The organism is Streptomyces sp. NPDC001828 (assembly GCF_042892175.1).
Taxonomy (GTDB): Bacteria; Actinomycetota; Actinomycetes; order Streptomycetales; family Streptomycetaceae; genus Streptomyces.
Genome location: NZ_JBIATV010000020.1, coordinates 57,423 through 101,037 on the forward strand (window position 1 = coordinate 57,423; position 43,615 = coordinate 101,037).

Consider the following 43,615-nt stretch of genomic DNA (forward strand, 5'->3'; position numbering starts at 1 on the left):
CTCCCGGCGGTGTACGGCTTCACCGACACGATGGCCCAGTACAGCTCGCACGGCTGGTGGGGCGGCGAGGCCAGCGCGCCGCGCGGGCTCGGCGGCATGACGAACCAGTTCGCCGCGATGCCCAGCCTGCACGTCGGGTGGGCCCTGTGGTGCGGGGTGATGCTGTGGCGGTTCGGCGGCAGCCGGATCACCCGGATCGCCGCCGTCGCCTACCCGCTGACCATCACCTTCGTGGTGATGGGCACGGCCAACCACTACCTGCTCGACGCGGTCGCGGGCGTCGCCGTGATGGGCCTCGGCCTGCTGCTCTCCCGCCCCCTGCTGCGCTTCGCGGAGCGCGTACGGACCCGCTTCGCACCGGCCTCTTCCGCCACCGGCGCCTCGATTGTCAGTGCCGGATGCGAGACTTCGGCGGGTGAGCGAATCCCTGGGCAGCGGACCTCCTCCGACACCCGAGCAGAAGCCGACGACGGCGCTCCGTCGAAGGCTCGCTGAACTGCGCGGCCCGGCCACCCCGGCCCGGCCGCTCGACGCGCGGGCGCTCGCGGCCCTCGCCGCGAACCCGGGCTGCCGCAGACGCGCGATCCTGGACGGCGCGGGCGTGGACAAGGGCGCGCTCGCCGAGGCGATCGGCTCGCCGTCGGCGGCCTTCGGCCAGTCCCAGTTCGCCTTCATGCGCGGCAACGCCTTCGAGGCGAAGGTGAAGGGCGACGGCGGCACCGAGCTGCTGCGCCTGCTGCACGAGCGGATGGGCGCGGGCGCCGAGCCGCCGGGACAGGCCTCGACACCCGATCTCGCGGCGGCCGGCCCCGAGGGCCGCGCGGCCCGCACCTCGCTCGCCCTGCGCGAGGCCACCGAGGCCGGGGACTGGGCGCTGCTCGACCATCCGATGCTGGCCCTGGAGGTCGCCGGCTCCCCCGCCTACCTGGAGCCGGACGCGGTGGTGGTCCACCCCGACGGCCGCTGGACGGTCGTCGAGATCAAGTCCTTCCCCATGATCGACGCGGCGGCCGACGCGTCGAAGGTCGGCGCGGCCGCCCGCCAGTCCGCGGTGTACGTGCTCGCCCTCGAACGAGTCGCGGCCCTGACCGAGGGCGCCTCGGTCGACCATTCGGTGCTCCTCGTCTGCCCCAAGGACTTCTCCAACCTGCCGACCGCCTCCGTGGTCGACGTACGCAAGCAACTGTCGGTGACGCGGCGGCAGTTGACGCGTCTGGCCCGGATCGAGGACATCGCGGACGAGCTGCCGCCGGGCACCACGTTCGACCTCGACGGCCAGTCCGGCGCGGCCCTCGCCACGGCGGTCGAGGCCGTTCCCGCGGTGTACGCGCCGGAGTGCCTGGCCGCCTGCGAGCTGGCCTTCCACTGCCGGGGCCGGGCCCGCGACGAGGGCACGGTGACCGCGCTCGGCCGCGCGCTGCGGGGCGAGCTCGGCTCCCTGACGACGGTCGGCGAGGTCCTCTCGGCCGCGCGCGGCGAGTCGGGCGACCCGGCGGACCCGACCGTGGCCGCGGTGCGCCGCGCGGCCGCCCTGCGCGCGGAGGCGGGTGCCCCGTGTCGCTGATCGCCACCCTCGCCCGCCTGGAGGCCGTCGAGTCCGGCCGCGCCCAGCCGCTGACCACCGTCCGCCACCGCCACCTGAGCGAGCGGCCCCTCGTGTTCGTGCCGCTCACCACGGCGGGCGAGGCGGGCGCCCCGCTCGGCGCCCTGGTCGGCACCGACCGCGACGCCCCGGCCCTGCTCGTGGTCCCCCAGCCCCGCGACCGCGATCTGCGCTTCACGTTCCTGGCCGACCTCGCCGAAGCCGTACTGCCGTACCTGGACGCGTACGCCGACGACATCGAGCTCACCGAGCGCTCCGAGACCGATCCGGAGACGGGCAAGAAGACCAAGGTCGAGGTCGAACTGTGCGCGGACGCGCCGCAGTTGATCGTCCCCGGCCGGGCCGGCGTCGACTTCGTCCGCCTCCTCGGCCGCTCGATGCGCTTTCGCCGCACCGCCGAGCAGGACCCGGAAGCGCCGTATCCCGCGCCGCCCCGCGTCCCGCTCCTCGGCCGCTGGTTCACGCACTACGCCGAGCGTGCCCGCACCCCCGGGGCCGCCCTGCTGCTGGCCGCGACCGACCTCCTGGGCCGGCACTGGGCGACCGGCCAGTCCAGCCTGGAGGACCAGCACCTGGGCGCCCTGCTCGCCTGGATCGACCCGCCCGACGGGGAGTCCGGTGCCGAGGCCGCGCTGCGGGCCGAGCTGGCGCGGGACGCCGACGGCCAGCTGCTCTGCCCGCCGGCCGGCCCGGCCACCGACCCGGCGTTCGACAACCGGCTGCTCGCCCCCGCCGTGGAGCGCTACGACCGGGCCCGCCAGGCCTTGCAGGCGGCCGAGGACGGCCTGGCCGCAGACGACCGCCTCGGTCAACTGACCGCCGCCGAGCGGGAGATCCGCCGTCTGCTCGCGGCCCAGCTCATGCCGACCTGGTCCGCGGTGTGGCACGCCCTCGACCTGCTGCGGGAGCTTCCCGAGGGCGAGCGGGCGGCCGCGCGCTGGACCAGCGACCGCTGGTCGTTCACCGGCCACCGCGACCGCGTCACCGCGGGCGAGCCGCCCCAGCCGCGCCGCGACGACGCGGTGACGGCCGCCACCAAGCTGCTGCGCCGCGAGCGCGCCCAGGCCGAGCTCGAAGCGGGCGAGGCGCTCGACGACCCGCTGGTGATGGCGGGCCGAAGGCTCGCGGGCGAGGCGTTCGCGGGCGAGGTCGTCGAGGTGACCCCGGCCTGGTCGGAGTCCAAGCGCCCCAGCCCCCGCCCCCTGCTGACCCTGCGCACGGACGACGCCCCGCACCTCGCCGAGGGCGCGAAGGTGTACCGGACGCTCGACGGCAAGCCGCAGAAGGCCGAGTTCGTGACGTACGAGCCGGGCGGCGCCCTCGTGCTGCGCGTCCTGGACAAGATGGGGCGCGCCAAGGATCCGGTGCCCGGCTCCGTCCCCGAGAAGGGCGACCGGATCTGCTGGACGCTGTTCGAGCACGAGCAGCGCGGCGCCCCCAAGCTGCCCGACCCGGAAGCCACCCCCTGGACGCACGGCGGGCCGCCCGGCTCCGCCACCGCGGAACAGCCCGACGCGCCGACCCCCGAGGATCTCCTGTGACCGTCTTCGATCCCGGGGCGGCGGCGACCGCGGCCACCGAGGCGATCCTCGCCGACACCCTGCACGGCTCGGCGCGCGGCGTCGTCGTGGACTCGCCGCCGGGCGCGGGCAAGTCCACGCTCGTGGTGCGCGCGGCGCTCGAACTGGCGGCGGCGGGGCGCCCGTTGATGGTGGTGGCGCAGACCAACTCGCAGGTCGACGACCTGGTGGTACGCCTCGCCGAGAAGGCCCCCGAGCTGCCGGTCGGCCGGCTGCACAGCAGCGACAGCGACCCGTACGACAAGGCCCTCGACGAGCTGGAGAACGTGCGGAAGTCGTCGAAGGCGGGTGATCTCGCGGGGCTCGACGTGGTGATCTCGACGGCCGCGAAGTGGGCGCACGTGAAGGACGTCGAGCCCTGGCGGCACGCGATCGTGGACGAGGCGTACCAGATGCGCTCCGACGCGCTGCTCGCGGTGGCCGGGCTTTTCGAGCGGGCGCTGTTCGTGGGCGACCCGGGCCAGCTCGACCCGTTCGCGATCGCCGACGCCGAGCAGTGGGCGGGGCTTTCCTACGATCCCTCGGCGAGCGCGGTCTCCACCCTGCTCGCGCACAACCCGGAGCTGCCGCAGCACCGGCTTCCGGTGTCCTGGCGGCTCCCGGCGTCGGCGGCCCCGCTGGTGTCGAACGCGTTCTATCCGTTCACCCCGTTCCGCAGCGGCACCAACCACGGCGACCGGCGGCTCGCCTTCGGCGTCGCCTCGGACGGCTCGGCGCCGGACCGCGCGCTCGACGAGGCGGCCGAGTCGGGCTGGGCCCTGCTCGAACTGCCGGCCCGGCACACCCCGCGCACCGACCCGGAGGCGGTCCGCGCGGCCGCCCAGGTCGTACGCCGCCTCCTGGACCGGGGCGGAGCGGCGACCAGCGAGCGCTCCCCCGACCCGGCCCCGCTCACCGCGGACCGGATCGCGGTCGGCACCGCACACCGCGACCAGGCCGCCGCGATCCGGGCGGCGCTCGCGGAGCTGGGCGTGAGCGGAGTGGCGGTCGACACGGCGAACCGGCTCCAGGGAAGGGAGTTCGACGTGACGGTCGTCCTGCACCCCCTGTCGGGCCGCCCGGACGCGACGGCCTTCCACCTGGAGACGGGCCGCCTGTGCGTCCTGGCCTCCCGCCACCGCCACGCCTGCATCGTGGTGTGCCGCGCGGGCGTGACCGACCTCCTGGACGACCACCCCTCGACGGAACCGGTCCAGCTGGGCGTCACGGTGAAGTTCCCGGACGGGTGGGAGGCGAACCACGCGGTCCTGGCCCACCTCGCCGAACACCGGGTCCTCTGGCAGCCCTGACCGAACGCGCACGGCCGCCCGGCCTGCCCCGAGTGCGCGGGCGCCTCGGGGCAGAGGGCACCGGAAGGCCCCCTTGCGCGGGGGCGGGACAATGGACGGTGGCCCGGGCGCCCCGGAGCCAGAGCGTCGACCTGCCCGTGGGAGGACAGACATGCCGGAGAACGAGCGGAAAGAGGAGCGGCAGCGGCTGAGGCCGGCGCCGTTGCTCTTCGAGCCTTCCGAGGCCACCGCCGACCCGGAGCACTTCTTCGACCTGGAGTCCATGGAGGACCCCCGGGCGCTCCTGACCCGCTCGACCGAGCTGGCCCTGGCCTTCCGGGCCGCGGCGGACCGGGCGGTCGAGTTCCAGGCGATCGCGGCGGCGCAGCTCGCCGACCCCCGCCGCTTCGACCGGCTGACCCCCGCCGACGTGGCGGAGCGGGCCCAGTGGACCGAGGACTACGCGAAGAAGATGATCGAGTTCGGCCGCGACCTGCTGCGCGGCGGAGACGTCCCCTAGGCCGGAGGGCCGGCCGCAAGGCCCGGGACCGCCCGTCCGGCGCTCTCGCGACCACGGGCCCGGGGCATATGCCGGAGCGCAAGATACGCCCTCCCGCCCCGCCCTGTCCCGGTTTCCGCCAAGCAGCCGGAGACGGACGCGGCGGCCCGGTAGACGTAGAGCATGAGCAGCGACAACGGCAGGGGAAGCGGCGACCACGGGACGGCGACGGGCGGCGGCCCGCTGACGGCGGTCGGCCGCCGTGGGGTGGCGGCCGGGGGCCAGGAGGAGCTCGACATCTTCCGGCTCCTGCGCGACGAGGGCGGCCATCAGGTCGGCGAGGTGACCGCGGCCGGTGCCGCCTGGCTGTCCTCCGCGGCCACCCATCCGCGCAGCACCCTCGCCCTCTGGGAGGGCCGCCCGACCGCGCCGGGCGTGCTGCCCTGCGGCACGGTCTTCGACGTCGTGAACGTCCCCTCGATGTTCGGGCGCCGCATGCTCGACCACCTGTGGGCCGCGGGGCCCGGCTCGGGCCCGGTGGCGGTCCACCGGGGGCGGATGCTCCTGTTCGCCGCCCCCGGCACCGCGCAGCGCCTGCCCTCGCTCCTGGAGTGGGAGGAGTGGCACGGCTCGGACGTCCCGGTCCCGCCGCTCCTGTGTCACGGCCCGGGCGACGCCGTCACCGTCCCGGCGCTGGTCCGCCCGGACCGGGAGAACACGGGCTCGGCCCGCTGGCTGGTGGCCCCCGACACCCGCCGCCCCTGGCTGCCGGGCCCCGACGTACTGCTCTGGGCCTGTGTCCGGGCCGCCAGGAACGAGCCCGCGGACGCTCCTCGCATATCGATTTTTCCTCGCGCGGATCAGGATGCTAATGTCTACGACGTCAGCAGGCGCCGCTAGCTCAGTTGGTTAGAGCAGCTGACTCTTAATCAGCGGGTCCGGGGTTCGAGTCCCTGGCGGCGCACAGACGGAAGAAGCCCCTCGCGAAAGCGGGGGGCTTCTTCGTGTTCCGACGGGCCGGCCTCAGTGCGAGATCTTGACCGTCCAGGCGCCCGACTTCGTGCGGCCCTCGGCCTCGATCCGGATGCCCTCGCCGGGCACGGTGAACGTCTCGCCGAGCGCGATGGGCGCGTCCGCGAGCGCCGGGTAGACCGACCTCTCCCAGCACGCCTCGGTGTCCGGGTGCGCGTCGAGCACCTCGACCGGGCCGCCGCCGGAGCCCGACCCGCTGCGGACCCGGTAGACGAGCAGGCCCTGGTCGCAGCTGGCCCGGTCCAGGCCGCCCGAGTCGCGTACCTCGATCGCGATCGCCCGGTCCTCGCCGGTGCGGACCACCGCGAGGCGCTTGCCCGCGAGGCCCGCCTTCGCGGGCGACGCGGACAGCGGCTCCAGGGTGAACCGGCTCGTGCCGTCGCCCGTCACACAGGTGACCTCCTGCCGGTCGAGCCAGCCCAGCTTCCACTTCTGCCAGCCGAACAGGTCGGGTGCCGTGCCGAACTGACTGCCCATCACATCCCAGTCGCCGACGTAGGTGTCCCAGTCGCCGTTCTTGCCGTCCTGCGGCCGGTGGTAGAGGTCGGGCAGGTCGAAGACGTGCCCGGTCTCGTGGGCCAGCACGTTGCGGTCCGGCGGGTGGTGCTCGAAGACGGTCACGACCCGGTTGATGTCCCGCCCGTCGGCGCTCACCGGCCGGTCGAAGTTCACGACCTTCGTGGCGTCCGAGTCGACGCCCGGCGCGTCCGGGTCGGCGACCAGGTAGACGATGTCGTACTTCGAGAAGTCGGTGGTCGGGTCGGCCGCCTTGATCGCGTCCAGCAGATAGCGGGTGCGCTGGGCCGGGTCCCAGTCACGCTGTATGCGGTACGAGGTCGAGGCGGCCGGTATCCGCACCCAGCGGCGCTGCGGCTCGGCGTTCAGGCGGAACTTGCCGTACGAGGCCTGCTCGAAGAAGCGGCTGGTGGCGGGGAAGTAGTCGGCGGCCAGGTCCTCGGGAGCGGTGGCCGGCTTCGAGTCCGGGAAGGACAGGAAGACCATGACCGCGTTGAGGGTGTGGACCGGGCGGGGATAGGCCCGGTTCCAGGTGTCCACGCCGAGCGAGTGGTGGGCGTCGGTCCTCGGCAGGGCGCACGGCATGGCCGAGTTCACCGCGACGGCGGGCCCCGACACCAGCGAGATGGCGGCGAGCGCCGTGAGGGAGGTGAGCGCCGCCACGGCTCCGCGCAGCCGGACACGCTCCACTCCCCCGGGTGTCTGCTGACGCTGCACGTCGACCTCCGGGAGCGGGATGCGGAACATCCCGCCCACTTTGTGCAGCTTTACTCTGGTATGCCCTGTTTTGCTGCCCCGGAAGGGTGAGGGGCCCGACACCCCGGTGACTTACGCAAAGTCACGACCGATCACCGAGGGCCCGAGCCCGACCAGACCCGCGCAGAAACGATCGGTCAACGATCGACACCGGACCCCGGGTGCTCTTGATCACGAGGACGAAGCTGGATCGCGCGTTGCGCCAGCCTCTATGATCGGCACACTTTCCCGCGTGGATCCGGCCTCCCGAGGCCGTCGTCCACCCCGGGCCGAAGACCCCGACCCACTCCGTCTACCTCTGCACAACTTCAATGCACTGCGGGAGCCAGCGGTGAGCGGAACCTCCGAAGGACCGGGTCAAGCACCCGGGACCATCCGGCCGCCCGTCACGGAGCGTCATACGGACCGCATCTCGGGCGCCCTGGCGGAACGCCCAGCGGAACGCGCCGGAAACCCCCTGCCCGAGCACCCCCGGGAACGGCCCGAGCGCCCCCGGGAACAGAACGGCCCCCCGCCCGACTCCCCCGCACCACGGCGGGCCTCGCTCGCCGGCCGGGCGGCCGAACTCCTCGAAGGGCTGCGGGCCGAGCAGAGCGCGCGGCACGCCGTCGGGCGCACCGCCTCCGAACTGCGCGACTACCGGGCCGCGTTCAACGCCGCCCACCTCGCGATGGCGATCGTCGACCGCGAGGGCGTGGTGGTCGCCGCCAACGACGCGCTCGCCGAACTCCTGGGCACCGACCCGGCCTCGCTGCACGACCAGGACGCCGCCGACCTCGTCGACCTCGCCGCCGACAACCGCGGCTGGCACGCCTACCGCGAAGTGCTGCGCGGGGCACGCAACCGGTTCCGCTGCACCCGTCGCCTCAAGCACCCCGACGGGCAGTCCCTCTGGGCCGAGGTCACGGTCGCCCCCGTGCCGGACAGCTCCAGCGTGCTGCTCTCCATCGCGGACATCAGCGACCGGCGCGAACTCCAGGCCCGGCTGCGCCACCTCCAGATGCACGACCCGGTGACCCGGCTGCCCAACCGCACCCTGTTCTTCGAGCGGCTCACCTCCGCGCTCGAAGCGTCCGCGTACGACGACCACGGCACCGGCCGCATCGGGATCTGCTACCTCGACCTCGACGGGTTCAAGGCGGTCAACGACACGCTCGGCCACCGGGTCGGGGACCGGCTGCTCAGCGCGGTGGCGGGCCGGCTGACCGAATGCGCCGACCAGTCCGGATACGCGCGCAGCGGCGGCCACCTGGTGGCGCGGCTCGGCGGCGACGAGTTCGCCGTCCTGGTCGAGGACTCCACGGGTACGGAGCAACTGGCCGAGCTGGCCCGCTCCGTCCTGCACGCGCTTCAGCAGCCCTTCGACCTCGCCGGCCAGCGCCTGTCGGTGTCGGCCTCGATCGGGGTGGTGGAGCGCGCCAGCGCCGGCACCACGGCCACCGGTCTGATGCAGGCCGCCGACACCACGCTGTACTGGGCGAAGGCCGACGGCAAGGCACGCTGGACGCTCTTCGACCCCGAGCGCAACGCGCACCGCATGACCCGCCAGGCGCTCTCCTCCACGCTCCGCCCGGCCGTGGAGCGCGGCGAGTTCACGCTTGAGTACCAGCCGCTGGTGGGGATGGCCGACGGGGTGGTGCACGGGGTCGAGGCGCTGGTCCGCTGGAATCACCCACAATTCGGGACGCTTCCGCCGAATCGGTTCATCGGCATCGCCGAGGAGGACGGCTCGGTGGTGCAGCTCGGCCAGTGGGTGCTGCGCACCGCGTGCCGGCAGGCGCGGCGCTGGCAGGTCGAGCACCCCGATGTGCCGCCGGTGTTCGTCAGCGTCAACGTCGCCGTGCGCCAGGTGTGGGACTCCGACCTGGTGGCGGACGTGGCGGAGATTCTCGCGGAGACCCAACTCCCGCCCGATCTGCTGCAGTTGGAGCTGACCGAGTCCGCGGTGATGGGTTCGGCGGGCCGCCCGCTCCAGGCCCTTCAGGCGCTGTCCGACATGGGGGTGCACATCGCGATCGACGACTTCGGTACGGGCTACTCCAACCTCGCCTATCTGAGCCGGCTGCCGGTCTCCGTCCTCAAACTGGACGGCTCCTTCGTGCGCGGCTTCCAGTACGACGAGGGCGGCGCGCACCCCAACCCGGCGGACGAGACCATCGTCGAGGCGTTGGTCCAGCTCGCCCACCGGCTCGGGCTCACCGTCACCGCCGAGTGCGTGGAGAGCACCGAGCAGGCCGACCGGCTCGCCCGGATCGGCTGTGACACCGGACAGGGCTGGCTCTACTCGCGGGCGGTCACCCCGGACCGCATCGCCAAGATGATCGCGCGCAGCCCGCAGCAGGTCTGACGGCGGCACGATGACGGCCGCCCCGCTCCTCCACAGGGTGAGGAGCGGGGCGGCCGCGTGTGCGGGGCGGGGGTCAGCAGGCGCCGAGGTCCTGCCAGACGCCCCAGTCTCCGGTGGTGCCGGGCTGCTCGCCCTGCGTCCACCACTTGGCCTTCCAGTTGTGACCGCCGTACGAGACCGTCGTACCGCCGACGTACGTCCCGGCCTTGTCCCACGCCGTCGCGGTGCAGCCACCGGGCGTGGGCGACGGGCTGGTGGTCGAAGTGGGCGTCGGCGACGGGGAGTTGGTGGCCGTCGGCGTCGGGTCCGGGGTCGAGGACGGCGAGGAGCCGACCGCGGTGACGATCTCGTTGAGCAGCGTGGTCTTGTCGTCAAGGCCGAGCAGGCTGTACATCATCGCGCCGGCCAGACCGCGCTGGTGGGCGTAGTCGGCGCGGGCCTGGATGGACTTCTGGTCGAGGCCGGTGAAGAACTCGCCGTCCTTGTAGAAGTACGAGGCCTTCGCGTCGGCGTCCCAGAAGGTGGTCGCCGGGTTGTCGACGATGCCGCCGAGCTCCTTGTACAGCGCGGTGCCCGCGACCTGGCTGGTGGGCCGGGCGTTGGAGGGGCCGGTGGCGGTCTGGGCGAGGCCGTTGTTGGTCGCCGGGACGCCCTTCCAGCCGCGGTAGTAGAACTCGTACCCGAGCGTGATCTTGTTGGCGGGGAAGCCGCCCGCGATGCCGTAGGCCGCGTTGCCGTCGATCCAGGAGTCGATCGCGTTGGAGATCGAGTACTTCTGGGTGCCGGGCTTGATGACGTCCGTCGGGTCGTTGGCGGGCGAGACCAGCGGGGACTGGTGGTACGCGGGGCCGGTCGCGTTCCAGGCGCCGTGCATGTCGTACGTCATGATGTTCGCGTAGTCGAGGTACGCGCCGATCTTGTCCGTCTCGATGTTCTTGATCTTGTCCTGGCCGGCCGGGAGCGCCGCCGTCAGGAGGTAGTGCTTGCCGCCGTGCGCGCTGCCGTACGCGTCCAGCTGCTTGCGGAACTCGGCCAGCAGGGCGGTGTAGTTGGCCTTGTCCTCGGCGCCGTAGTGGTTGCCGAGGTGACCGTCGGGCGAGCCCGGGTACTCCCAGTCGATGTCGACGCCGTCGAAGATCCCGGCCGCCGAGCCCGCGCCGCCGTAACCGCCGTCGACCGGCAGGTTGCCGGCGATGTACTGGTCGATGCAGGAGGACACGAACTTCTTGCGGCTGGCGTCGGTGAGGGCGGCGTCGTGGAAGTACTTGGAGTACGTCCAGCCGCCGATCGAGATGTTGATCTTCAGCTTGGGGTACTTCGCCTTCAGTTCCTTGAACTGGTTGAAGACGCCCACGATCGGCTGGTTCCAGGTGTCGGCGACTCCGCTGACGCTGTCGGCGGCACCGAACGACTTCTGGTAGTCGGCGAACGAATCGCCCGCCCCGTCACCGGCGTTGGGGTTGTTGTCGTCGCCCGCCGCCTTGTTCGCCTCGAAGCAGGTGAGGTTGGTGGGGTCGATGTTGCCGAACGAGTAGTTGATGACGTCCAGTTTGCCCGCGATGCCCCGGGTGTCGAGGTGCTTGGGGTAGAACGCGTTCCCGTACACGCTCCACTGGTCGTAGTACGCGATCTTCACGCCGCCGGTCGAGGGGGCGGCGGCGGTCGGGGCGGTGGTCGCGGCGGATGCGGTGCCGAGGCCCGCGAAGGCGGCCAGGGCGCCGGCGGCGAGCACGGCGGTGCTCAGGGCTGCGACAAGGGGTCTGCGGCGTTGCAAGACGGCCTCCGGGGGGGTGCGGCGGGGTGCGCGGTACGGGTGGGTGAGGAATTGATAGCGATCCCGTCCCGGCCACGTCAATGGTCTGAACCAAATTGAGGACTAGACCAATCGAAAGACGAATCCCCTTGTCAGGGGCCGAGTTGACCCCCTTTGGCCCTCCGACCCCCCGCAAACAACCGGCCACCCCCACCCTCAAGGCCCGCTGTACCACTCCCCCATCTCGGGTACCCGACGAGCCCCACCAGCCCCCCGACGGGCCGCACCCGACCACACCACGCGCGGAAGCGGCCCCCAACGGCTGGGCACGCCGAAAAGGACCGCTTCCGCCTGCGTTCGTTTCGCCCAGGGACCGTGTGGGTCAGAGCTCGGGCAAGTCGTACGCGTCGGCCAGGAGGGCGTAGGAGTGGAGGCGGGCCTCCGGGCTGTGGGCGTTGGCCGTCAGCATCAGTTCGTCCGCCCCCGTGCGCTTCTGGAGGTCGTCGAGGCCCGCCCGCACCTCGTCCGCCGTGCCGGAGATGACGTTGGACAGCCAGCTGTCCACGAACTCCCGCTCCAGCGCGCTGAATTCGTACGCCTCCGCCTCCTCCGGCGTCGGGACGAGCCCGGGCCGCCCGGTGCGCAGGCGGACCATCGAGAGCGCGTTGGTCAGCGTCTGGCGCCTCGCCTCGCGGTCGTCGTCCGCGGCCAGCGCCGAGACGCCGATCAGGGCGTAGGGCGCGTCGAGGACCGCCGAGGGCCGGAAGGAGTCCCGGTAGAGGTCGAGCGCCGGCACGGTGTTCGCCGCCGAGAAGTGGTGGGCGAACGCGAACGGCAGCCCGAGCGTGCCGGCCAGGCGGGCGCTGAAGCCGGACGAGCCGAGCAGCCAGATCGGCGGCCGGCCGGAGGGGCCCTGCACCGGGCCCGGCACCGCGTGGATGCGGGCGTAGGGGTGCCCGTCGGGGAAGTCGTCGTCGAGGAACCGGGTCAGCTCGGCGAGCTGCTGCGGGAAGTCCTCGGCGCCCTCGTTGAGCCGGTCGGTGCGGCGCAGCGCCGCCGCGGTCGCGCCGTCCGTGCCGGGCGCCCGGCCGAGCCCGAGGTCGATGCGGCCCGGCGCCATCGCCTCCAGCGTGCCGAACTGCTCGGCGATCACCAGCGGCGCGTGGTTGGGCAGCATCACACCGCCCGAGCCGAGCCGGATGCGCGAGGTGTGGGCGGCGAGGTGGGCGAGGATCACGGCCGGCGCGGACGAGGCCACGCCCGGCATCGAGTGGTGCTCGGCGACCCAGTGGCGGTGGAAGCCGCGCCGCTCGGCCAGCCGCGCGATCTCCACGCTGGTGCGCAGAGCACGGTTCGCGGTGTAGCCGTTGCCCACCGTCACCAGGTCGAGCACCGAAAGGGGTACGGGTGCGGTCCCGGCCGCCGTCCCTCGAATCGCATCCACGTCCACCGGTCCACGCCTCCAGCTCGTCACGTCATTCGCACCGTACGTACGGGGACGTACGCACTCGCACAGCTAACAGGAGGGTCTCTCCGTTTTATTCCCGGCGCCCCCGCCCACGTGACGGGCCACCCGGGTGGGTACGACACCCCTCATGACCGAGCCGAGCGCACTCACCGACCTGACGGCACGTCAACTCCTGTCCGGCTACCGGGCCGGCACCTTCTCGCCCCTCGACGCGACCCGGGCCGTCCTGGCCCGGATCGAGGAGATGCAGCCACGCCTGAACGCGTTCGTCCGCGTCGACGTCGAGCCGGCTCTGGCCCAGGCCCGCGCGGCCACCGGACGCTGGCACGCCGGGGAGCCGAAGGGGCTGCTCGACGGGGTGCCGGTGTCCGTCAAGGACACCCTCCTCCAGGCGGGCGGCCCGACCCTGAAGGGATCCAACACCACGGAAGAGAAGGGGAGTTGGGACACCGACTCGCCCGCCGTGGCGCGGCTGCGCGAGCACGGGGCGGTACTGATCGGCAAGACGACGACGCCCGAGTTCGGCTGGCAGGGGATCACCGATTCCCCGCGCACCGGCATCACCCGCAACCCGCACGATCCCACCCGCACCTCGGGCGGCTCCAGCGGCGGCAGCGCGGCGGCGGTCGCGGCCGGGGCGGGGCCGCTGTCGCTCGGCACCGACGGCGGGGGCTCGATCCGGATACCGGCGTCGTTCTGCGGGGTGTTCGGCCTCAAGCCCACCTACGGCCGGGTCCCCCTGCACCCCGCGAGCCCGTTCGGCGCGCTGTCGCACGTGGGCCCCCTCGCCCGGGACGCGGCGGACGCGGCGCTGCTCCTCGACGTCATCAGCGGCGCGGACCCGCGCGACCCCACCGCCCTTGAGCCCCCGGCCCGCGCGTTCGCGGCGGCCCTCGCCGAGGACACGGCGCCGGGCGTCAAGGGGCTGCGCATCGCCTACTCGGCCTCCTTCGGCGGCCAGGTCGCGGTACACCCCGAGGTGGCGGCCGCCGTGCGCGCGGCGGTGAGCCGGCTCGCGGACCTCGGCGCGTACGTGGAGGAGGCCGACCCCGACTTCGCGGACCCGATCGACGCCTTCAACGCGCTGTGGAACGCGGGGGCGGCCCGCCTGGTCGACCAACTGGGCGCCGAGAAGCGGCAGTTGCTCGATCCCGGACTGCGGTCGATCGCGGCGCGGGGCGCCCGGCTCTCCGCCCTCGACCTGCTCGCCGCGCAGGAGGCCCGGATCGAGCTCGGCCGCCGGATGGCCCGATTCCACCAGCGTTACGACCTCCTCGTCACCCCGACACTGCCGATCACCGCCTTCGAGGCGGGGCGGGCGGCTCCTCAGGGCTCGGGGCCGCATCGCTGGACAGGCTGGACACCGTTCACATACCCGTTCAATCTGACCCAGCAGCCCGCGGCGACGGTCCCGGTCGGCGAGGACGCGAGCGGCCTTCCCGTCGGCCTTCAGCTGATCGCCGCCCGCTACGGGGAGCGGACCGTACTGCGGGCGGCGGCGGCCCTCGCGGACCACCCGAGCAGGTGAGTCCAGCGGGCGGCCGCGCGCGGCGCCCCGAAAACTAGGGGGCATGGGCCGCGTAAAGTCGGGTAGCCGCGCCGCCATGGCACGAGCTACCTCACGCCCCAGACCCTCCATACCCAGGCGAACCCTGCTCACCGGCGCCGCCGCCGTCGCCCTCACCGGCGCGGCCGCCTGCTCCCGCGTCCCCGAGGGCAACGCGCTTGCCCGCCTCAAGTCGCAGGGCGCGGTGCGCCTCGGTATCGCCGGCGAGGTCCCGTACGGGTATGTGAACGACCAGGGCGAGTTCACCGGCGAGGCACCGGAACTCGCCAAGGTGATCTTCAAGCGGCTCGGCATCGGTCACGTCCAGCCCGTGGCCACCGACTTCTCCTCGCTGATCCCCGGCCTCAACTCCCAGCAGTTCGACGTCGTTTCGGCCGGGATGTACATCAACAAGGAGCGCTGCTCGCAGGTCCTCTTCGCGGACCCCGAGTACCAGATGCTGGACGCCTTCATCGTCCGCAAGGGCAACCCGAAGAACCTGCACACCTACGAGGACGTGGTCCGCGCCAAGGCCAGGTTCGCGACCGGCACCGGCTACGCGGAGATCGGCTACGCCACCGCCGCCGGCTACCCCGAGAAGAACATCGTCATCCTCCAGGACCAGGTCGCGGGCCTGAACGCGGTGGAGTCCGGCCGGGTGGACGTCTTCGCGGGCACCGCGCTCACCGTGCGCGAGGTCGCCAAGAAGAGCTCCAGGGCCGAGGCCACCCAGCCGTTCGCGGCCGTCGTCGACGGCAAGAAGAAGATCGACGGCGGCGGCTTCGCCTTCCGGCCCACCGACGGCGCCCTGCGCGACGCCTTCAACGGCGAGATCCACCGCATGAAGCAGAGCGGCGAACTCTTCCGGATCCTGAAGCCGTTCGGCTTCACCCAGGCCGAGATGACCACCCTGACCGCCAAGGAGCTGTGCCGATGACGGCGGGACTGTGGCAGCACTGGGTGCTTCCGGGCATCTGGATCACCATTCAACTGACCGTCTACAGCGCCGCGTTGGCCGCCTTCGTCGCCTTCGGCATCGGCCTGGCCCGCACCCACCGCTCGCGCGTGGTGCGCTTCCTGGCGGCCGCGTACACGGAGATCTTCCGCGGCACCTCGGCCCTGGTCCTGATGTTCTGGCTGTTCTTCGTGCTGCCGCCGCTCGCCGGCTGGCAGCTGGTCCCGATGTGGGCCGCGGTGCTCGCGCTCGGCCTCTCCTACGGCGCGTACGGCGCGGAGATCGTGCGCGGCGCGCTCAACTCGGTGGCGCCCGCCCAGCGCGAGGCGGGCATCGCGCTCAGCCTCACGCCCTGGCAGCGGATGCGGCTCGTGCTGCTGCCGCAGGCGGTGCCGGAGATGATCCCGCCGTTCTGCAACCTGCTCGTCGAGCTGCTCAAGGGGACGGCCCTCGTGTCCCTGCTCGGCGTCGGCGACGTGTCCTTCGCGGCGTACCTGGTGCGGCTCGCGACGCAGGACAGCGCGCAGATCTACTCCATCACGCTTCTCATCTACTTCGTCCTCGCCTTCGCGATCACCCGCGGAATGAAGGCACTTGAGCGCCGCACCAAGGCGAACCTCGGGATCGGCACGAAGGACCCCGGGGGCCGGACCGCGCCCTCCGCCAAGGCACCGAGGCCCGTCGCGGTCGGCGGCACGACAGCAGCGCGAGGTGACCTGCGATGACCTGGGACTGGTCCGCCGTATGGGACTTCATGCCGCGCTTCTGGGACGGCGTGGTCACCACGCTGGAGATCCTCGCGCTCGGCTCCCTCATGTCCTTCACCCTCGGCCTGGTGTGGGCGCTGGCCTTCCGCGCCCCGACCCGCTTCGTGCGCTGGCCGGTCAACCTGATCACGGAGTTCATCCGCACCACCCCCCTACTGGTGCAGCTGTTCTTCCTGTTCTTCGTGCTGCCGGAGTGGGGCGTGAAGTTCTCCGCGCTGACCACCGGCATCCTCGCGATCGGCCTGCACTACTCGACGTACACCGCACAGGTCTACCGGGCCGGCATCGACGCCGTGCCCAAGGGCCAGTGGGAGGCGGCCACCGCGCTGAGCCTGCCCGCGCACCGCACCTGGTTCGCGGTGATCCTGCCGCAGGCCGTCCGCCGCATCGCGCCCGCGCTCGGCAACTACGTCATCTCCATGCTGAAGGACACCCCGCTGCTCGCCGGGATCAGCGTCCTGGAGATGCTCCAGCAGTCCCGCCTGGCGGGGGCGAGCACCTTCCAGTACACCGAGCCGCTGACGGTCGTCGGCGTCGCCTTCATCCTCATCGCCTATCCGGCTTCGCTGTTCGTACGAGCCCTGGAGCGCCGCCTTGTCCGCTGACACCCAGATCGAGATGCCCGTCAAGAAGCAGAGCGGCGCCGAGCTGATCCGCTTCGAGAACGTCACCAAACGCTTCGGCGACAACACCGTCCTCGACGACCTCTGCTTCACCGCCCGCAAGGGCAAGCACGTCACCCTGATCGGCCCGTCGGGCTCCGGCAAGACCACGATCCTGCGGCTGCTCATGACCCTGGAGACCCCGGACTCCGGCATCATCCAGGTCAACGGGACCCGGCTGCACCCGGCCGGCGAGAAGGAGCGCAGGGAGGCCCGCAAGAAGATCGGCATGGTCTTCCAGCAGTTCAACCTGTTCCCCAACATGAGCGTGCTCCGCAACATCACCGAGGCCCCGGTGCGCGTCCTCGGCCTGAGCGCCGACGAGGCCGAGGAGCGGGCGCGCGAGCTGCTCGACCTGGTGGGCCTGGGCGAGAAGCGCGACGCGAAGCCCTCCCAGCTGTCCGGCGGCCAGCAGCAGCGCGTCGCGATCGCGCGGGCGCTGGCCATGCGGCCCGAGGTGCTGCTCCTGGACGAGGTGACCTCCGCGCTCGACCCGGAGCTGGTCGCGGGCGTCCTGGACCTGCTGCGCGACATCGCCCGGACCACCGACATCACCATGCTCTGCGTCACGCACGAGATGAGCTTCGCGCGGGACATCTCGGACGAGGTGATGATGTTCGACGCGGGCAAGGTCATCGAGTCCGGTCCGCCCGAGAAGATCTTCGGCGATCCGGAGCACGAGCGTACGCGGGAGTTCCTCGGCGCGATCGTCTGACCACGGGCTGTGCACGGCGCTGACCTCACGGTCCGGCCGGCCGAGCGGTCCCGACCATGACTCTGGCATATGCCACGGTGGCGCGTCCCAGCGTAGAGCGCTGGAACGCGCCACCAATCTTGTCAACACCCCCACCGCGAACGGGTCTTGGCGGCTATCGTGGAACGGCAGACCTGCCACCAAAACCGCGCGCCCCAGACAAGATCCGCCGGACCGGCCCTAGGGGGAAACCGTGGCGCTGAAGCCAGAGCCGACCGCGCCGTTCCATTCGGTGCAGTACGTGCTGCGAGTCCTCGAGGCGATCTCCAGGCACGGCGGGGGCGTGACCGACGTCCAGATCGCGCGCGAGACGGGTCTGCCCACCGCCCATCTGACCTCCATGCTGCTGATGCTGCGGCGCGAGGGCTATGTCGAGCAGGTGACCGACGGCGCCTATGTGATCGGCGACTCGATGGTCCTGCTCGGTTCGGGCGCCGCCCGGCAGCAGGCCCTGGAGACCAAGCTCCAGGACACCCTCATGTCGCTGCGCGACTCGGTGGGCGCGGCGGTCTACATCAGCCGTTACATCGACGGCGAGGTCAAGATCACGCAGTACGCGGACGGGCCGCGCGCCCCGAAGGTCAACGAGTGGGTCGACTTCAAGTCGGCGGCGCACGCGAGCGCGGTCGGCAAGTGCCTGCTCACCCAGCTCGACCAGAACGGCCGCCGCGACCACCTGTCCCGGCACAAGATCGCCCGGCTCACCTCGCGGACCATCACCAGCGAGAAGGTCCTGTTCTCCAAGCTCGACAGCCAGCCGGCCACCGTGCCGGTCCTGGACCTCCAGGAGTACGCGGTCGGCACGGTCTGCGCGGCCGTCCCGCTCACCGCGGGCTCGGCCGTGGGCTGCCTGGCCCTGTCGATGCCGATCGAACACGCCCACCGCCTGCGCGCCGCCGCCGACACCCTCAACCGCCGGGCCGCCCCCGTGGTGCTCTCGCTGGCCATCTGACGCCCACGGCCCCCGCCCGCCCGGGTGGTCCGGAGCACCCCGTGGGACCAGGTAGTATTTTCTCTGTCAGCACGCGCCGCTAGCTCAGTTGGTTAGAGCAGCTGACTCTTAATCAGCGGGTCCGGGGTTCGAGTCCCTGGCGGCGCACAGACGGAGAAAGCCCCTCGCGAAAGCGGGGGGCTTTTTCGTGCGCCCGCACGCTCGGTGCGCCCCCTTGTTCGCCCCCCTTGTTTCGCCCCCCTACTCCCTCCCCTCAGCACATCCACACCTCCACACATCCAGACATTCGTTTTACACATCCGTACTAGACAGGCGTTTAAGACGCCCGTACATTCGCTGTCATGACGAACTCGCCGAGCACCACAGCGGGCCCGAGCACGGGTCCGAGCACCCCGACCGGTGGCGCGGGCCCCCGTGCCGGACGCAGGGAATGGACCGCCTTCGTCGTCCTCCTGCTCCCCCTCCTCCTCGTCTCGATGGACGTCTCCGTCCTCTACTTCGCGCTCCCGTCCATCAGCCGTGAACTCAACCCCTCGGCCACCCAGCAGCTGTGGATCGTGGACGTGTACGCCTTCGCGCTCGCCGGGCTGCTGATCACGATGGGCTCGCTCGGCGACCGGATCGGCCGGCGCAGGCTGCTCCTGTTCGGCGCCGCCGCGTTCGGCGTCGCGTCGGTGACGGCCGCGTACGCCACCAGCGCCGACATGCTCATCGCCTCACGGGCCCTGCTCGGTGTCGGCGGCGCCACCCTGATGCCCTCGACGATGGGCCTGGTCCGCAACATGTTCCACGACGACAAGCAGCGCGGGCGGGCCGTCGGCATTTGGTCCGGCGCGATGGCCGGCGGCATCGCGCTCGGCTCGGTGCTCAGCGGGATCATGCTGGAGCACCTGTGGTGGGGCTCGGTGTTCCTGATCAACGTGCCCGCGATGGTGCTGCTCCTGGTCCTGGTGCCCGTCCTGGTACCGGAGTACAAGGACCCGGCGCCCGGGCAGTTCGACCTGCTGAGCGTGCCGCTGTCGATGGGTGCGGTGCTGCCGGTGGTGTACGGGCTCAAGGAGTTCGCGGCCGACGGGTTCTCCCTGGTGAGCGCGGCCTGCGTAGGGGCGGGTCTGGTCGTCGGGACGGTCTTCGTACGCCGTCAGCGCACCCGGCGCGACGCGCTGATCAGCCGTGAACTGTTCCGCCCCGGACGGAGGTTCGGGGCGGCGATCTCGCTCAACTGCGTCGCCGCGTTCGCCATGATGGGCTCGGCCTACTTCACCACCCAGTACCTCCAGTCGGTGCTCGACATGAGCAGCCTGCGGGCAGCGCTGTGGAGCGTCGCGCCCTCGTTCGCGGTCGGCGTCGCCGCGCCCACCGCGACGGCCGTGGCGCAGAAGGTGAACCGGGCCTACGTCATCGCCACGGGCTTCCTTCTGGCCGCCGTCGGCTACGCCTTGCTGGCCCTGGCCGGCACCGATTCGCTGGTGACGGTGCTCGCCGGTGCGGCGGTCATCGGGATGGGCATCGTGACGGTGATGGCCCTGGTCTCCGACATGGCGCTGGCCTCGGCCCTCGTCGAGAAGGCGGGCTCGGCGGCCTCGCTCCTGGAGACGGGCCAGGAGTTCGGCGGGGCGCTCGGGATGGCGGTGCTCGGCTCGATCGGCACGGCGGTCTACCGCGCCGACATGCCCGCCTCGGCCCCGGCCGCCGCCCGCGAAACCCTGGGCGCGGCACTGGCCGGCGCCGACCGGACCCTGGCCGCGCTCGCCCGGGAGGCGTTCGTGCACGGCATGCAGTACGCGGCGGTCGGCGGCACGGTGATCCTGGTGCTCGCGGGGCTGCTCGCGGCGAGGATACTGCGGGGGCCGGCGGTGGGGGCGCCTTCGGCGGTGCCTGAGGGACTGTCCGTGGCGACGCCTGCGGGAGTGTCCGTGGGGGAGGCCGAAGCGGCGGTGTGAGGCCGTGACGTGCGGCCGTGCGAACAGGCCGAAGGGCCGGTCATCGGGGAGATGACCGGCCCTTCTCGCGTGCGTGTGCGCGTCTCAACTGCCCAGTGCGGACAGCACGGTTGCGGCCTGGTGGTCGGCGCCGAGGCGGTTCGGGTGGAAGGGGACGGCGGGTCCCGGCGGGTTGGCGGACAGCGGCGCCAGGCCCTCGACCCACCTCTTGCCCGCGGGCTCGCACACGTCGTGCCCGACGCTTCCCCGGTACGTGTCGACGAACGTGGCCCCGGCCTCGTCCGCGGCGGAGGCGAGCATGGCGTTCAGCTCCTTGAGCCGGGCGCCGATCCAGGTCAGGTCCTCGTCGAGGATGGGCACCGTCGGGTAGCAGCCGTGGCCGTCGGCGACGCCGGCGAGATAGTCGACGACCAGCACGGTGGCCCTGGGCGAGCGCTGGTGAATGCCCTCCAGCACGCCGGTGATCCGGGACCTGGTGTCCGCGATCCGCCGCGACATCAGGTCCCGGCCGTCGGCCCCGGCGAACCGGGTCCGGCACGGGCTGCCCAAGGGGGCGGGCAGCGGGTTGAGGCAGCCGACGACGGTGGAGGCGAGGCCGACGTCGTTGCCGCCGATGCCGACGGTGACGAGGTCCGTGGCGGGGGTGAGCCGGTCGAACTGGGCCGGGTTCACGCCCTGCGCGAGCAGCGGTACGTGGCTGACGTCCTGCGGCGCGGTCATCTCGGCGGTGGTGGCACCGCCGCACGTGGCGTCCCGGAAGGTCTTCACGCCGAGGCGGGCGGCGACCTGCTTGGGGTAGTTCCAGGTGCTCTGGGCGCAGCCGGAGGGGGCGTAGGTGTGGTCGATGCCGAGCACGGTGACGTCGGCGGACCAGGAGTCGCCGAGGGCGACGTACTCGTGGAAGCCGGTGTGGGCGGTGGCGGGGGTGGGGGTGGTGAGGAGGGTGGTGGCGGCGGCGAGGAGCGCGGCGAGCAGGAGACGGGGGTTCACGTCCCCATCCCCCCATGCCCGGGGGGCCGGCCGGGGGATGCTGGCCGACAAGTCACCCGTTCCGGGCACGGGGCCCTCGCGAGGGCCTCTGCCCGTGCGGGGCGCTCTGCGCGGTTCCGCGCGCCCCTAAATGCCTCGGTGCTGGCCCGCACCGGGCATTTCAGCCCGTCATGGGGGTCCCCTCTGGCCCTTAAGGCCTTGGGGGAGTTTGAGGAGGAGCGCCGTTCAGGCGCGAACGGGGTCCGGGGCGGAGCCCCAGGGGCCCTTCACCCCCCGGAGGCCACGCGGCGGAGCCGCGGAGTGTCACAGAGGGAAGGGGCGGGGTGGGGTCCGAACCGGGGTCTGGGGCGGAGCCCCAAGGGTCGGGGGCAGGGCCCCGGGGAGGTCGAGGGGGGTCAGGGGGCGATAGGCCCGCTCTCCCGGCCCACGCCACCACACCGCTCCGCCGGACCAGAAGCCCTCCCCCCGCAACACCCCCCGCCGCACCTTGTTCGTCGCCGTGACCGGCAACCCCGCCAGCACCCGCACGAACCGCGGCGCCATCTTCGTACCCAAGTCCGGCTGGGCGGAGAGGAATTCGGCGAAGTCCGACGGGTCGAACGTCAGGCCCTCGCGCAGCGAGAGCGCCGCCATCACCTGGTCCCCCGTCACGGGGTCCGGGACCGCGTACACCGCCACCCCCGTCACCCCCTCCCACCGCGCGAGGATGTTCTCGATCATCGAGGCGGCCAGGTTCTCGCTGTCCACCCGGATCCGGTCGTCCGTCCGCGCCGCGAAGTAGAGGAAGCCGTCCGCGTCGCGGAAGAAGAGGTCACCCGTCCAGTACCACCCGCCCCGGCGCCGCTCCGCGTCGGCGGACGGGTTGCGCCAGTACCCCTCGAACGGGTTCGGCGCCCTGTTCACCAACTCCCCTATCGCCGCGCCCCCGTTGAGCAGCCGCCCCGCCCCGTCGAACCGCGCCCGCTCGCACTCGCGGCCCGTCTCCGGGTCCACCACCGCGAGGTCACCGCCCGGCGCGGGCCTGCCTATCGCGCCCGCCGGAGTGCCCGGGGTGCGCTGGATCGCGGCGCCGCCCTCGGAGGACCCGTACCCCTCGACGAGCCGTACCCCGAAGCGTTCGGCGAACCGGTCCGCGTCGACCGCCCCCGCCTCGGTGCCGAATCCGGTCCGCAGCCGGTGCTCCCGGTCGTCCGGCCGGGCGGGCGTGGCGAGGAGGTACTGGACGGCCCGGCCGACGTAGGTGAAGTAGGTCGCGCCGTAGGCCCGTACGTCGTCCAGGAAGCGCGAGGCCGAGAAGCGGTCCCGCAGGGCCACGGCCGCCCCGGACGCGATTGCCGGAGCCCAGTTGGCGATCACCGCGTTGCCGTGGAACAGCGGCATGCAGATGTAGTGGACGTCGTCCGGGCCCAGGCCGAAGTGGGTGACCAGCGAGTCGCCCGCCGCGGCGAGCCGCCCCTGGGTGCAGATCGCGGCCTTGGGGGCGCCGGTCGAGCCGGAGGTGAAGTACAGCAGGAGCCGGCTCGCGGGGCTGACCGGGCCGGCCGTCGCCTCCAGCTCGCCCGGCCGCGCGCCCTCGTACGGCGCGAGGAGCCGCTCGTACGCCTCGGTTCCGGTCACCACGACGCGTACGCCCGGCAGTTGGAGGCCGTCGAGCAGGGGAAGGTGGGCGCGTGCGGTGACCAGGACCCTGCATTCGGTGTGCAGGATGTCGCGGGCCAGCTCGGGCCCGCGCCGGGTGGGGTTGATGCCCGCGACGGCGGCCCCGGCGAGGGCCGCCGCGCTGAGCCAGAGCGGGAATTCCGGGGTGTTGTCGAGCAGGACCCCGAGGTGCGGCTCCACACCTCGGGGCAGTAGCTCGGCGAGGAGCGCGGCGCGGGCGGCGGCACCCGCGGCGACCTGGTGGTGGGTGAGTTCCAGATCGCCGTACCGCAGCCCCGTCCGATGGTCACCCCACTGGCGCTGTACGTACTCCGACACGGTCAACGCACGCTTCGTCATGGCGCCGCACGGTAGTTGACGAACCGTCAGAACTGAACGTCCGAGCAGGCGTAGAAGGCGTTGCCGGTGTCCGCGATCGTCCAGACGGCGAGGATGACCTGGTGCCCGGTCCGGCCGGCGGGGATGGTCCCCTGGTGCGAGACCGTGCCGGGAGGCTGCTTGCCGCCATAGGGCACGACGAGGAACGGCTGGGTGTCGAGGGAGGCCCGGGTGAGCTTCTTGGTCGGGTCCCAGCCCTGCTTGGTGAGGTAGTAGCGGAAATCGGTCGTGGCGTGGCGGGCGGTGAACTGCCAGCGGAAGGTGTAACTCTGACCGGCCGTCAGCTTGGTGGTGGGCCAGCCGGTGCCGCCGCGCGGGTCGTCCAGCTCGGCGAACCTGCTGTTGCCCCCGGCGCATATCGCGCCGTCGGGCGGCCCGGCCGTCGGGAAGCCCTTGGGGCCCTCGACGGACTGCGGCTCCCACTGGATGTCGCCGCAGTTGGTGACCGTGCCGTTGGCGCAGACCTTCTGGCGGCTGATCGGCTGGTCGGTGTAGCCGTGGCTGCTCGCACTGCCCGTCGCGAGCAGGGACGCGCCGGCGACGGCGAGTCCCACCACAGCGGCACCGAGCCGCTGCTTCTTTCGCATGCTGTCACTCCTGAAGAACGTGGGGGAGTTCCGGGGATGGAGCTGCACGCGCGCGGTATTTCATGTTCCGGTCTAGACCAAGTCCCAGATTATTGACGGGAGTTGGACGTGTCCAGGCCAACGCAGAAACTGATTCGCCCCGTCCCCGCCCGGCGCCCCCGCACCGGACCGGCGCCGGCCCGCCCCGCCTCAGCCGCCCTCCCCCGAACCCCGGCCCGTGTAGAAGGCCACCGTCAGGTCCTTCACCAGGGCCTTGCGCTCGTACGCGTCGAGCTCCACCAGGCCCCGCGAGGTCAGCCGGTGCACGGTGTCGTCCACCGCGTCCACCACCGAGGTCAGCACCGCGTCCCGGTGCCGGGCGTCGATCGCCGCGACCCGCTGCCGGCGCATCGCCGCCGCCACCTCGGGCGCGTACTCGATGCGGGTCGGCTGCGCCGAGTACAGCTCGATGCCGACCGGCTCCGTCTCCGACTTCAGCATCCGGGTCAGCGCACCGCCGACGGCCTCCGCGTCGCGCAGCGTGGGCGCGTCCTCGTGGAAGGCGTCGGCCGGGAGCTGCGAGAGGACCCGGGCCATCGCCGCCTCCACCTGCTCGCGCAGATACCTCTCGTGGTCCGCGACCGCGAGCGTGGCCCGCGCGGTGTCCCGGACCCGCCACACCACCAGGACCACCACCCGCAGCGCGGTCCCGTTGGCGTCGACCGCGCCCATCGGCTCGCTGCGCCAGTGCCGCAGCCGCAGGTCGACCCGGCGACGCAGGAGCAGCGGGCTGATCCACACCAGCCCGGTGCGCCGCACGCTGCCCCGGTAGTCGCCGAACAGCGAGAGCACCCAGGCGAAGCCGACCCGGCCCCGGCCGAGCCCGCCGAACGCGACCACCGCCACACTCACCCCGAGGGTGAGCAGCGCCCACTGTTCGAGCCGGATCCCCTGGTACGGGCGGACGGGCAGACGCAGCAGCACGGCCAGGGTCCGGGGCAGCACTCCGGTCCACCAGATCACCGCCGCGCAGCCCGCGAGCGCGAGCAGCCCGGCGGCGACCGCCGCCCCGCCGGGCACCACCGGGCCGGGCCGTTCCGCGATCCCCGGGTCGACGGGGGTCGCGGGCCTGGCCGGCCCGGCGACGACCGTGCGCGCACCCGCCTGCTGGGGCGGCCGGACCACCGGGCGGGCGCCGGGCGACTCGGGGGCGGGGACGACCGGGTTCGGCCCGGTGTCGTCGCGGAACAGCAGGTGGACCGGGATCTCGGCGGTGTTCTCGCTGCGGATCACGGCCACCCGGCGCCCGGTGTCCGCGCCCGCGAGGGCGGGGGTGCGGGGCGCGTCGGGGGCGGGTGGGGTGGGGGTGTGCATGCGCGTGATTCCCTCCGTCGTTCCCTGCGTCATGACTTTCCCTGCGTCATGACTTCCCTCCGTCATGGCTCTCCCTCCGTCATGCGAAGAGCCGCCGCCAGGTCTCGGGGCCGGGGTAGCCGTCGGCCTCCGCGCCCGACCAGCCCTGGGCCCGCTGGAACGCCTCGACGTTGCGCCGGTCGGCCTCGCCCCAGCGCGATCCGGGGCCCGAGGCGTAGTACCTGCCGAAGCCCTTCTCGACGAGCCGCCGGCCGAGCTGGGTGACGTACCAGCTGTCCTGCCCGGGCCGGAACCAGCTCGGGCCCGGATAGGCGGGCCGGTTGGCCGGTGCGGAGACCGGGCCGGGGGCCGGGACGGGGACCGGGCGCGTCATGGGTGCGGAGCCGGCCGTGGCGGGGGGAATGTCCTTGCCCCGGCCCTGGACGAGCAGCGCCCAGGTCGCTTCGCCGGGGATCCCGTCCGCCTCCGCGCCGGTCCAGCCCTGGGCCTGCTGGAAGGCGCGGGTCGCGTTCAGGTCGGCCGAGCCCCAGCGGGGTCCGGGGCCCTCGGTGTAGAAACGGGCGCCGCCGCGCTTCACCAGCATCTGCCCGAGCTGGGTGACGTGGATGTTGTTGGCGCCGGGCCCGAACCGCGCGGCCCCGGGGAAGGCCGTCGGCACGCTCTCGGCGCCGGTGTCGACGGAGGCGCCGGTCGCGGTGCCGGGCTCCGCGCCGCTCGTTCCGGCAGCGAGCCCCTTGTACCGGTACGGCACGTAGTTGGCCGAGTTCTTCCAGTACGCGTACGGGGTCGCCTGCTTGCGGGTGCCGGGCGGGGTCTGCTCGTAGGCCGTGTAGTAGTTGTGCGTGTAGTCGGTCCAGCCGCCGAAGATCACGACGTGCGAGCCCTTGTTGGGATTGCTCGGGTTGTGGAAGAGCAGGATGTCGCCGGGCTGGAGCTCGTCACGAGTTATCCGCACCGCGAACTTCGCCAGGCTCCCCGTCCACTCGTTGGTGCCGAGGTCCCAGGCCATCGACACATAGCCCGAGCAGTCCTGCCGGTACCCGTCGCTCCAGTACGCCTCCATGTTGTACGGGACGGAGGCGCTCACCCAGGTCTTGGCCCGGTTGATGATCTCGGCCCGGGTGATGGACCGCAGCTGGGGAGGCTCGTTGTTCGCCGAATGGCCGGGCGCGCCGTGCAGTCCGCTCTGGGCGCCCTGCTCGGTGGGCGGCCCCGGGTCGGCGGCCCGGTTCGCGCCGGGGCCCCCGGTCGCGGGGGCGGGGGCGGCCGCGGCCACCGCGCCTGCGCCGAACACCACCGACGCGGCCGTCGCCGCGACCAGCGCGCGCCGGGCGCCGCCGCTCGCCGCCGGGTGGCCGCCGTCGCGCACCGGGAGCAGTCGCGTCCGGCGCCGGTCGGCGCAGCCGGGGCAGCCGCACTCCCCGGCGGGCTCGTAGTCCTCGAACACCGGCCCCGGTGTACTGGCATCCATTCGCTGCCCCTCCCGCTCGTTCCGCTCTCGGAGACTTCGGAGATCTTTTCCGTACTTCTGCCAGGACAGAGGTGTCCCTACTGTCCCTACATGGGGCATTTTGACGGAACGAAACGGATAAACCGAACATCTGACAGCGTGGCGCTGGTCAAAACCACCCTCCGGAGTCCGGTAAAGTTTTCCGAGTCAGCAGGCGCCGCTAGCTCAGTTGGTTAGAGCAGCTGACTCTTAATCAGCGGGTCCGGGGTTCGAGTCCCTGGCGGCGCACGCACCACCGAGGCCCCTCGCTCAGCGCGAGGGGCCTCGGTCGTTCTCCGGGGCGGGCCGTCGGCGTTTCCGCTCGGGGCGGTGCCGACACCCGCTCCGGCGCGTCAGCCCGTGTTGCCCGCGAGGCCCAGCGCGTATTCGGGCCACCACGCGCCGGCCGGGGGGCCGCCCCGGCAGGGGCCGTCCGATTCGCCCGGCCGCTTCACCCAGACGTACGCGTCGACCGCGCCGCCCCCCGTGTCCGTCGTCGGGCGCTCGCCCAGGGCGCGGCCCGGCGGGTTGCACCAGTTCTCGGCCGGGTCGCCTTCGGTGTAGGGGCCGTTGCCGTTGCGGCTGGTGTCGATCACGAAGTGCTTGCCGCCGACCTTCGCCGAGAGCCGCTGCCCGAACTCCCGGCTCGCCCGCGTGGTCTGGAAGTTGGACACGTTGACCGCGAACCCGTCGGCGCTCTGGATGCCGGCCCGCCGCAGCGGCTCGTCCAGGGCCCCCGGGGAGCGCCACCCCGCGTTGCCCGCGTCCACGTACACCTTCGTCGTGGGCTGCCGCTTGAGCCGCTCGACGGCCCCCTTGAGCAGGGCGTACCGCGACTCGTGGAACTCCTGTGGGGTGCACCCGTCGACGAGGTGCAGCACGGCGTCCGGCTCCAGGACGACGGTGGTGGGGCGCTCGCCGATGCCCCGGGCCACCTGCTCGACCCAGTCGCGGTAGGCCTCGCCGTCGGGGGCGCCGCCCCGGGAGAACTGGCCGCAGTCGCGGTGCGGGATGTTGTAGAGGACGAGCAGCGCCGTGCGCCCGGCCCTCGCCGCGGCCTCGGTGTAGCCGCGCACGGTCGCCTCGGGGCCGGGTCCGCCGATCCACTCGCCCACCGGCTGCTCGGCGATCTTCCGGATGAGCGCGGCCTTCCGGCTGTCCCCGGCACGGGTGTACGCGGCCAGCTGGCGCGCCGCGTTGGTGCCCGGGTCGACCCAGAACGCGCTGCTGGAGACGGCCGCCTGTGCCTGCCCGTGAGGTGCCTGGCTGTCGCTCGCGGTCGGCGCGGGACCGCCGCCCGAAGCGCCGCAGCCCACGGCCACCAGGGCCAGGGCGACGCCCGGCACACCGGCCCGCATCGCCCGCCTCCGCCAACTCCCTCGCATCAACGTCCCCTTGACCGGTTCGCGTACATCGCTCGCCGTGCGGACGCGGAGCCTTCTCAACTCAGCGCGTTCACAAGGCGACTTGGCGTTATCTGGGCCTAGGCCCGGGGTGTGCCGCGGTTTTAGAGTGAAGTGGTCGACCCCAGCCCCGGTCGCCTCGCGGCCTGCCGGCTCAACTGAACCTCCCGCGGCGGCGCCGGGCTTCTCCCGCGGCTCGCGCACCGGCGGTCGAGGACCAGCCCGGTCGGCGGCTTCGGGGGTAGCGGGCCGTCGGCCGGGCCCGGTGGCCGCCGGCCGCCGGAGTTCGGGGCCCGGCGTCCCGCGCGGGGCGGTCAGGGCTTCGGCGGCTTCGAAGGGGCCGCTTCCCTCGCGTCGGTCAGATAGGCCGAGACCACCACGTTCGCGGTGTACGACTTGGTCGTGCGGTCGTACGTTCCGCCGCAGGTGATCAGGCGGAGTTCGGCCCGGCCCCGCTGCCGGGGCCCGTACACCTTCGCCGCGTCGAAGTGGCTGCGCGGGAAGACCTGTACGTCGTCGATGGTGAACTCGGCGACCGTGCCGTCGGAGCCGGTCACCTTCACGCGGGCGCCGGGGCGGGCCGCGCTCAGGCCGTAGAACACGGCGGGTTTGCTCTCGGTGTCCACGTGCCCGACCAGGAGGGCGGCGCCCGCCTCGCCGGGCCGGGGCCCGTCGACGTACCAGCCGACCGTGTTCGGGGTGGTGTACGGCGGCGGGTCGACCGCGCCGTCGCCGTCCAGGCCGCGCCGCACTACCGGCGCGGCGATGCCTATGGAAGGGACCTCCACCCGCTGCGGCGCCGCGCCCTTGAGGGGATCGTGGGCCGGCGGCAGCGGCACGCCGAGCGGCCGGCCCACCGCGGCGATGTCACCGGTGGTGGGCCCCGACGTACCGCCGGGCCCGTCGCTGACGTCCCGGCCCCACAGCCACAGGCCGAGCAGCAGCACGGCCCAGGCGAGGCCGGTGACGAGCCGCCCACTGCCCCGCGCCGAGGACATGTCAGTCGCCGCCGCCGCGCCGGCGCCGCACGCTGCGGGACGCCACGGCCACCGCCGCGACCGCCGCGAGCGCGAGGCCGATCACCGCGTGGCGGGTGCCGGGGCCCTGCTCCTTGGCCTCGTTGGCGGCGAGCGTCGCCGCTCCGCCGCCGCCCGCGTGCACGGGCCGGTACGGGCGGGAGTGGTCCCAGTCGCGGTCGTGATCGCGGTCGTGGTCACGGTCGTGGTCGCGACCGTGCACCACGGTGAGCCGGCCGCTCGCCTTGCCCGAGCTGTCCTTGCAGTTGACCCAGATGTCGTAGTCGCGGTCCTGCGCATCCGAACGGATACGGGCCTGCGCGTAGAGACCGCCGTCCGCGGCGGGCGTGAAGCGGGCCTCCGAGACGAAGGCGTCGGACGTGCCGACCGCCTCGCGGCCGCCGCACACGCTGACCCGCAGATCCACCTCCCCGCCGGGGGCCGTGGTGCTCGGGGTCACCCGCACCGATCCGTGCGGCTCGGACTCGGCCACCGCGGGGGACGCGGGCAGCACGGTCAGGGCGGCGGCGGCCATGGTGGCCGCACAGAATGTGATGGGACGGATGCGCATCGTGAACCTCCTGTAACCGAGATTCACGGCTTGCCCCGCATTCCGCATCCCGAGGGCGTGGCGACTGGGCCGGATGGTCCACAGCCGCCCGCCCCCGAGGGGTCAGACCAGCTTCACCAGGTCGGCGATCGAGTCGACGATCTTGGACGGGCGGAAGGGGTAGGACTCCACGTCCTCCGGCCGGGTCAGGCCGGTCAGGACCAGGAACGTCTGCATGCCCGCCTCCAGGCCGGCCAGCACGTCGGTGTCCATCCGGTCGCCGATCATGGCGCTGGTCTCGGAGTGCGCGCCGATCGCGTTGAGGCCGGTGCGCATCATCAGCGGGTTGGGCTTGCCCGCGAAGTACGGCTTCTTGCCGGTCGCCTTGGTGATGAGGGCGGCGACCGCGCCGGTGGCGGGCAGCGGGCCCTCCTGGCTCGGTCCGGTCTCGTCCGGGTTGGTGCAGATGAACCGGGCCCCGGCGTTGATCAGCCGGATCGCCTTGGTGAGCGCCTCGAAGCTGTACGTACGGGTCTCGCCGAGCACCACGTAGTCCGGCTCGTGGTCGGTCAGGACGTAGCCGATGTCGTGCAGCGCGGTGGTCAGGCCCGCCTCGCCGATGACGTAGGCGGTGCCGCCGGGCCGCTGGTCGTCGAGGAACTTCGCGGTGGCGAGCGCCGAGGTCCAGATGTTCTCCACGGGCACGTCCAGGCCCATGCGCATCAGGCGTGCGTGCAGGTCGCGCGGGGTGTAGATCGAGTTGTTGGTCAGGACGAGGAAGGGGCGGCCCGACTCCTTCAGCGTCTTGAGGAAGGCGTCCGCACCGGGGATGGGGGTGCCCTCGTGAATGAGGACACCGTCCATGTCGGTGAGCCAGGATTCGATCGGCTTGCGCTCTGCCATGGGTGCGGACTCCTGCGTTCTGCGCGGTCTTCTCGCGCTGATGAGCTATCAGCTGGGGACACCGGCGCACCGCACTGTGCGTTGCCGGCGCCCCCAGCCTAGTCAGGAACCGGCGATCCTGACCTGGTCGATCTCCTGGCGGACTTCCGCTCAGCTTCCGGTGGCGCTCTTCCAGGCGTCCACGTACGCCGGCAGGTTCTTGGAGATGTCCATCCAGTCCGGCTGGAAGACGTCGACGCCCTGCATCAGCTTGCCGAGCGCGACCGCGTTCGCGTCGGTGGCCTTGATGTCGGTGCGGGCCGCGAAGCCGCCGCCGATCTCGCTGACCTGCTTCTGGGCCTGCTCGCTCAGCATGAAGTCCAGGAGCTTCTTGCCGTTGGCGCTGTGCGGGGCCTTGCTGACCAGACCGGCCGCGTAGGGCAGTCCGAACGAGGAGGGCTTGGTGCCGCCGGCCGTGCCGGGGAACCAGATGCCCAGGTTGGGCATGGTCTTGGACTGGGCGTAGTTCATCTGCACATCGCCGTTGGCGGCGAGCAGCTCGCCCTTGTCGACCTTGGGCGCGAGCTTGCCGGTGGAGGCGGACGGGCCGACGTTGTTGGCCTGGAGCTTGCGCAGGTACTCCATCGCGGCTTCCTTGCCGCCGAAGTCGTGCATGGCCTTGATGACGAGCGCGGTGCCGTCGCCCGCGACGCCCGGCGTGGAGTACTGGATCTTGTTCTTGTACTTGGCGTCGAGGAGGTCGTCCCAGTTCCTGGGGGCCTCCTTGAGGTCCTTCTTGTTGTAGATGAACCCGAAGTAGTTGTTCACGACCGACGTCCAGGTGCCGTCGGGCGACTTGGCGCCGCTGTCCACCTTGTCCGCGCCGGCCGGCACGTACTTCTGCAGCAGCCCCTTGCCCTCGGCCTGCTGGATGAACGGCGGCAGGGTGACGAGCACGTCCGCCTGGGTGTTGGACTTCTCGCGGACCGCGCGCTGCACCATCTCGCCGGAGCCGCCCTCGACGTACTTGACCTTGATGCCGGTCTTCGCCTCGAAGTCCTTGAAGACCTGGTCGTACCAGCCGTCGCCCTTCTCGCCCTTGAGGCCGTCGGCGCTGTACACGGTGACGGTCTTGGCGTTGGAGTCGGCCGAGGAGTCGCCGCCGCAGCCGGACAGGGTGGCGGCGAGGGCGAGGCTGCCGGCGACGGCGGCGACCGGCTTGAGCGTGGTGAGGGTGTTTCTGTGCATGACGTTCGGGACTCCTGAGGTTCTCGGGACGGTCAGCGGGGGTTCGGGAGGTCGGGCCGGGTTCCGCCCATGACGCGGCGGTTCAGCGGAAGGAGGCTTTGGTACGGATGCGGGAGACCGCGAGCAGGACGAGCAGCGTCGTGCCCATCAGGACCACCGCGACCGCCGCGCCGGTGAACAGGGAGCCGCGGTCGGAGGCCGCGAAGATCTGCACCGGGAGCGGGGTCCAGTCCGGCGGGTAGAGCATCATCGTGGCGCTCAACTCGCCCATGGACAGGGCGAAGCAGAGCCCGGCCGCCGCCGTCAGGGACGGCAGGAGCAGTGGCAGTTTCACCCGCAGGAGCACCAGCAGCGGCCGGGCGCCGAGACTGGCGGCGGCCTGCTCGTACATCGGGTCGAGCCGCACGATGGCAGCCGAAACCGACTGGTAGGCGAACGCCATGACAAGAACGGTGTGCGCCAGGATCACGATCCAGCGCGTCCCGTTGAGCAGTACCGGCGGCTTGGAGAACGCGACGAGGACGGCGAGGCCGACGACCACCGACGGCACGGCGACCGGCAGCACGAACAGGGCGTCCATGAACCGCCGTCCGCCCTTCTTCAAGGCGGCCGCGGCGAGGGCCGCCCACGCGCCGACGGTCAGCGCGAGGACGCTCGCCGTGAGCGCGGTGACCAGGCTGGTGGTGAGCGCCTGGAGCGAGTCGCCGGTGGTCGCGGCGCCGTAGTGCCCGGTGGTGAACCCGGACGGGAAGGCGCCGGACCAGTTCGTGGCGAACGACGCGGCCACGACGACGAGCAGCGGCAGCGCGAAGACGGGCAGGAACAGGGCGAAGAAGACGGTCCAGGTGGCCCAGCGGCCGCCCCGGCTATGCACCAACACGACGGCTCACCACCCGGTAGAGGCCGTAAAGGCCCACGGAGATCACGATGTTGACGACGGCGACGACACAGGCGGCCGGGTAGTCGGACTCCAGGATCGCCTTGCTGTAGACGAGCATGGGCAGCGTGGTGACGCCCTTGGCGCCGGTGAAGAGGACGATGCCGAACTCGTTGAGGCACATCACCAGGACCAGCGAGCCGCCCGCCGCGAGCGCGGGCAGCGCCTCGGGCAGGATCACCCGCCGCACGATCCTGGCCGGCCGCGCGCCGAGCGAGGACGCCACTTCCAGCTGCGCGGTGTCCAGTTGGGAGAACGCGGCGAGCAGCGGGCGCATCACGAACGGCGTGAAGTACGTGATCTCGGCGAGCAGCACGCCCCACGGCGTGGTCAGGAACTGGAAGGGCCCGGTGTGCGCGCCGGTGACGTCCGTCCACACCCCGTTGGCCATGCCGACCGTGCCGTAGACGAACAGCAGGGCGAGGGTGATCAGGAACGAGGGGAAGGACAGGAACACGTCGATGAACTTCGCCACGGCCTTCCCGCCGGGGAACGGCACGAACGCGATGACGAGCGCGAGCACGAACCCGAGCACGAGACACCCCGCGGTCGCCCCGACCGCCAGCCACACGGTGGTGCCGAGCGCCTCCCGGAAGGCGGCGGAGGCGAACACGTCCGTATAGGGCTGGAGGGAGGTGCCGCCGGAGTCCGGCGAGAGGGACTGCTGGACGACGAGGGCGAGGGGGTAGAGGAAGACTGCGGCGAGGATCAGAACGGGTGGCAGGGCCCATAGCAGGGTGGGCAGTTGACGCGAACGCGCTCCCTCACGCCGCGGGGGCCTCCCCTTCCCCTGCTGTGGGCGGTCGTCCCGCGGGGCGGGAAGGGCGGGCGCACCCCCCGGTGCCGGGACACTGCCCAGCCCCGTACCCCTACTCACCGCCGACCCCCGCGGCCAGCAGTACCGCGTCCTCTGCCGCGAAGTTGAGGGTGACCTCGTCGCCGAGGGCCGGGGTGACCCTGAGTTCGCGGACGTCCGCCTTCACGCGGTGCCCGGCGACATCGACGTACAGCCGGTGCGTGGACCCCCGCCACTGCACCTCCGCGACCTTCCCGCGCAACGCGTTGGGGCCGGCCCCGAGCCCGACCAGGTGCGGCCGCACGCACAGCGTGGCCGTCGCGCCCCAGACCGCCTCGTCCGTGGCGACGGCGAGTTCCGTCCCGCCGAACAGCACGGATCCCGAACCCACCCGTACCGGAAGGAGGTTGGCGTTGCCGACGAACGACGCCGTGAACTCCGTACGGGGCCGCCGGTAGAGGTCCTGCGGCGTGCCGCAGTCCTGGAGGCGGGCCCGGTCCATGACGGCGATGCGGTCCGCCAGGGTGAGCGCCTCGACCTGGTCGTGGGTGACGTACAGGATGGAGACGTCGGGCAACTCGCGGTGCAGACGTGCGAGTTCGGTCAGCATGCCGGAGCGCAGCTGGGCGTCGAGCGCGGAGAGCGGCTCGTCGAGGAGCAGGACGTCGGGGCGGATGGCGAGCGCGCGGGCGATGGCGACGCGCTGCTGCTGGCCGCCGGACAGCTCGCGCGGGTAGCGCTTGGCGTAGCTGTCCATGCCGGTCATCGCCAGGGCCTCGGCGACCCGACCGGGGATCTGCCCCTTGGGCACCTTCTGGGCCTTGAGGCCGAAGGCGACGTTGTCCTCGACCCGCATGTGCGGGAACAGGGCGTACTGCTGGACGACCATGCCGATGCCCCGCTGGTGGGGCGGCAGACCGGTCACGTCGCGGTCGCCGATGAACACCCGTCCGCGCACCGGCTGGACGAACCCGGCGACTGCGCGCAGGGCGGTGGTCTTGCCGGAACCGGAGGGGCCGAGCAGCGCCATGACCTCGCCGGGCTCGACGGTGAGGTCGAGCGAGTCGAGCACGACGTTGCCGTGGTAGGCGACGGTGACGCCGTCGAAGCGGATGCCGCTGCGTGGGGCGCCGGGCGGGACGGCGCTCGGCGGGGCGGCGCCGCTCACTCGCCGGCCTCCAACTCTGCTATCACGTCTGGGAGTTCGGCGATGGAGCCGAGCACATGCGTGGCGCCCGCCGTGGCGAGGGCTTCCTTGTCGTGGGCCCCGGTCAGGACGCCGGCCACGATGCCCGCGCCGGAGCGTACGCCGCTGAGCATGTCGTACGAGGTGTCGCCCGCGACCGCGATGTCGCGCACCGAGTCGACGGCACCGGTGCGCAGGAAGGCGCTGAGCACCATGTCGGGGTAGGGGCGCCCGCGCCCGCCCGCGTCGGCCGGGCACAGGGTGAGCGGCACGAGGTCCTGCCAGCCGAGCGCCTTGAGGATCGCGTCCTGGGTGACGCGGGCGAACCCGGTGGACAGGACCACGGTCCGGCCCTCGGCCGTGAGCCGCTCGATCGCCTCGCGGGCACCCGGGACGGGGGCGATGAGCCCGCCGTCGACGAGCGTCCCGTACGCCTCCTCGAAGGCGGCGTTGGCGTTCTGCGCCTTGGCCTCGTCGCCGAAGAGGTGACGGAAGACGGAGATCTTGGACTCGCCCATGGTGGCGCGGACGTAGTCGAGCATGGTGGCGTGCTCGGCGGAGCCGGGCTCGACGCCGAGGCGGTCGGCGGCGCTCGCGAAGGCCCGCTCGACGAGTCCGCCGTCGGCGACGGTGGTGCCCGCCATGTCGAGCACGATCAGGCCGTAGGCGGTCATCGGGTTGTTCGTGGTCATAGAGGTCGACTCCCTTACCAGTTCAGCTCGTTGGCGGTCTGCTCGGCGATGGCGGGCGAGCAGGTCATGCCGCGTCCGCCCGGCCCGGTCACGAGCCACACCCCGTCCCGCACCTGCTGGCGGTGCACCACGCGCGAGGTGTCGGTGCACTGGGCGTAGACCCCGGCCCAGCGGCGCTGGATCCTGGGCAGCGGCCGGCCGAGGAAGGACTCGACGACCCCGACGAGGTGCTCGTACGGCTCCTCCAGCACGTCGAAGGCGAAGGGGTGCTCGTACTCGTGGGTGTCGCCGATGGTCAGGCCGCCGTCCGCGCGCTGCACCATGAGGAGCTGCATCTTGTGCGCGGCGGCGGTCGCCGCCTGGGCCTGCTCGGTGTTCAGCGCGTCCAGGGCCTCGCTCGCGTACGCCGGGTAGTAGCGGAAGCTGTCGGCGTCGGCGATGGAGGTGGTGAGCGCTTCGCCGAGCGGTGCGGTCTGCATCATCTGGAGGCGTACGCGCCGCACGGGCAGCTCGGGGGCGAGTTCGCGGACGAGTCCGCCGAGCCAGGCGCCCGTGCACAGGACGACCGTGTCACCGGTGTGCACATCGCCGTGGTCGTCGCGGACCGCGCTCGCGTTCGCTCCCTCGATGACCTCGCGGACTTCCCGGCCACCCAGGAAGGTGTACCGGCCGGACGCCAACAGCTCTGCCTTGAGGGCGAGTTGGGCGGTGCGGGGCTCGACGGCCGCGTCGCGCTCGCACCACAGGGCGGCCGCGAAATCGCCGCGCAGGGCGGGGTTGAGGGCGCGGGCCTCAGCGGCGCTGAGGAGCTTGTAGCCTCGGGCGGCCGCGTCCTCGCGGGCCAACGCGGCCTCGGCGACGGCCAGTTCGAGGTCGGTGCGCAGCGGAGTCAGCGAGCCGTTGGGCCGGAAGCCGAGCCCGGGGACGCGCTCGCCGATCCCCTCCCACAGCTCGCGGGCGCGCAGGGCGGTCTCCAGCTCCTCGCCGCCGGCCCGGCCGCTGACCCATATCTGGCCGAAGTTGCGGAGCGAGGCCCCGCGCGCCTCGCTCTCGCGCTCGATGTGTACGACCTCGTGGCCGCGTTCCACTGCGTGCCAGGCGTGCATGGTTCCCACCACGCCGGCTCCAACGACGATGACTCTCACGGCGGCAACGCTCCTCGGGACGGGTGTCCCGCGCCGGTCCGGATGGCAACGGGACGGTGAACGGGCCCCCAAGCTTGGACTAGACCCGTTATCTTCTCGTTACTTTCCGGCGAAGGTGCCGGCGGACGGCCCGCCGGTGGGGCCCTACCGGCCCAGGTGGGTCGTGAAGGAGAACCGGTCCCCCCGGTACAGCGTCCGGACCCGCTCCAGCGGAGCCCCCTCCGCATCCCGCGAGACCCGGTGAATGAGCAGCATCGGCAGCGCCGGCGGCGTCCCGATGAGCAGCGCCTCGCGCGGCGTCGCGAGCACGGTCTCGATGCGTTCGTCCACGTCGCCGAGCGTGAGGCCGAGCCGGTCGCGCAGATAGGCGTAGAAGGAGGAGTCCGGGTGGAAGTCCCTGTCCAGGTCCGGCAGCCGGGCCACCGACGCGTACGTGCTCTCCAGGCCCATCCGCTCGTCGTCGGCGAGCAGCACCCGCTCCATGTGCCAGACGGGCTCGCCCCGTCGCAGCCCGGTCTCGGCGGCGAGCGCGGGCGGGCACGGGAAACGTTCCAGGGCGATGAGGTGACGTCCGGGCTTACGGCCCTGGCGGCGCACGCCCTCGGTGTAGCTGGCCAGCGAGAGCGGCTGCTCCAGTTTGGCGCCGGCCACCACCGTGCCCCGGCCCTGACGGCGCAGCCTCCCTTCGAGCAGCAGCTCGCGCAGCGCCTGGCGCACCGTCTCGCGGGCGACCTCGTACCGCAGGGCCAGGTCACGCTCGGTCGGCAGCGGGTCACCCTCCCCCAACTCGTCGATGAGCAGGGCCACTTGGGCCTTGACGGCGTAGTACTTGGGGATACGCCCATGGTCCGGGACGCCGGAGCGGATGGGGGCGCCGGGAGCCTGGTTCTCGGGGTAGCCCGCCGGCCCGGGGCGGCTGCCGAGTTCGGGACGCCCGGTCGGTCCGGGGTTACCGGTCGGCTCGGGGTTACCGGTCGCTTCGCGGTGGCCGGTCGCTTCGCGGTGGCCGGTCGCTTCGAGGTGGCCGGTCGCTTCGGGGTGGCCGGTCGCTTCGGGGTGGCCGGTCGCTTCGGGGTGGCCGGTCAAGGGGTCGTTCGGGTTCTCCACGGGGTCGATGCTCGCACGGACAGGTGAACGGCCGGGGCCGCGCGGGCCGCTCAGCGGCGCCGTGGGCGCGGCCACCGCGACGCCGTGACCAGGGCCGCGCCCGCGATCAGGAGGACGGCCGCGGTGAGCGCGAGGCGGGCGAGCGCGCTGTCGCGGCCGGTCGCGGCGAGCTCGTTGTCGATCTGGTGCAGCAGATCGCCCTCGGGCACGATCTCGAAGCGGTAGTCGCCGGAATCGCCCACCCACTGCCCGTCGTTGCCCCGGCGCTGCACGATCGCCGCGTTCGCGGTGATCGTGTCGGGCACGGCGTCGGCGGTGAAGGCGAGCCGCACCGGCACGGTGAGCGTCCTGCCCGGGGCGATGACGAAGCCGGGGAAGCCGTCGTCGAAGACGCCGATGTGCTCGTCCTCGTCCGTCCTGATGAAGGCGACCGGGTGCGTGCGGCCGGTCGCCGGGTCCTCGAACTCCATCTTGAGCTGGGTGTTCTTCAGGGTGCGGTCTCGGTCGACCAGGACGAGCACGGGGTGGACGGCGTCACAGGTCTCGTGCGCGGTGTTGGTCAGGTCGAGCGAGAAGGCCTGGCTGTCCGCGCCCGGGTGGTACTCGGCGGGCCCGCCGTGGATCTTGGTGTCCAGGGGGAACGCGGCACCGGTCCCGGCGGCGCAGAGTGGCAGCTTCAGCGACAGCGGCGGGTCGACGGGCGCCGCGGCGACGACCGGCTTGCGCGGCGCGAGGTCGTGGCGGCCGGGCGGAAGCCCCCCGTCGTCGGCCGCGGCCACCCCCGCGAGCGGGGCGAGGGTGGCGGCGGCCACCGCGGTGACGAGGGCGGTACGCAGTCGCATGAGGGGCCTTTGCTGCTCGCGGCGTGCGGGGTTCGGGAGCCGGGTTCGGGACTCGGGGCTCGGATCTCGGGTCTCGGGTCTCGGATCTCGGGGCTCGGGGCTCGGGTTCGCTTTTCGGGGCCGGGGTTCAGGGCCGCCGCCCGTCCGGAGTCGCTCCTTCCGGTCGGGCCCGGTCGTGAATCCGCGAGCCTGCCACGGCCCTGCCCGGCGCCCGGGCCGCCACGTCCGAGCAGAACACCAGGGCCCGGGAAGACCGCCCCATCAGCCCAATATCGGCCCATCGTATGGACGTTCCGCGGCAGCACCCGGGCCCCGCCCTCCGGACTCCGCTCCCCCGGGCCCCGGCCCTACGACCGCGGGTACGCCACGTTCGCGCGGCCGAAGACGGGGACGAGGACGAGCTGGGCCGCGCCCTCGGCCTCGGAGTGCGGCCCGCCGGCGGCCGCGCGGACCGGGATCGCGGGGGCGCCCCCGCGCCGGGCGCGCTCCTCGACCACCGCGTTCACGCCCCGTACGAAGGTGTCCTGGTCGGCCGCGACCTTACGGCCGCCGAGCAGCACCGCGTCGATGTCCAGGAGCCCGACGAGGTTGGCGGCCCCCACCCCCAGGAAGCGGGCCGCGGCCGCGATGTCCCCACGGGCGACCGAGGCCAGACACAGGGCCTCGATACAGCCCCGCCCGCCGCAGCCGCACGCCGGCCCGCCGAGCAGGATCGTCTGGTGGCCGAACTCGCCCGCCCCGGTGCGGGCGCCGCGGTGCAGCGCCCCGCCGAGCACGAGCCCGGCGCCGAGTCCGCTGCCCAGGTGCAGGTACGCGAACGACTCCGCGCGGCTGTCGGCGCGCAGGGCGAGGGCGAGGGCGGCGGCGTTGGTGTCCTTGTCCAGGAAGACCTTCTGGCCCAGGCGTTCGGCGAGCGCGTCGCGCACCGGGAAGCCGTTCCAGTGCGGGAAGCCGGTGACGCGGTGCAGCACCCCGCTGTCGTGGTCCAGCGGGCCCGGCATGGCGACGCCGACGCCGAGCACCCGGCGCCCGCCGGTCAGCGCCTCGGCCTCGGCGGCGGCCGCCTCCACCACCTGGGCGGGCTCCACGCCGAGGTCGAGGGGGACGGTCCTGGCACCGACCAGGGTGCCCGCGAGGTCGACGAGGACGGCGGTCAGCTCGTCGCGGTCCAGGTGCAGACCGATGGCGTGCGCGGCGGACGGAACGAGCTTCAGCACGGTGCGCGGCTTGCCGCCGGTGGAGGCGCGGCGGCCCGCCTCGGTGGCCGTGCCCTCGTCCCGCAGCCGCCCGGTGATCTTGCTGACGGCCTGTGGGGTGAGCCCCGTGCGCTCGGCGAGCTCCAGCCTGCTGATGCCCTCCTCCCCCGACGCCCGCAGCAGGTCGAGCACCAGCGCGGCGTTGTGGTTGCGCAGTGTCGGCAGGTTCGCCCCCGTATTGCTCCTGTTCACCAACCCATTGTCCCTCTTGCTTGCACTTTGGCAACAGCGTTGCTTAAGTGGATGCCATGAAGGATCCCATGAACGCTCCCCAGACCGACGACCTCCGCGTGGGACTCGTGGGCTACGGCCTTGCGGGCTCCGTCTTCCACGCCCCGCTGATCGCCGCGACCGAGGGCCTGGTCCTCGACACGGTCGTCACCTCCAACCCCGAGCGCCAGGCGCAGGCCCGCGCCGAGCACGGCGACGCGCTGCGCTTCGCGAGCTCCCCCGAGGAGCTGCACGACGCCGGACTCGACCTGGTCGTGATCGCCTCGCCGAACAAGACGCACGTCCCGATCGCGACGGGCGCGCTCAAGGCGGGGCTGCCGGTCGTCGTGGACAAGCCGCTGGCCGGCACGGCGGACGAGGCCCGCGCCCTCGCGGCGCTCGCGGAGGAGCGCGGCCTGCTGCTCTCGGTCTTCCAGAACCGCCGCTGGGACAACGACTTCCTGACCCTCCAGCGGCTGCTCGCGGACGGCGAGCTCGGCGAGGTCCAGCGCTTCGAGTCGCGCTTCGAGCGGTGGCGGCCGCAGCCCAAGGGCGGCTGGCGCGAGTCGGGCGACCCGTCCGAGATCGGCGGCCTGCTCTACGACCTGGGCAGCCACGTCGTGGACCAGGCGCTCGTCCTGTTCGGCCCCGCCCTTCGCGTCTACGCGGAAGCCGATGTGCGCCGCCCCGGCGCCGAGGCCGACGACGACACCTTCATCGCGATCACCCACGCGGGAGGCGTCCGCTCGCACCTCTACGTCAGCGCGACGACCGCCCAACTCGGCCCGCGCTTCCGGGTGTTGGGATCCGCCGCAGGCTATGTGAAGTACGGCCTCGACCCCCAGGAGGCGGCCCTGCGCGACGGCAGGCGGCCCGGCACGGGCGAGCCGTGGGGCGTGGAGCCGCAGTCGCTGTGGGGCCGGCTCGGCTCGGGCGAGTCCCCCCTGACCGGCGGCGGCGCCCCGGTGGAAACGGCCCCGGGCGACTACCCGGCGTACTACGCGGCGATCGCGAAGGCGCTGCGCGAGGGCGGCGAACCCCCGGTCACCGCACACGAGGCCGCGGCCGCGCTCGACGTCCTGGAGGCGGCCCGCCGCTCGGCCCGCGAGGGCGTCACGGTGGAGCTGGCGCTGTGAGGGCGCGGGACACGGCGGCGAAGCCGGAATCGGCGGAGTCCGGCCCGGCCACGAACCCGGCGGTGGACCCGGCGGCGCACCCGGCCCCGGACCCGGTGGCGGCCCTGGAGGCGGAACAACAGCGCCTCGTTCTGCGGCAGTTCACCTACGACGACGCCTGGGACCTGGGCCTGCTGCTGCGCGAACTGGCCGTGGCGCGCGAGGCCCCGGTCGCCATCGACGTACGCCACGGCACCCGGCAGGTGTTCCGCTGCGCGCTGCCCGGCTCCAGCGCCGACAACGACGCCTGGATCGACCGCAAGCGCCGGGTCGCCGAGCGCTACGCGGCCCCGTCCTTCCTGGTGGGCGCCCGCTTCCGGGCCAAGGGCACGACCTTCGAGGAGTCGTCGCGCCTCGACCCCGACTCCCATGCCGCGCACGGGGGTTCCTACCCCGTGACGGTCGAGGGCGTCGGGGTCGTCGGCACGGTGACGGTGTCGGGCCTGCCCCAGGCGGAGGACCACGCGCTGGTGGCCGAGGCGCTGACCCGGCTGGTCAACGGCCCCGGCCACCGGGCCGGTTGAGGGCTGCTACTTCCACAGCCCCTTGGGCTTGCGGGTCACCGCGAGGGTGATGCCGCCGGCCGCGACGAGCGTGACCGCGAGCCCTCCGACCAGGATCATGGTGTCGGAGGGCGTCCCGGTGTCGGGCAGCTCACCGCCACCGGTGTCCCCGCCCGAGACGCTGCTCCCGCCCGTGCTGCCACCGGTGTTCCCACCGGTGTCCCCGCCCGTGCTCATGCCCCCGGAGTCCGGCGGGGTCGGGGTGGGCGGTTCCGGCGTCGGAGGCTCTGGCGTCGGGTCCGGGGGCTCGGGGGTGGGGTCCGGAGGCTCGGGGGTCGGCGGGTCGGGGGTGGGCGTCGGAGGCTCGGGCTCCTTGCAGCCGGGCAGGTCCCCGTTGAAGGGATAGGCGTGGAACTCCTGGCCGCCCCCGCCGCCGGCCACGGAGCTGTGCGTGAGCGAACCGACCGTGAAGAAGCGCCCGTTGACCCCGGGCAGCGTGACCGTCGTCGTGCTGTCGGGGTTGCCGACGAGGACGCTGCCGGAGAACTGCCCGCTGCCGCGCAGCCGGACGGTGCCGGCGTCGGGGAAGTTCCACAGCAGCCGGTCGCGCAGCGCGGGCGGGAGCATGCCCATGTAGGTGTTGATCTCGCGCGCGGCGCCGGTGAGGTTGACCAGGACCGTCGCCCCCTCGGGAATTCCCGTGAACCGGAAGCCCTGGGCACCGCCGCCGGAGGTGGCGAGGTCGAAGCCGACGTTGAAGATCTGGATGGCGGATTTGCCGTCCCCGGTGAACAGGGTCTCGCTGCCGTTGTTCTTCGCGGTGCCGGTGGCGGCCCTCGGCTTGCCGTCGACGTAGGCGTAGCAGTGGCTGGCGGCGGCGAGGTTGGGCCTGAGCCGGGCGTAGGGGGCGGCCGCGTCGGGGTCGTGCACGGCGCGGGGCCGGACGGTGCCGCTGAGGGTGCCGCCGTGGCGCACGATCCCGGAGACCGAGCCCTCCTCCGCGAGGAGGCGCTGCCCGGCGGCGACGGTGACGTCCTTGCCGGTGGTCAGGAAGGCGGTGCCGTTGTCGGGCGGCACGCGGGAGCCGACTCCGGCGACGCCCACGTTGTAGACCTGGGAGACGCCGGCCGCCTTGTGCTGGTCGAAGTTCCCGAGGACGACGACCTTGCCCTCGGCCTCGGCGGCGGCCTGCCGCACGAGGAAGTCCCCGCCGACGAAGATGTTGATGTTGTTGTCCCGCCCGGCGAGGGGCCCGTTGTTGGGATCCGGGTACGGGTTGACCGGGCAGTTGCTCCCCTTGCAGGGCCCGAGCCCGTCCGGCAGCGGATCGGCGAACCCGAGCGTGGCCAGTCCCCCCACCACGACGGCCGCCCCCACGACGACGGCCGAGGCGGCGGCCGCCCGTCTCCGAATCCCTGGCGCAATTCCTGGCGCATTTCGCATAGGAGCAATATGCGAAGTTAATCCCGGAGTTCCCCTGAGACACGCACGACGCCGCCCCCGTCCGGCGCACTGCGGAGCCGGGCGGCGAGGGCGGGGGCGGCCCGCCGCGAGGCGGGCGTCACGGCTACCGGCGGACGGGTGCCGACGAAACCAGCACCACCCACGGGTCGCTCAGCCTCACGAGCGGGCAGGACGGGTGGGCGGGTGGGAAAGGGGCGAAGGGCCGCAGGCCCGAGCCCCCCCCCCCCCCCCCCCCCCCCCCGGGGGGGCCCCGGGGGGGCCCCCCCGCCCCCCCCCCCCCCCACCCCCCCCCCCCCCCCCACCCCCCCCCCCCCCCCCCCCCAACCGCCCCGGGGGGGGGGGCCCC

At 72.8% G+C, this 43,615-nt stretch carries 38 protein-coding genes and 3 tRNA genes (1 of these 41 running past the window's edge); 19 read left to right on the forward strand and 22 right to left on the reverse strand.

What is annotated here, in order from left to right:
- From ACFYZA_RS37820 to ACFYZA_RS37850, 7 genes are all read left to right on the forward strand, one after another.
- Nucleotides 1-495, forward strand: partial view of a phosphatase PAP2 family protein gene (locus tag ACFYZA_RS37820; RefSeq protein WP_388494856.1) — the 3' portion only. The gene continues 393 nt to the left of window position 1, outside the view; 495 of the gene's 888 nt are visible here — the last part of the coding sequence; the start codon falls outside the window, past its left edge; its stop codon occupies nt 493-495.
- Nucleotides 416-1,564 carry a hypothetical protein gene (locus tag ACFYZA_RS37825; protein WP_388494857.1) on the forward strand — a complete coding sequence of 383 codons (1,149 nt, stop codon included), beginning with the start codon at nt 416-418 and terminating at the stop codon, nt 1,562-1,564. The genes ACFYZA_RS37820 and ACFYZA_RS37825 overlap by 80 nt, the downstream gene beginning before the upstream one ends.
- A complete protein-coding gene (locus ACFYZA_RS37830; RefSeq protein ID WP_388494858.1) occupies nt 1,555-3,144 on the forward strand; it encodes a hypothetical protein in 1,590 nt (529 codons plus the stop codon). The genes ACFYZA_RS37825 and ACFYZA_RS37830 overlap by 10 nt, the downstream gene beginning before the upstream one ends.
- Nucleotides 3,141-4,472 (forward strand): AAA domain-containing protein, encoded by a 1,332-nt coding sequence (locus ACFYZA_RS37835; protein WP_382592259.1) that lies wholly within the window; start codon nt 3,141-3,143, stop codon nt 4,470-4,472. The genes ACFYZA_RS37830 and ACFYZA_RS37835 overlap by 4 nt, the downstream gene beginning before the upstream one ends.
- Before the next feature lie 151 nt (nt 4,473-4,623).
- Nucleotides 4,624-4,971, forward strand: coding sequence for a hypothetical protein (locus ACFYZA_RS37840; protein WP_382592256.1), 348 nt, complete (start codon nt 4,624-4,626; stop codon nt 4,969-4,971).
- A 162-nt stretch (nt 4,972-5,133) separates the two neighbouring features.
- Nucleotides 5,134-5,850 (forward strand): bifunctional DNA primase/polymerase, encoded by a 717-nt coding sequence (locus ACFYZA_RS37845; RefSeq protein ID WP_388494859.1) that lies wholly within the window; start codon nt 5,134-5,136, stop codon nt 5,848-5,850.
- A tRNA-Lys gene (locus tag ACFYZA_RS37850) sits at nt 5,841-5,914 on the forward strand. Before ACFYZA_RS37845 ends, ACFYZA_RS37850 begins: the two co-directional genes overlap by 10 nt.
- A 59-nt stretch (nt 5,915-5,973) precedes the next feature.
- Here the strand turns inward: ACFYZA_RS37850 and ACFYZA_RS37855 are convergent.
- Nucleotides 5,974-7,245 (reverse strand): M6 family metalloprotease domain-containing protein, encoded by a 1,272-nt coding sequence (locus ACFYZA_RS37855; RefSeq protein ID WP_388494860.1) that lies wholly within the window; start codon nt 7,243-7,245, stop codon nt 5,974-5,976.
- Nucleotides 7,246-7,585: 340 nt separating this feature from the next.
- On the opposite strand from ACFYZA_RS37855, the gene ACFYZA_RS37860 reads away from it, so the two are divergent.
- Nucleotides 7,586-9,601: a putative bifunctional diguanylate cyclase/phosphodiesterase gene (locus ACFYZA_RS37860; RefSeq protein ID WP_388494861.1), complete on the forward strand. Its 2,016-nt coding sequence runs from the start codon at nt 7,586-7,588 to the stop codon at nt 9,599-9,601.
- Between the two features lie 73 nt (nt 9,602-9,674).
- Here ACFYZA_RS37860 and ACFYZA_RS37865 read toward each other — a convergent pair whose 3' ends face one another.
- Entirely contained in the window at nt 9,675-11,375 is a 1,701-nt protein-coding gene (locus tag ACFYZA_RS37865) for a glycosyl hydrolase family 18 protein (RefSeq protein ID WP_382592244.1), read from the reverse strand.
- 361 nt (nt 11,376-11,736) lie between these two features.
- On the reverse strand, nt 11,737-12,828 hold the full coding sequence (locus ACFYZA_RS37870) for an LLM class flavin-dependent oxidoreductase (protein WP_382592241.1): 1,092 nt from the start codon (nt 12,826-12,828) through the stop codon (nt 11,737-11,739).
- A 121-nt stretch (nt 12,829-12,949) separates the two neighbouring features.
- Here ACFYZA_RS37870 and ACFYZA_RS37875 point away from each other — a divergent pair, with 121 nt between their 5' ends.
- The 8 genes from ACFYZA_RS37875 (at nt 12,950) to ACFYZA_RS37910 (ending at nt 20,401) form a co-directional block, all read left to right on the forward strand.
- A complete protein-coding gene (locus ACFYZA_RS37875) occupies nt 12,950-14,350 on the forward strand; it encodes an amidase (RefSeq protein WP_388494862.1) in 1,401 nt (466 codons plus the stop codon).
- Between the two features lie 76 nt (nt 14,351-14,426).
- Nucleotides 14,427-15,305: an ectoine/hydroxyectoine ABC transporter substrate-binding protein EhuB gene (gene ehuB / locus ACFYZA_RS37880; protein WP_382592235.1), complete on the forward strand. Its 879-nt coding sequence runs from the start codon at nt 14,427-14,429 to the stop codon at nt 15,303-15,305.
- Nucleotides 15,302-16,048 (forward strand): ectoine/hydroxyectoine ABC transporter permease subunit EhuC, encoded by a 747-nt coding sequence (gene ehuC / locus ACFYZA_RS37885; protein WP_382592232.1) that lies wholly within the window; start codon nt 15,302-15,304, stop codon nt 16,046-16,048. Before ehuB ends, ehuC begins: the two co-directional genes overlap by 4 nt.
- Nucleotides 16,045-16,695: an ectoine/hydroxyectoine ABC transporter permease subunit EhuD gene (gene ehuD / locus ACFYZA_RS37890; RefSeq protein WP_388494863.1), complete on the forward strand. Its 651-nt coding sequence runs from the start codon at nt 16,045-16,047 to the stop codon at nt 16,693-16,695. Before ehuC ends, ehuD begins: the two co-directional genes overlap by 4 nt.
- 13 nt (nt 16,696-16,708) lie before the next feature.
- Nucleotides 16,709-17,467 (forward strand): amino acid ABC transporter ATP-binding protein, encoded by a 759-nt coding sequence (locus ACFYZA_RS37895; protein WP_382592294.1) that lies wholly within the window; start codon nt 16,709-16,711, stop codon nt 17,465-17,467.
- Nucleotides 17,468-17,699: 232 nt separating this feature from the next.
- On the forward strand, nt 17,700-18,458 hold the full coding sequence (locus tag ACFYZA_RS37900) for an IclR family transcriptional regulator (RefSeq protein ID WP_382592228.1): 759 nt from the start codon (nt 17,700-17,702) through the stop codon (nt 18,456-18,458).
- Nucleotides 18,459-18,531: 73 nt separating this feature from the next.
- Nucleotides 18,532-18,605, forward strand: a tRNA-Lys gene (locus tag ACFYZA_RS37905).
- Nucleotides 18,606-18,799: 194 nt separating this feature from the next.
- A complete protein-coding gene (locus tag ACFYZA_RS37910; RefSeq protein ID WP_388494864.1) occupies nt 18,800-20,401 on the forward strand; it encodes an MFS transporter in 1,602 nt (533 codons plus the stop codon).
- A gap of 84 nt (nt 20,402-20,485) precedes the next feature.
- Here ACFYZA_RS37910 and ACFYZA_RS37915 read toward each other — a convergent pair whose 3' ends face one another.
- From ACFYZA_RS37915 to ACFYZA_RS37935, 5 genes are all read right to left on the reverse strand, one after another.
- Nucleotides 20,486-21,391, reverse strand: coding sequence for an SGNH/GDSL hydrolase family protein (locus ACFYZA_RS37915; RefSeq protein ID WP_388494865.1), 906 nt, complete (start codon nt 21,389-21,391; stop codon nt 20,486-20,488).
- 303 nt (nt 21,392-21,694) lie between these two features.
- Nucleotides 21,695-23,389 (reverse strand): AMP-binding protein, encoded by a 1,695-nt coding sequence (locus ACFYZA_RS37920; RefSeq protein WP_388494866.1) that lies wholly within the window; start codon nt 23,387-23,389, stop codon nt 21,695-21,697.
- A gap of 26 nt (nt 23,390-23,415) precedes the next feature.
- Nucleotides 23,416-24,015: a lytic polysaccharide monooxygenase gene (locus ACFYZA_RS37925; RefSeq protein WP_388494867.1), complete on the reverse strand. Its 600-nt coding sequence runs from the start codon at nt 24,013-24,015 to the stop codon at nt 23,416-23,418.
- A 189-nt stretch (nt 24,016-24,204) separates the two neighbouring features.
- The gene (locus ACFYZA_RS37930; RefSeq protein WP_388494868.1) at nt 24,205-25,368 is read right to left on the reverse strand and encodes an SPFH domain-containing protein; all 1,164 of its coding nucleotides are present in this window, start codon (nt 25,366-25,368) and stop codon (nt 24,205-24,207) included.
- A gap of 79 nt (nt 25,369-25,447) precedes the next feature.
- Entirely contained in the window at nt 25,448-26,839 is a 1,392-nt protein-coding gene (locus tag ACFYZA_RS37935) for a peptidoglycan-binding protein (protein WP_382592211.1), read from the reverse strand.
- 193 nt (nt 26,840-27,032) lie between these two features.
- Between ACFYZA_RS37935 and ACFYZA_RS37940 the strand changes: the two genes are divergently transcribed.
- A tRNA-Lys gene (locus ACFYZA_RS37940) sits at nt 27,033-27,106 on the forward strand.
- Between the two features lie 104 nt (nt 27,107-27,210).
- On the opposite strand, the gene ACFYZA_RS37945 is transcribed toward ACFYZA_RS37940, so the two are convergent.
- The 13 genes from ACFYZA_RS37945 to ACFYZA_RS38005 form a co-directional block, all read right to left on the reverse strand.
- Nucleotides 27,211-28,242: a glycoside hydrolase family 6 protein gene (locus ACFYZA_RS37945; RefSeq protein ID WP_382592208.1), complete on the reverse strand. Its 1,032-nt coding sequence runs from the start codon at nt 28,240-28,242 to the stop codon at nt 27,211-27,213.
- Nucleotides 28,243-28,574: 332 nt separating this feature from the next.
- Nucleotides 28,575-29,258 carry a class F sortase gene (locus ACFYZA_RS37950; protein ID WP_382592205.1) on the reverse strand — a complete coding sequence of 228 codons (684 nt, stop codon included), beginning with the start codon at nt 29,256-29,258 and terminating at the stop codon, nt 28,575-28,577.
- 1 nt (nt 29,259) lies between these two features.
- Nucleotides 29,260-29,847 (reverse strand): hypothetical protein, encoded by a 588-nt coding sequence (locus ACFYZA_RS37955; protein WP_382592202.1) that lies wholly within the window; start codon nt 29,845-29,847, stop codon nt 29,260-29,262.
- A 102-nt stretch (nt 29,848-29,949) separates the two neighbouring features.
- Entirely contained in the window at nt 29,950-30,729 is a 780-nt protein-coding gene (locus ACFYZA_RS37960) for an HAD-IIA family hydrolase (protein WP_100578538.1), read from the reverse strand.
- 150 nt (nt 30,730-30,879) lie between these two features.
- Nucleotides 30,880-31,956 (reverse strand): 2-aminoethylphosphonate ABC transporter substrate-binding protein, encoded by a 1,077-nt coding sequence (locus ACFYZA_RS37965; RefSeq protein WP_382592199.1) that lies wholly within the window; start codon nt 31,954-31,956, stop codon nt 30,880-30,882.
- Between the two features lie 82 nt (nt 31,957-32,038).
- A complete protein-coding gene (locus ACFYZA_RS37970) occupies nt 32,039-32,836 on the reverse strand; it encodes an ABC transporter permease (protein WP_382592197.1) in 798 nt (265 codons plus the stop codon).
- Entirely contained in the window at nt 32,823-33,638 is an 816-nt protein-coding gene (locus tag ACFYZA_RS37975; protein WP_382592291.1) for a 2-aminoethylphosphonate ABC transporter permease subunit, read from the reverse strand. The genes ACFYZA_RS37970 and ACFYZA_RS37975 overlap by 14 nt, the downstream gene beginning before the upstream one ends.
- Nucleotides 33,639-33,762: 124 nt before the next feature.
- Nucleotides 33,763-34,857, reverse strand: coding sequence for an ABC transporter ATP-binding protein (locus ACFYZA_RS37980; protein WP_382592194.1), 1,095 nt, complete (start codon nt 34,855-34,857; stop codon nt 33,763-33,765).
- Nucleotides 34,854-35,567: a phosphonatase-like hydrolase gene (locus ACFYZA_RS37985; RefSeq protein ID WP_388494869.1), complete on the reverse strand. Its 714-nt coding sequence runs from the start codon at nt 35,565-35,567 to the stop codon at nt 34,854-34,856. Before ACFYZA_RS37985 ends, ACFYZA_RS37980 begins: the two co-directional genes overlap by 4 nt.
- A 14-nt stretch (nt 35,568-35,581) precedes the next feature.
- A complete protein-coding gene (locus ACFYZA_RS37990; protein ID WP_388494870.1) occupies nt 35,582-36,712 on the reverse strand; it encodes a TIGR03364 family FAD-dependent oxidoreductase in 1,131 nt (376 codons plus the stop codon).
- Between the two features lie 144 nt (nt 36,713-36,856).
- Complete coding sequence (locus tag ACFYZA_RS37995) at nt 36,857-37,579, reverse strand: GntR family transcriptional regulator (protein WP_382592288.1); 723 nt, start codon at nt 37,577-37,579, stop codon at nt 36,857-36,859.
- Between the two features lie 290 nt (nt 37,580-37,869).
- Nucleotides 37,870-38,661 (reverse strand): hypothetical protein, encoded by a 792-nt coding sequence (locus ACFYZA_RS38000; protein ID WP_382592185.1) that lies wholly within the window; start codon nt 38,659-38,661, stop codon nt 37,870-37,872.
- Between the two features lie 347 nt (nt 38,662-39,008).
- Entirely contained in the window at nt 39,009-40,109 is a 1,101-nt protein-coding gene (locus ACFYZA_RS38005; RefSeq protein ID WP_388494871.1) for an ROK family protein, read from the reverse strand.
- Nucleotides 40,110-40,177: 68 nt separating this feature from the next.
- Here ACFYZA_RS38005 and ACFYZA_RS38010 point away from each other — a divergent pair, with 68 nt between their 5' ends.
- Nucleotides 40,178-41,263 (forward strand): Gfo/Idh/MocA family oxidoreductase, encoded by a 1,086-nt coding sequence (locus ACFYZA_RS38010; protein WP_388494872.1) that lies wholly within the window; start codon nt 40,178-40,180, stop codon nt 41,261-41,263.
- 62 nt (nt 41,264-41,325) lie between these two features.
- On the forward strand, nt 41,326-41,826 hold the full coding sequence (locus ACFYZA_RS38015) for a heme-degrading domain-containing protein (RefSeq protein WP_382592285.1): 501 nt from the start codon (nt 41,326-41,328) through the stop codon (nt 41,824-41,826).
- Between the two features lie 6 nt (nt 41,827-41,832).
- Here the strand turns inward: ACFYZA_RS38015 and ACFYZA_RS38020 are convergent, their stop codons facing one another.
- On the reverse strand, nt 41,833-43,167 hold the full coding sequence (locus tag ACFYZA_RS38020) for a choice-of-anchor A family protein (RefSeq protein WP_382592177.1): 1,335 nt from the start codon (nt 43,165-43,167) through the stop codon (nt 41,833-41,835).
- Between the last annotated feature and the right edge of the window lie 448 nt (nt 43,168-43,615).

Excerpts from the sequence above, each read along its gene's own strand:
- ehuC (WP_382592232.1), top strand. The coding sequence starts at position 15,302 with ATGACGGCGGGACTGTGGCAGCACTGGGTGCTTCCGGGCATCTGGATC.
- ACFYZA_RS37840 (WP_382592256.1), top strand. The coding sequence starts at position 4,624 with ATGCCGGAGAACGAGCGGAAAGAGGAGCGGCAGCGGCTGAGGCCGGCG.
- ehuD (WP_388494863.1), top strand. The coding sequence starts at position 16,045 with ATGACCTGGGACTGGTCCGCCGTATGGGACTTCATGCCGCGCTTCTGG.
- ACFYZA_RS37845 (WP_388494859.1), top strand. The coding sequence starts at position 5,134 with ATGAGCAGCGACAACGGCAGGGGAAGCGGCGACCACGGGACGGCGACG.
- ACFYZA_RS38010 (WP_388494872.1), top strand. The coding sequence starts at position 40,178 with ATGAACGCTCCCCAGACCGACGACCTCCGCGTGGGACTCGTGGGCTAC.
- ACFYZA_RS37930 (WP_388494868.1), bottom strand. The coding sequence starts at position 25,368 with ATGCACACCCCCACCCCACCCGCCCCCGACGCGCCCCGCACCCCCGCC.
- ACFYZA_RS37935 (WP_382592211.1), bottom strand. The coding sequence starts at position 26,839 with ATGGATGCCAGTACACCGGGGCCGGTGTTCGAGGACTACGAGCCCGCC.
- ACFYZA_RS37955 (WP_382592202.1), bottom strand. The coding sequence starts at position 29,847 with ATGCGCATCCGTCCCATCACATTCTGTGCGGCCACCATGGCCGCCGCC.
- ACFYZA_RS37875 (WP_388494862.1), top strand. The coding sequence starts at position 12,950 with ATGACCGAGCCGAGCGCACTCACCGACCTGACGGCACGTCAACTCCTG.
- ACFYZA_RS38000 (WP_382592185.1), bottom strand. The coding sequence starts at position 38,661 with ATGCGACTGCGTACCGCCCTCGTCACCGCGGTGGCCGCCGCCACCCTC.
- ACFYZA_RS37855 (WP_388494860.1), bottom strand. The coding sequence starts at position 7,245 with ATGTTCCGCATCCCGCTCCCGGAGGTCGACGTGCAGCGTCAGCAGACA.
- ACFYZA_RS37965 (WP_382592199.1), bottom strand. The coding sequence starts at position 31,956 with ATGCACAGAAACACCCTCACCACGCTCAAGCCGGTCGCCGCCGTCGCC.
- ACFYZA_RS37925 (WP_388494867.1), bottom strand. The coding sequence starts at position 24,015 with ATGCGAAAGAAGCAGCGGCTCGGTGCCGCTGTGGTGGGACTCGCCGTC.
- ACFYZA_RS37910 (WP_388494864.1), top strand. The coding sequence starts at position 18,800 with ATGACGAACTCGCCGAGCACCACAGCGGGCCCGAGCACGGGTCCGAGC.
- ACFYZA_RS37945 (WP_382592208.1), bottom strand. The coding sequence starts at position 28,242 with ATGCGAGGGAGTTGGCGGAGGCGGGCGATGCGGGCCGGTGTGCCGGGC.
- ACFYZA_RS37950 (WP_382592205.1), bottom strand. The coding sequence starts at position 29,258 with ATGTCCTCGGCGCGGGGCAGTGGGCGGCTCGTCACCGGCCTCGCCTGG.
- ACFYZA_RS37960 (WP_100578538.1), bottom strand. The coding sequence starts at position 30,729 with ATGGCAGAGCGCAAGCCGATCGAATCCTGGCTCACCGACATGGACGGT.
- ACFYZA_RS37895 (WP_382592294.1), top strand. The coding sequence starts at position 16,709 with ATGCCCGTCAAGAAGCAGAGCGGCGCCGAGCTGATCCGCTTCGAGAAC.
- ACFYZA_RS37920 (WP_388494866.1), bottom strand. The coding sequence starts at position 23,389 with ATGACGAAGCGTGCGTTGACCGTGTCGGAGTACGTACAGCGCCAGTGG.
- ACFYZA_RS37985 (WP_388494869.1), bottom strand. The coding sequence starts at position 35,567 with ATGACCACGAACAACCCGATGACCGCCTACGGCCTGATCGTGCTCGAC.
- ehuB (WP_382592235.1), top strand. The coding sequence starts at position 14,427 with ATGGCACGAGCTACCTCACGCCCCAGACCCTCCATACCCAGGCGAACC.